The 57,671-nt window shown below is 41.3% G+C and carries 57 protein-coding genes, 1 tRNA gene and 2 pseudogenes (2 of these 60 cut by a window edge); 7 read left to right on the forward strand and 53 right to left on the reverse strand.

The features are described 5' to 3' along the window. The 6 genes from BUB35_RS01585 to BUB35_RS01615 form a co-directional block, all read left to right on the forward strand. A protein-coding gene (locus BUB35_RS01585) for a ParB/RepB/Spo0J family partition protein (RefSeq protein WP_072848370.1) crosses the window boundary here: on the forward strand, positions 1-39 show its 3' end. 855 nt of this gene lie to the left of the window's left edge; 39 of the gene's 894 nt are visible here — the last part of the coding sequence; its start codon lies off the left edge, out of view; it ends in the stop codon at positions 37-39. A 9-nt stretch (positions 40-48) separates the two neighbouring features. Further along, entirely contained in the window at positions 49-906 is an 858-nt protein-coding gene (locus BUB35_RS01590; RefSeq protein ID WP_072848372.1) for a DUF4446 family protein, read from the forward strand. Between the two features lie 556 nt (positions 907-1,462). Further along, positions 1,463-2,275 carry a Cof-type HAD-IIB family hydrolase gene (locus BUB35_RS01600; RefSeq protein ID WP_072848378.1) on the forward strand — a complete coding sequence of 271 codons (813 nt, stop codon included), beginning with the start codon at positions 1,463-1,465 and terminating at the stop codon, positions 2,273-2,275. 156 nt (positions 2,276-2,431) lie between these two features. Beyond that, positions 2,432-2,770 (forward strand): DUF3784 domain-containing protein, encoded by a 339-nt coding sequence (locus tag BUB35_RS01605; protein WP_072848381.1) that lies wholly within the window; start codon positions 2,432-2,434, stop codon positions 2,768-2,770. Positions 2,771-3,334: 564 nt separating this feature from the next. Beyond that, entirely contained in the window at positions 3,335-4,624 is a 1,290-nt protein-coding gene (gene serS, locus BUB35_RS01610; protein WP_072848383.1) for a serine--tRNA ligase, read from the forward strand. Between the two features lie 129 nt (positions 4,625-4,753). Further along, a tRNA-Ser gene (locus tag BUB35_RS01615) sits at positions 4,754-4,841 on the forward strand. 93 nt (positions 4,842-4,934) lie between these two features. On the opposite strand, the gene BUB35_RS01620 is transcribed toward BUB35_RS01615, so the two are convergent. From BUB35_RS01620 to xerA, 6 genes are all read right to left on the reverse strand, one after another. After that, positions 4,935-6,569 carry a recombinase family protein gene (locus BUB35_RS01620; RefSeq protein WP_072848385.1) on the reverse strand — a complete coding sequence of 545 codons (1,635 nt, stop codon included), beginning with the start codon at positions 6,567-6,569 and terminating at the stop codon, positions 4,935-4,937. Positions 6,570-6,628: 59 nt separating this feature from the next. Then, positions 6,629-6,793: a hypothetical protein gene (locus tag BUB35_RS18975; protein ID WP_159432847.1), complete on the reverse strand. Its 165-nt coding sequence runs from the start codon at positions 6,791-6,793 to the stop codon at positions 6,629-6,631. A gap of 502 nt (positions 6,794-7,295) precedes the next feature. Next, entirely contained in the window at positions 7,296-7,712 is a 417-nt protein-coding gene (locus BUB35_RS01625) for a helix-turn-helix transcriptional regulator (protein WP_072848387.1), read from the reverse strand. A 498-nt stretch (positions 7,713-8,210) separates the two neighbouring features. After that, the gene (locus tag BUB35_RS01630; protein WP_072848404.1) at positions 8,211-11,249 is read right to left on the reverse strand and encodes a type I restriction endonuclease subunit R; all 3,039 of its coding nucleotides are present in this window, start codon (positions 11,247-11,249) and stop codon (positions 8,211-8,213) included. Between the two features lie 99 nt (positions 11,250-11,348). Then, positions 11,349-12,545 carry a restriction endonuclease subunit S gene (locus BUB35_RS18425; protein WP_084730508.1) on the reverse strand — a complete coding sequence of 399 codons (1,197 nt, stop codon included), beginning with the start codon at positions 12,543-12,545 and terminating at the stop codon, positions 11,349-11,351. Between the two features lie 13 nt (positions 12,546-12,558). Further along, positions 12,559-13,545 carry a site-specific tyrosine recombinase/integron integrase gene (xerA, locus tag BUB35_RS01640; protein ID WP_072848407.1) on the reverse strand — a complete coding sequence of 329 codons (987 nt, stop codon included), beginning with the start codon at positions 13,543-13,545 and terminating at the stop codon, positions 12,559-12,561. A 189-nt stretch (positions 13,546-13,734) separates the two neighbouring features. On the opposite strand from xerA, the pseudogene BUB35_RS01645 reads away from it, so the two are divergent. Further along, positions 13,735-14,271 (forward strand): annotated as a pseudogene (locus BUB35_RS01645) (restriction endonuclease subunit S); the annotation flags it as partial. On the opposite strand, the gene BUB35_RS01650 reads toward BUB35_RS01645, so the two are convergent. The 47 genes and pseudogenes from BUB35_RS01650 to BUB35_RS01880 form a co-directional block, all read right to left on the reverse strand. Beyond that, on the reverse strand, positions 14,268-14,792 hold the full coding sequence (locus tag BUB35_RS01650) for a restriction endonuclease subunit S (protein ID WP_072848409.1): 525 nt from the start codon (positions 14,790-14,792) through the stop codon (positions 14,268-14,270). The pseudogene BUB35_RS01645 and the gene BUB35_RS01650 overlap by 4 nt on opposite strands. Further along, positions 14,782-16,290 carry a type I restriction-modification system subunit M gene (locus BUB35_RS01655; protein WP_072848411.1) on the reverse strand — a complete coding sequence of 503 codons (1,509 nt, stop codon included), beginning with the start codon at positions 16,288-16,290 and terminating at the stop codon, positions 14,782-14,784. The genes BUB35_RS01650 and BUB35_RS01655 overlap by 11 nt, the downstream gene beginning before the upstream one ends. A gap of 327 nt (positions 16,291-16,617) precedes the next feature. After that, on the reverse strand, positions 16,618-16,911 hold the full coding sequence (locus BUB35_RS01660; RefSeq protein WP_072848414.1) for a hypothetical protein: 294 nt from the start codon (positions 16,909-16,911) through the stop codon (positions 16,618-16,620). Then, positions 16,911-17,288, reverse strand: a complete 378-nt coding sequence (locus BUB35_RS01665) for a hypothetical protein (protein WP_143158918.1) — start codon at positions 17,286-17,288, stop codon at positions 16,911-16,913. Before BUB35_RS01665 ends, BUB35_RS01660 begins: the two co-directional genes overlap by 1 nt. Beyond that, the gene (locus BUB35_RS01670; protein ID WP_072848418.1) at positions 17,285-17,926 is read right to left on the reverse strand and encodes a DUF4417 domain-containing protein; all 642 of its coding nucleotides are present in this window, start codon (positions 17,924-17,926) and stop codon (positions 17,285-17,287) included. Before BUB35_RS01670 ends, BUB35_RS01665 begins: the two co-directional genes overlap by 4 nt. 206 nt (positions 17,927-18,132) lie before the next feature. After that, entirely contained in the window at positions 18,133-18,684 is a 552-nt protein-coding gene (locus tag BUB35_RS01675) for an ImmA/IrrE family metallo-endopeptidase (RefSeq protein ID WP_072848420.1), read from the reverse strand. Positions 18,685-18,686: 2 nt separating this feature from the next. After that, entirely contained in the window at positions 18,687-18,998 is a 312-nt protein-coding gene (locus BUB35_RS01680; RefSeq protein WP_072848422.1) for a helix-turn-helix domain-containing protein, read from the reverse strand. Positions 18,999-19,405: 407 nt separating this feature from the next. Continuing rightward, positions 19,406-19,666, reverse strand: a complete 261-nt coding sequence (locus BUB35_RS01685; RefSeq protein WP_072848424.1) for a helix-turn-helix domain-containing protein — start codon at positions 19,664-19,666, stop codon at positions 19,406-19,408. A gap of 5 nt (positions 19,667-19,671) precedes the next feature. Beyond that, positions 19,672-21,606: a type IV secretory system conjugative DNA transfer family protein gene (locus BUB35_RS01690; protein ID WP_416385631.1), complete on the reverse strand. Its 1,935-nt coding sequence runs from the start codon at positions 21,604-21,606 to the stop codon at positions 19,672-19,674. A 38-nt stretch (positions 21,607-21,644) separates the two neighbouring features. Continuing rightward, positions 21,645-23,165, reverse strand: coding sequence for a DUF3991 and toprim domain-containing protein (locus BUB35_RS01695; RefSeq protein ID WP_072848428.1), 1,521 nt, complete (start codon positions 23,163-23,165; stop codon positions 21,645-21,647). Then, positions 23,128-23,616, reverse strand: coding sequence for a gamma-glutamylcyclotransferase family protein (locus BUB35_RS01700; protein WP_072848430.1), 489 nt, complete (start codon positions 23,614-23,616; stop codon positions 23,128-23,130). Before BUB35_RS01700 ends, BUB35_RS01695 begins: the two co-directional genes overlap by 38 nt. Before the next feature lie 26 nt (positions 23,617-23,642). Beyond that, on the reverse strand, positions 23,643-24,107 hold the full coding sequence (locus BUB35_RS01705) for a gamma-glutamylcyclotransferase family protein (RefSeq protein ID WP_072848432.1): 465 nt from the start codon (positions 24,105-24,107) through the stop codon (positions 23,643-23,645). After that, a complete protein-coding gene (locus BUB35_RS01710) occupies positions 24,104-25,081 on the reverse strand; it encodes an amidoligase family protein (protein WP_072848535.1) in 978 nt (325 codons plus the stop codon). Before BUB35_RS01710 ends, BUB35_RS01705 begins: the two co-directional genes overlap by 4 nt. A gap of 83 nt (positions 25,082-25,164) precedes the next feature. Beyond that, a complete protein-coding gene (locus tag BUB35_RS01715; RefSeq protein WP_072848434.1) occupies positions 25,165-25,989 on the reverse strand; it encodes an amidoligase family protein in 825 nt (274 codons plus the stop codon). A gap of 12 nt (positions 25,990-26,001) precedes the next feature. Continuing rightward, a complete protein-coding gene (mobP3, locus tag BUB35_RS01720; RefSeq protein ID WP_276326370.1) occupies positions 26,002-27,372 on the reverse strand; it encodes a MobP3 family relaxase in 1,371 nt (456 codons plus the stop codon). 24 nt (positions 27,373-27,396) lie between these two features. Beyond that, entirely contained in the window at positions 27,397-27,807 is a 411-nt protein-coding gene (locus tag BUB35_RS01725) for a hypothetical protein (RefSeq protein WP_072848438.1), read from the reverse strand. Positions 27,808-28,267: 460 nt separating this feature from the next. After that, complete coding sequence (locus BUB35_RS01730) at positions 28,268-29,428, reverse strand: HipA domain-containing protein (protein WP_072848440.1); 1,161 nt, start codon at positions 29,426-29,428, stop codon at positions 28,268-28,270. 110 nt (positions 29,429-29,538) lie between these two features. After that, entirely contained in the window at positions 29,539-29,802 is a 264-nt protein-coding gene (locus BUB35_RS01735; RefSeq protein WP_072848537.1) for a DUF6103 family protein, read from the reverse strand. Between the two features lie 19 nt (positions 29,803-29,821). Then, complete coding sequence (locus BUB35_RS01740; RefSeq protein ID WP_072848442.1) at positions 29,822-30,556, reverse strand: hypothetical protein; 735 nt, start codon at positions 30,554-30,556, stop codon at positions 29,822-29,824. Positions 30,557-30,568: 12 nt separating this feature from the next. Next, a complete protein-coding gene (locus BUB35_RS01745) occupies positions 30,569-31,084 on the reverse strand; it encodes a hypothetical protein (protein WP_072848444.1) in 516 nt (171 codons plus the stop codon). A 48-nt stretch (positions 31,085-31,132) separates the two neighbouring features. Continuing rightward, on the reverse strand, positions 31,133-32,083 hold the full coding sequence (locus BUB35_RS20320; RefSeq protein ID WP_072848446.1) for a C40 family peptidase: 951 nt from the start codon (positions 32,081-32,083) through the stop codon (positions 31,133-31,135). 18 nt (positions 32,084-32,101) lie between these two features. Beyond that, positions 32,102-32,428 (reverse strand): LPD28 domain-containing protein, encoded by a 327-nt coding sequence (locus BUB35_RS01755; protein ID WP_072848448.1) that lies wholly within the window; start codon positions 32,426-32,428, stop codon positions 32,102-32,104. Positions 32,429-32,454: 26 nt separating this feature from the next. After that, positions 32,455-34,266: a VirB4 family type IV secretion system protein gene (locus BUB35_RS01760; protein ID WP_072848451.1), complete on the reverse strand. Its 1,812-nt coding sequence runs from the start codon at positions 34,264-34,266 to the stop codon at positions 32,455-32,457. Further along, on the reverse strand, positions 34,263-34,856 hold the full coding sequence (locus BUB35_RS01765) for a hypothetical protein (RefSeq protein WP_084730509.1): 594 nt from the start codon (positions 34,854-34,856) through the stop codon (positions 34,263-34,265). The genes BUB35_RS01760 and BUB35_RS01765 overlap by 4 nt, the downstream gene beginning before the upstream one ends. A gap of 1 nt (position 34,857) precedes the next feature. Next, positions 34,858-35,118, reverse strand: a complete 261-nt coding sequence (locus BUB35_RS01770; RefSeq protein WP_072848467.1) for a hypothetical protein — start codon at positions 35,116-35,118, stop codon at positions 34,858-34,860. 14 nt (positions 35,119-35,132) lie between these two features. After that, positions 35,133-35,558, reverse strand: a complete 426-nt coding sequence (locus BUB35_RS01775) for a hypothetical protein (protein WP_072848469.1) — start codon at positions 35,556-35,558, stop codon at positions 35,133-35,135. A gap of 14 nt (positions 35,559-35,572) precedes the next feature. Continuing rightward, positions 35,573-36,832, reverse strand: a complete 1,260-nt coding sequence (locus BUB35_RS01780) for a hypothetical protein (RefSeq protein WP_072848471.1) — start codon at positions 36,830-36,832, stop codon at positions 35,573-35,575. An 18-nt stretch (positions 36,833-36,850) separates the two neighbouring features. Next, complete coding sequence (locus BUB35_RS01785; RefSeq protein ID WP_200777559.1) at positions 36,851-37,711, reverse strand: conjugal transfer protein TrbL family protein; 861 nt, start codon at positions 37,709-37,711, stop codon at positions 36,851-36,853. 222 nt (positions 37,712-37,933) lie between these two features. Then, positions 37,934-38,647: a hypothetical protein gene (locus tag BUB35_RS01790; RefSeq protein WP_072848475.1), complete on the reverse strand. Its 714-nt coding sequence runs from the start codon at positions 38,645-38,647 to the stop codon at positions 37,934-37,936. After that, complete coding sequence (locus BUB35_RS01795) at positions 38,640-40,736, reverse strand: M1 family aminopeptidase (protein WP_242949173.1); 2,097 nt, start codon at positions 40,734-40,736, stop codon at positions 38,640-38,642. The genes BUB35_RS01790 and BUB35_RS01795 overlap by 8 nt, the downstream gene beginning before the upstream one ends. An 89-nt stretch (positions 40,737-40,825) precedes the next feature. Then, positions 40,826-41,686 carry an ATP-binding cassette domain-containing protein gene (locus BUB35_RS01800; RefSeq protein ID WP_072848479.1) on the reverse strand — a complete coding sequence of 287 codons (861 nt, stop codon included), beginning with the start codon at positions 41,684-41,686 and terminating at the stop codon, positions 40,826-40,828. Positions 41,687-41,822: 136 nt separating this feature from the next. After that, the gene (locus BUB35_RS01805; protein WP_072848482.1) at positions 41,823-43,307 is read right to left on the reverse strand and encodes a sensor histidine kinase; all 1,485 of its coding nucleotides are present in this window, start codon (positions 43,305-43,307) and stop codon (positions 41,823-41,825) included. Further along, positions 43,285-43,956, reverse strand: coding sequence for a response regulator transcription factor (locus tag BUB35_RS01810; protein WP_084730510.1), 672 nt, complete (start codon positions 43,954-43,956; stop codon positions 43,285-43,287). The genes BUB35_RS01805 and BUB35_RS01810 overlap by 23 nt, the downstream gene beginning before the upstream one ends. Positions 43,957-44,042: 86 nt before the next feature. Beyond that, positions 44,043-44,396, reverse strand: a pseudogene (locus tag BUB35_RS01815) (conjugal transfer protein TrbL family protein). 176 nt (positions 44,397-44,572) lie between these two features. Beyond that, positions 44,573-44,941: a HepT-like ribonuclease domain-containing protein gene (locus tag BUB35_RS01820; protein ID WP_072848486.1), complete on the reverse strand. Its 369-nt coding sequence runs from the start codon at positions 44,939-44,941 to the stop codon at positions 44,573-44,575. After that, positions 44,931-45,230, reverse strand: a complete 300-nt coding sequence (locus tag BUB35_RS01825) for a nucleotidyltransferase family protein (protein WP_072848488.1) — start codon at positions 45,228-45,230, stop codon at positions 44,931-44,933. Before BUB35_RS01825 ends, BUB35_RS01820 begins: the two co-directional genes overlap by 11 nt. Positions 45,231-45,504: 274 nt before the next feature. After that, a complete protein-coding gene (locus tag BUB35_RS01830; RefSeq protein ID WP_072848490.1) occupies positions 45,505-45,843 on the reverse strand; it encodes a DUF3852 domain-containing protein in 339 nt (112 codons plus the stop codon). Positions 45,844-45,904: 61 nt separating this feature from the next. After that, positions 45,905-51,421, reverse strand: coding sequence for a SpaA isopeptide-forming pilin-related protein (locus tag BUB35_RS01835; RefSeq protein ID WP_072848492.1), 5,517 nt, complete (start codon positions 51,419-51,421; stop codon positions 45,905-45,907). 86 nt (positions 51,422-51,507) lie between these two features. Next, positions 51,508-52,257: a CHAP domain-containing protein gene (locus BUB35_RS01840; RefSeq protein WP_143158919.1), complete on the reverse strand. Its 750-nt coding sequence runs from the start codon at positions 52,255-52,257 to the stop codon at positions 51,508-51,510. 74 nt (positions 52,258-52,331) lie between these two features. Then, positions 52,332-53,096 (reverse strand): MerR family transcriptional regulator, encoded by a 765-nt coding sequence (locus tag BUB35_RS01845; protein ID WP_072848498.1) that lies wholly within the window; start codon positions 53,094-53,096, stop codon positions 52,332-52,334. Positions 53,097-53,175: 79 nt separating this feature from the next. Beyond that, positions 53,176-54,054, reverse strand: coding sequence for a class D sortase (locus BUB35_RS01850; protein ID WP_072848503.1), 879 nt, complete (start codon positions 54,052-54,054; stop codon positions 53,176-53,178). Continuing rightward, positions 54,044-55,183: a hypothetical protein gene (locus BUB35_RS01855; protein ID WP_072848506.1), complete on the reverse strand. Its 1,140-nt coding sequence runs from the start codon at positions 55,181-55,183 to the stop codon at positions 54,044-54,046. The genes BUB35_RS01850 and BUB35_RS01855 overlap by 11 nt, the downstream gene beginning before the upstream one ends. 14 nt (positions 55,184-55,197) lie before the next feature. Beyond that, the gene (locus BUB35_RS01860) at positions 55,198-55,476 is read right to left on the reverse strand and encodes a hypothetical protein (protein ID WP_072848508.1); all 279 of its coding nucleotides are present in this window, start codon (positions 55,474-55,476) and stop codon (positions 55,198-55,200) included. Positions 55,477-55,493: 17 nt separating this feature from the next. Next, the gene (locus BUB35_RS01865; protein ID WP_072848511.1) at positions 55,494-55,802 is read right to left on the reverse strand and encodes a hypothetical protein; all 309 of its coding nucleotides are present in this window, start codon (positions 55,800-55,802) and stop codon (positions 55,494-55,496) included. Between the two features lie 280 nt (positions 55,803-56,082). Next, a complete protein-coding gene (locus tag BUB35_RS01870; protein ID WP_072848513.1) occupies positions 56,083-57,045 on the reverse strand; it encodes a DNA adenine methylase in 963 nt (320 codons plus the stop codon). Positions 57,046-57,268: 223 nt separating this feature from the next. Beyond that, the gene (locus BUB35_RS01875) at positions 57,269-57,607 is read right to left on the reverse strand and encodes a hypothetical protein (protein ID WP_072848515.1); all 339 of its coding nucleotides are present in this window, start codon (positions 57,605-57,607) and stop codon (positions 57,269-57,271) included. A gap of 59 nt (positions 57,608-57,666) precedes the next feature. Continuing rightward, positions 57,667-57,671, reverse strand: the final stretch of a protein-coding gene (locus tag BUB35_RS01880; RefSeq protein ID WP_072848517.1) for an antirestriction protein ArdA. It continues 667 nt past the right edge of the window; 5 of the gene's 672 nt are visible here — the last part of the coding sequence; its start codon lies off the right edge, out of view; it ends in the stop codon at positions 57,667-57,669.

A 57,671-nucleotide genomic window follows, 5' to 3' on the forward strand; every position in this document is an offset into this window, starting at 1 on the left:
CTGTTGGTACTGATGAAGAAACTGGAAACAGAAAGGTAATGAGGCAAGATGACAGCACTGACAGCATTGGCGCAGAAATACGCGCTGCTTTTGTTTGGACTGCTGGGGCTTGCGGTGGTGATTCTGTTCATTCTGTGTATCATCCTGTTTGTGAAAATCAATCGGGAGAAAAAACGGTATGACATTTTTATGGGAACCAGCCGCCGACCACCCCATAACTTGGAAATGAAAATTCAGGAATATTTCGATACTGTAAAAGGCATCGAAGAAAAATACGATAAACTGCTGGATATGGTAACGGACATGGATAAAACCGATAAATCCAAAATCCAGAAAGTAGGGCTTATCCGTTATAACCCCTTCGAAGAAATGGGCGGCAATCTTTGCTTCGCTCTGGCATTGCTGGATGGGGAAGATAACGGCGTTGTCCTCAACGGTATCCATAGCCGCACGGGTTCCTTTACCTATGCGAAACCCATCGAAATGGGTGTCAGCATTTATATGCTGTCCGATGAAGAAAAACAGGCAGTGAAAATGGCACAGGAACAGTCCTATAAACCGGAACATGAAAAAGTGGTGAAAGTCAAATTCAAACCCTTCTTCAAACGCCGCTATGCACCTATGGATGACCAGCTCACACTGGAACAGGTGGAAACACCCAAGGAAAAAATCCAGTCCATTGGTGATGTAACTTCGGCAGAACAGGAACAGATTCAACAGGAAGAAACATTGGCAGGACAGATCGCTGCCGCTGAAGATTTTTCTTCTGAGGATGCCGAAAAAATGCTGGCTGAAATCCAGCAGGAAACTTTGGACTTCTTTGAAGATGATGAACCAGAAGAAATAATGGATGAAATGGACGACTTGGAAGAATCCGAAGAAAAAGAAAAACATCAGGCAGAATGAGATTTGCCGTGGGAAACCACGGCATGAGGGTGCCGAAAAAGTCGACACCCTTCGTCAAAATCAGGATTTTGACGAGGTTACTAGATGTATAAACAGTATGGTCAAGCACTTTGCTTTGCAAAGTCAGCTTCGCTGCCCCCGTTTCTTCGGGGTGCAGAGTATCCATCGGCATAAAAATGCCTTGAAACGTGCTGTTTTCCTCGTCGGAAGTGAATTCCGACTGCGGGTTCCATTTGGGAAACCCCACACCGCAAGAGATGCGGGCAGCCATTTATGGCTGACATTTGCGGAGCAAATGTGTTGACCCTTCGTTTCCCAAGCCCTTCCGCGGTTCTACAAATGTGTAAAATCCGATTTTTTGATAGTCTGTTGCCGTGGGAAACCACGGCATTTTTTATCAGACCTGTGCATAACTCTGTGGAAATGTGTATAAAATCAGCAAAAATCTGTGGATAAACCTGTGTATACAAAAAGTTATCCACAGGTTGTGTGACAAATGAAACGATAACAAAAGATTATGTCAACATACGAATGGAAAGAAAGAGAGGTGTTTCCCATGGCTTATCGCATGGTTTTCTCCGATATGGACGGCACACTTTTGAAAAGTGCGTCAGAACTTTCGGAAAAAAATATAGAAATGGTTGGAAAAGCAGTGGATCAGGGTGTGGAATTTGTCATCTGCACTGGCCGTGGCGTTTATGGTGTGGAACGGTTTCTGGAAAAATTGCATCTCTTGGGTCGTCCAGGTTATGTCATCTGCCAGAACGGCGCTGCTGTGTATAACTTGGAGAATATGGAAATGGTGCTGAAACATTCTTTTTCTTCTGACGACCTGCGCCCTGTGGTGGAAGCAGCAAGGGCAGAAGGGGTGGAAGTCTATCTCTATGACGACCGTACCTTTTTGGCAGAAAAAGTGACCCCTCAGGTAGAAGCATATTGCCGTGTCATGCATGCAGATATGCGAATTCTGCCAGATGGACTGGAATATGAAGGATATTTCACCAAATGCCTTCTCAGTGGTTCTTATGAACAGCTGGATGCGGTGCGGAAACGGGTGGAACCCATCATTGCGGGAAAACTGAATCATTTCTTCTCCGGTCCCCAGTATCTGGAATTTGTCAAAACTGGTGTCAGCAAGGGCGAAGCTCTGCGGGAAACGGCAGAGAAAGCCGGTGTACCTCTGGGGGAGGTCATTGCCATTGGGGACAGTGAAAATGACTTGTCCATGATTCAGGCAGCAGGTCTTGGTGTTGCCGTGGCGAATGCCCAGGAACACGTGAAGGCAGCAGCAGATTATGTGACAGAAACCACTTGCGAACAGGATGCTGTGGCAGATGTGCTCCAGCGGTTTGTGTTGGGCGAACAATAAGAAAAAGGACAGAATGAGGAGCATCTTCATCAGAAAATAAAGCAGGCTGAAATCCTTATGATATAAAAGGATATCAGTCTGCTTCTTCAGAATTTTATTTGATGGGGATTTTCCTTGCTGTCCTTTTTTCATTGGTTACATTTGGAGGTGTTTGGTATGATAGCAGTGGTTTGTATATTGATATTGGCAGCACTGTTTTTCATCATCAGCGGTTTTTTGTATGGTGGAAAGGGCAGTTGGCTCATTGCGGGATTTGGTACATCTTCCAGAGAAGAACGGGCAAAATATGATGAAAAGAAAGTGTGCCGGGCAATGGGTGTTTTCTGTACCATCTGCGGCGTGATGCTTTGTCTGCTGGCGTATCTGGGCAGTCAGGTGGAACAGGGGCAAATGGCGGAAGCGCAGCTCCTGCCCTTTGGCATCGTCTTTCTTGTGGTGCTTTTGGCAGCATTGGCAGGTGTTGCCCGTTATATCCGTAAGGCAGGGCGGAAATAACCTTGTTTTTGGGCATAAAAAAACCCGGCGATCGGGGAATCGTCGGGCGTCGGACGTGATAAACGTCCGGGGGCATAGTTTATGTACAGGAAAAGGGGCCTCCTTGTACGGTACTATCATACCGCAATTGGGCAAAAGAATCTATAAGAAACGCATTAGAATTTCATTAAAAAAAACAAATGTATTTTTTTTGTAGTTCCCGAAAAAAATACTTGCCTTTTTGTCTTTGTGTGCTATAATATTCTTCAACAAGGCGTGAAACGGCTGTATTTCAGCTGTTCGGAAGAAAGCTAAGCTGTGGAAATTCCCCCAGAGAGCCGGCGTTTGGTGCGAGCCGGCGGAAGGAAAACAGCCCTCCACTTTCGGAGCTGTCGGTGAAAGCCGAAAGGGTAAGCCCTTTATCGCTGTTCAAGTGGTTCGGAAATATTTTTTTCGGGCAATGCGGGTGGCAACGCGGGAGTAACTCTCGTCCCTCTTTTTGGGATCGGGGGTTTTTTTATTTGCCAAAAAAACCCCGTATCCTCGACATTCGTATATATTTACAAACCGAAAGGAGACAAAAAAATGTTAGACATCAAATTTGTAAGAGAAAACCCTGAAATCGTTAAGGAAAATATCCGTAAGAAATTCCAGGACAGCAAACTGCCTTTGGTAGACGAAGTCATTGAACTGGATCAGGAAAACAGAACCATCAAACAGGAAGTAGAAGCTCTGCGCGCACAGAGAAATAAACTGTCCAAACAGATCGGCGGTCTGATGGCAAAAGGCGAAAAAGAAGAAGCTGAAAAAGTAAAAGCACAGATCGCTGCTGACGCAGAACGCGTGGACGAACTGACAGCAAAAGAAAAAGATGTGGAAGAACGCATCAAAAAAATCATGATGACCATTCCTAACATCATCGATCCTTCCGTTCCCATCGGTAAAGACGACAGCGAAAACGTGGAAGTAGAAAGATTCGGCGAACCCGTTGTTCCTGATTTCGAAATCCCTTACCACACAGATATTATGGAAAGCTTCGGCGGCATCGACCTGGACAGCGCTAGAAAAGTAGCTGGTAACGGTTTCTACTACCTGATGGGCGATATCGCAAGACTGCACTCCGCAGTTCTGGCTTACGCTAGAGATTTCATGATCGGCAGAGGCTTCAAATACTGCATCCCTCCTTTCATGATCCGCAGCAACGTTGTAACAGGCGTTATGAGCTTTGCAGAAATGGATGCGATGATGTATAAAATCGAAGGTGAAGACCTGTACCTGATCGGTACCAGCGAACACTCCATGATCGGTAAATTCATCGACACTATGAACAAAGAAGAAGACCTGCCTCAGACACTGACCAGCTATTCTCCTTGCTTCCGTAAAGAAAAAGGTGCACACGGTATCGAAGAAAGAGGCGTTTACCGTATCCACCAGTTCGAAAAACAGGAAATGATCGTTGTATGTAAACCCGAAGAAAGCCCTATGTGGTTCGATAAACTGTGGCAGAACACCGTTGATCTGTTCCGTTCCATGGATATCCCCGTAAGAACACTGGAATGCTGCTCAGGCGACCTGGCAGACCTGAAAGTAAAATCCGTTGACGTAGAAGCTTGGTCTCCTAGACAGAAAAAATACTTCGAAGTTGGTAGCTGCTCCAACCTGAGCGATGCACAGGCAAGAAGACTGGGTATCCGCGTGGTTGCAAAAGACGGCAGAAAATACTTCGCGCATACACTGAACAACACTGTTGCAGCGCCTCCTAGAATGCTGATCGCGTTCCTGGAAAACAACCTGCAGGCAGATGGCAGCGTAAGAATCCCTGAAGTACTGCGTCCTTACATGGGCGGTCAGGAAAAACTGGAAAAAGTAAAATAATCTGACGATGCTTTTTGGAGCCGGTTCTTTCAGAGCCGGCTCTGTTTATAAAAAAATTGCGATTCTGTGAAAAAAAGGTTTGACAGATGGACAGAATGATGGTATACTGTTTCTTGCAGTAGGCTACTTGGAGAAGTACTCAAGAGGCTGAAGAGGTGCCCCTGCTAAGGGTATAGGTCGTTAACGCGGCGCGAGGGTTCAAATCCCTCCTTCTCCGTTCATTCATAAATACCCTTTTTGGTGTTTATGTGCTGGAAAGACAGACTGGAAATTACTTTTGGAGTGGGTGAATTTCCTGTTTGTCTTTTTTTTATGCCATAAGCGCATAAGGTTTTTCCTCCGCGTTTTGCTGACCAAAAGTGTAGGTAATAGATATGTCGAAGGATTTTTCCCCATTTTCTTCATAGCATTCAGAAACGTCAATGTGATCAATTAGACTTACTAATAAATCTCTTGACAGCACATCTGTTTCACAGCATAATTTTATCTTTTTCAACCAGTTGGACACATCGTTTTTCGCTGAACGGCAGCTTTCATATTCCATTTCCAAATGGCTCAGTTTTTTTTGTTGTTCTTCATATTCTTTTTCATATTTTTCGGATATGCACCGGAAAATAACGTCTGTAATGGTACCTGAAATTTTTTCTTCAAAAGCGGCTTGTATAAGCCCCTCTATCTCACGAATTCTGTTTTTTGTTTTGCGGATATTCTCCTCATACTTGTTTATATTTTTGCTTTGAAAATCAGTTTGCATATTTAAAATCAGCTCTGTTAATTTTTCCTCATCTTCTTCAGATAAAGCCGCGTATTTCTTTATGTCATCCATTACAGCTCTATAAATAATGTTATAGTCTATGCTGTGGTGTGTACAAGCCATTTTTCCTTTACTCATATAGGTACTGCAGCGATAATACTCTTTCGTATAGCTTTTATAGTATTTTGTATTAAATATCATGTTGCCGCCGCAGTCAGCGCATTTTAACAAGCCTGAGAAGATATTCATTTTACCATTACAGCGCCTTTTTAACCCTTCATGTTTATTATCAATATTTATTTTCTGTGCCGCTTCCCATTGCTCTTTAGGAATAATCGGCTGATGCATGTTTTCGACTACAACCCATTGTTCTTTAGGAAGGCTTACAACATTTTTATTTTTAAATGATTTTACAGTTCTCTTGCAATTAGCAATGGCTCCATAATAGGCTGGATTCTTTATTATGCCCATGATAGTTCCACTGCTCCATTTATTTTTATCCTTTATATAAGGATTTGGTTTGTTTATTGACTGATAATAGTAATTATTGGGAGTCGGTATGTTCTTCCGATTCAGCTTATCAGCGATGGAACGACCAGTTTCGCCTTTTAGATATTGACTGAAAATAAATTCAACAATTTGGGATGCACTTTCGTCAATCACTAATTTATGTTTATCCTCCGGTGATTTCTTATATCCATACGGAGCGCGGCTGTTTGCGAACTTTCCCTCCTGTGCGAGCAGTTTTTTAGTAGATCTTACCTTGCGGCTGATGTCTTTAGCATACATCTCGTTTAAAATATTCTTAAACGGTGCGATGTCGTTATCATCATGAAAGGTATCAATCCCGTCATTTAAAGCAATATATCTTACATTGTTGTTTGGGAAATAGAAGTCTGTGTATTGCCCCGTTTCAATATAGTTTCTGCCAAGACGAGATAAGTCTTTAGTTATAACTATATTGATTAACCCTAACTCTATATCCTTTATCATATCTTTAAATCGAGGCCGGTCAAAGGTTGTTCCGCTTATACCGTCATCGATATATGTATCGTATATTTTCCACCCCTTTTCATTTACATAATTTGTAAGTATGGCCTTTTGATTTGCAATGCTCATGCTCACATCATTTTTATTGTTATCATCTCTTGACAGCCTGCAGTAAATGGCTGCGTTAGGTACTGTATTCAAGGTTATCCCCCTTTCCAGCACATATAAAAATACCTATAATAATAGTAGCATAGGTATTTTTACATATCTATAGGTATATTATCTTTTAAATCGTCTGAGACCAGTTTAAAATAAATATCCAACAGACGGTTTTTATCCATAAATTTATGTGTTATTTTTACTCTTATGTTTTGGATCTTTAATACATCCACGATTTCTTCATTTAAGATTCCTTTACCGGTCATAAATCACCTCTAAAATATGATATGGCTTATATAAAAAGGCAGTAAGGCAAAGCCTTACCGCCTCATCCTCTGATTTTATTACCAATTTTTTGATAATCGGTCAGTAGCCAAAACAATGTATCGGCATAATACATTCACAGGAATTTCACCTCCCCCTTCACGCGGGCTGCCGTCCTTGCGATGTCTGGGACTCGGCAGGAGTATCATTATAGGTCTGTTCAGATCATGGCGTATGTTTCTGCCTAAAACACTTAGAGTTAGTATTTATCGCTCGGATTTAATTGGTTGCTTTGGAACTCGCCTATATGTAAACTCCATTTACTTTCCAATGCCAAAAACCTTTCATGGCGTACTATTCTCTTATCGCTTCCCGTTTCCGGCTGAACAGCTAACGTATTTTGCTGCTGAATATAAATTTTTCAAGGTTCTCAGGGATGTTATATAACCCCCTCACTTATAAGCCGAAAAAATAGACTGTTTAACAGGCATTTTTTTTAAATTTTTAAAGATTTTTTTCGATAATCTTCTTTAACTTTTTAAAAAGCCTTAGTTTTGTTTCATTCACAGTTTGTTGGGTAATTTTACATATCTCAGCTATCTCTTTTTCCGTTTTTCCATCGGCGATGAGTTGACAAATATGATATTTGTCTCCTATCTTCTCAGCGTATGACCAAATATCAGGCAAAAGATTTTTAATTGCGTCTTCTTCCACATTTACTTTGTTGTCTTTAATAAAATCAACTCCGTTGGATGTTTCGGTATCCCATCCGTCGTAGTATAAAAGGCCATGAGACTTATCTCTTTCAATAAGGTATTTTTCTTTTCTTTCCATTTCATAGTAGGCTGTATATACTTCACCGGTTACTTCCACTAAAATTTTTTGAACTCTTATAAAATATCTTTTGCTTTCTGTTTTCATTAGTTATCCCTCCGATTAAAATTTGTTTTCAGCGGCAAATTTAATCAGAGGTCGGCGGTGCTCTGCATCTTGCTATAAAATAAAAAAAGCAAATCTCTTTTTGAGACTTGCTTTTGGGCATAGGTACTTTGTTAATATTTTTAGAGAGCTGGTTTAGCTTTTGCCTTTGATAAGTAAAATATCTGCTTTCCTTGACAAGGAATACAGCTCTTTTTCCAATATCTTTTATATATCCGCAATATCCATCTTCATTTTTATGTGTATATCCATAAAATACCGCACCTTTATATCAATCACGACCTTTTTCACCTTTTTACAGTTTCATCATATCGAATAACACTAAAAAATATTGTAGAAACAACTCGATTAGATTAATATTTTGTGCGACAAAAAATTATAATATGTTCCATGCGAATATAAAAAACCGGAAGCATAAAAGCCTCCGGTTGTAAATCCGTAATATTTTATTTTTAATTAGATTTTTATGCAGATGTTAATCTAAATTTCTGTGTTGTCCGCCCAAAGTTCACACTGAATCATAACCGTTTGCACGGCGTCATCCATTCCATCCGGCGGATAACGATGCTTTTTTAAGAGTCTTTTTATCATCATGCGCATTTTGGCTCGGGCGGAGTCTCGTTTCTGCCAGTCAATAGTCCTGTTCTTGCGCAGTGTATCAGCCAGCTCTTTTGTAATGGCAATCAGTTCTTCGTTTTCGTAAAAGTCCTTTATTGCCTGCGGCTTGGTAAGGGCGTCATAAAAAGCAAGCTCATCTGCAGTAAGACCAAGTTCATTGCCTTCTTTGTTGACGGTTGCTATCTGCTTTGCCAGATTAAGAAGTTCCTCAATTACTTCCTCGTTTGTCAGCATACCGTTTAAATATCTGTTCATTGTGCTTTGTATTATTTCGCTGAATTTTTCGGACTTCACAACATTGGTGCGGCGGTAAATCTGCACCTGCTCCGCAATGAGTTTTTTCAAAAGTTCCACGGCAAGGTTTTTTTCCTTCATCTTGGAGATTTCCTCAAGAAACTTAGGATCAAACAAAGAAAACTCCTCTGACACATCGGAAAACAGATTGATAACGCCTTCGCTTTTTACGCTCTGCCTGAGAAGGGCGTTTATTCTTTCGTTCATTTCCGGAAGCGATATCTTCCTTCCTTCTCCCTGATTCATTAGCCTCATTACAAGAACACGCACCGCCTCGAAAAATGCAGCTTCAATGCGCAGCGTTTCTTCCGCAAGAGAAGAACAAAGGGAAAGAGCCTGATGAAGCAGAAGTGCTTCTTTCAGAAAATCCTCTCTTTCTCTTTCTTTATCAACTGCCACAATAAAGTTTACGGCTCCGCTGATTGCTTTTGAACGTTCAAGGTCTGAACCGGTCATAAATTTTGAATAATCATATCCATGGAAAATGTCCCTGCAAATCGAGAGCTTTTCCAAAAACTTCGGGTATGCCACCTTCGTGACATCAGTGTCGCCGTAATTTTTTCTATCACGGGAGGTATAGTCGTTCATCGCTTCCTTTAAAGCTGAGGCGATACCTACATAGTCAACAACAAGCCCGCCTTCTTTATCGCCGAACACCCGGTTTACACGAGCAATGGCCTGCATAAGGTTATATCCTTTCATAGGCTTGTAAACATACATTGTGGCAAGGGAGGGAACATCAAAACCGGTCAGCCACATATCAACCACAATGGCAATTTTCAGTGGGCTGTCATTGTTCTTAAACTCCTTCGCCAGCTCATCACGGTGGCGCTTGTTTCCTATGATACTTCGCCATTCTTCCGGGTCTTTGTTGCTTTCTGTCATTACAACGGCTACTTTTTCAGTCCAGGAAGGGCGCAGCTTTAAAATTCGGTTATAAATCTTCATGGCTATCTCCCGTGAATAGGCAACAATCATGGCTTTCCCTGTCAGAAGATTTTTTCTGTAGTTTTCATAATGGTCAAGGATATCATCCACAAGAGAGGCTATGGTTTCATCATTTCCCAAGATTGCCTCCATCTGCCCAAGCTCCCGTTTGCTTTTGGCAATGACCTCAGGATCGGCGTTATTAGCCATAATGTCGTATTCTGCGTCAATGAGCTTTAATGTGGCCTCATCTAATTTCAGGCGTATAACACGGCTTTCATAATAAACAGGTCGGGTTGCACCATCTTCCACAGCCTGTGTCATATCATATACATCAATGTAATCGCCGAAAACCTCGCGGGTGCTTCTGTCCTTCAGGGAGATAGGCGTTCCGGTAAAGCCTATGTAAGTGGCGTTTGGGAGGCTGTTGCGGATAATTCGTGCTGTGCCAGTCTTAATTTTGCCCGTTTTGGCGTCAACTTTCTCCTGAAGTCCATATTGCCCGCGGTGTGCTTCATCCGCCATAACCACAATATTCCTTCGTTCAGACAGCGGTTCATGCGATTCCTCAAACTTCTGCATGGTTGTAAAAATAATGCCGTTTGCCTGCCTGCCGTTAAGCAGTGATTTTAAATGCTCCCGACTCTCAGCGTGCATTGGCTCCTGACGCAGAAAATCCTTGCACTTGGCAAACTGCCCAAAGAGCTGGTCGTCTAAGTCGTTTCTGTCTGTCAGTACAACAATGGTCGGGCTGTCTAACATTTCTTGAAGAAGGTGGGCGTAAAACACCATAGACAATGATTTGCCGCTGCCCTGGGTATGCCAGAAAACACCGCCTTTACCGTCGGTTTTTGTAGCGTGTTTTGTAGATACAACCGCCTTTTTAACGGCAAAGTACTGATGATACGCCGCCAGAATTTTAAACTGCTTCACGCCTTCATTTGAGAAGCATATAAAGTTTTTAATAATATCCAACAGTCGCTCTTTGTCGAACATTCCCTCAAAAAATGTGTCAAACTGCGCATACTGCGTGTTTTCATAACTGCCGTCTTTCGTTTTCCATTCCATGAAACGATCCTCTCCGGAGGTAATCGTTCCTGCCTTTGAGATCAAGTGGTCGCTCATAACACAGATACAGTTATATATAAACATGGACGGTATCTCATGCATATAATTGCGGAGCTGTCTGTAGGCTTCGGAAGCATCTGTTTCCTCACGGGAAGGGGATTTCAGCTCCATCAATACAACTGGCAGACCATTGAGAAACAAAATCACATCCGGGCGCTTATTGCTGTTTTCAATGAAAGTCCACTGATTGGCGACAACAAAGGAGTTTTTGTCAGGATTTTTATAATCAACAAGATAGATAAGACCGGAGTGTTCCTCGCCCTTTACAAAATAGCGTACTTCAACGCCGTGCTGGATATAGTCCATAAAAACGGAGTTTTTTTGAACCAGTTCGGCATTTTCAAAATTTTTCAATTTAAATAACGCATCTGCAATGGCGTCATCCGGCATGGAAGGGTTTAAACGATACAGTGCGTCTGTAAGCTCGTCTTCATATAACGGGCTTGTAAAGTCTCTCTCAATGTCCGGTCCGTAGACATGGCGGTAGCCCATGTTTTGGAACAGTTCTATGATGGAATTTTCATAGTCCGCTTCTGTATAAAATCCTGACATAATGTTCGTTCCTTTCTATATTATTTTATATCTTAATACGCCTGTGGGAGGCATGCGGATACTGGTTAGCCGTTCCTGTTTAAACGATAATTTAGCGGCTTAAAGGTCAAGGTCAGAGACATCCAATTCACCGGACATCAGTCGAGGAAGTAAGCTATCCCGTGTTTTTGCCAACGATTGGTTCTCAACTACATTCGAGGCAATCAAGTCATACATAGGTGTAACGATCTCACAGAAATCCTCGATAACGGAATCGGACGGCAAGCATAAGGCAAAGTCTAATGTGCTTTTGGGTGTTGCACGCTGGCGACTATTAGTCGAACCAGTCGTATGGGAGCAAAGATGATTGAAGAACGGTATACTATCAATGAGCGAGTAAATGTAATCCCGCTGTCCTTTCTTCTTTGACTCATAAACAATAAACTCAGTAGAGCAAACAGGGTGTCCCGACAGGCACATTGGCCTCCATATCCTCTTGGTATCAGGATTGAGTTTAGAAATCATTACCGAATCAGAAGTAAGTAGATATTTATTGCTCTTGATGCCGGAAGCGATTTCAAACACAGGAAACCGCTGCTCATCATAGGAAGGAATACTGTAATGCTCTACCACAACATCAGGATTTTTGACGGGTGACCAACTGTCGGTTTTCATGTTTGCTATTTGCCCTAAAGTGGATGGTTGCCAATCAGAAGGCTTAGAACCACCAAACGGCTCATAATCAACGAACCACGACTGGAAAATAGAGCGAGCTTGCTCTGTTAAATTATCGTTTATCTTCTGATTGCATTCAATCTTTGAATCAAGAGCAGAAAGAATAGCTGCTATCCGTTTCTGTTGATCTAACGACGGACACTGTATTTCATAGGACGAAAAGGAAGACTTGTTGACAATAGGTACAGCAGTCGATGTTTTACTGATAAAGTTCAATTCTTTACCCAAAATCAGCATTGCATAATAAACAAAAGAAACATCAAAACGGTCTTTATCCACAATGATTGAATTTATCTGCTGATTTGTCACGGTCTTTTCCGTGGTGATGACAACTTTTCCAAGATCAGAGCCAATACAGCTAACACAAACTGCATCCGGGGGGAGCAATGTGTTTTTCACTTCTGATAAACCTTTCTCAGTCAGGGTTTTAGCTGTCTTGCTCACATACTTGACTGACATATCATCTGACGGAGTTAGAAACGGAATATCTCCACCGTAGTTTTCAGGAATGGCAGTTTTGGGTGTTTTTCCGGTTACGATCCGTCCTAACTCAGCAACTTTTACTGATTGCCATGTATTCATTATGGTCACCATCCTATCCGATGTATTTTCTATGTGCCAGCTTCACATTCTGTTGCTTCACCATCGCATAGTGCATGGTGGTGTCGATCTTCTGATGCCCTAAGAGCTGCTGGACTTGCTCTATGGGCATTCCTTTGTCAATTGCCATTGTTGCCAATGTACGTCTGAACTTATGTGGATGCACCTTGGGGATGTTCAGCCGCTTGCCCATCTCCCGGAGCCGATGTTCGATGCCGCCGATCTGTATCCGATCGTGTGGAGCCCTTAATGTTACGAATAGCGCCGGATTGTCATCCGTGCGGCTGGCGAGGTACTCCTGTAGATGTAGCTTTGTTCTGGCATCAAAATAAACAATACGCTCTTTATCGCCTTTACCGAACACCTTACATTCCCTCTCCGCAAAATCAATGTCATCTCGGTTTAGAAGAACCATTTCTCCCACACGCATTCCCGTTGAAGCAAGCATATCAATCATTGCCAAATCCCGCAATTCCTCACAGTTATCACGCATCTTCTCCAAGTCCTCGTCGGAGTAGGTTTCTTTGATGTTACTTGCCGTTTTAACCTTGTGGATACGACGCACCGGACTTTTGATAATGTAATCCTCATCCTCAAGCCATGAAAAGAAACTGGAAAGGATACGGCGGATATTATCAATGGTAACCCTGCTTGTCTGATTACTGCTTTGATATTCTGTAAGATAACTTCGCAGATCCTCTGTAAGAATATGCCTTGCATTTTTGTTGAGCGAGTCTACCATTGCCGCTATTGTAGTTTCGTAATATTTTAATGTCTTTTCTGAGCAGCCTTCAATTCGTTTTGCGGCAATGAACATATTCACAAGTTCAAGGCTGTCGTCCTTTTCCGTCTTTCCTTCTATACCAGCAGCTTCATAACAAAAAAAGACTTGCTCCAACACATGTTTCAGTTGTTTCAGCTGAGCATTATCAAGGCATGGCAGCATTCGCTGCATAATTTCAGTAATTATTTCTTGTTTCATATCGATTCTCCTCCTATAAAAAATTCCAGAGAACGATATCAACGGCAGTTCCGTTTGGTTGCTCTCGCCGTTGGTGAGAGATAAAGATATTTAAACGATAATTTAGAGCAGCAAGCTCAGGCTCTCTTTAAGTCGTGGTTTGTTGATTTTGAACCATTTGGCGGAAACAAACCATGTAATTGGGAACTATCTACACTTGGAAAAGTTTCCAAAATGGGGGCTGGCGGCGATAAACCTCAAATGGTCTCTCCAGTCAAAACACCGGATTGTCCTTATCCCATTTACTCCAATGGGTTAAGTAACGAAGGCTTGTATGGATATACAAATTCCGCAAAAATATTTGATGAAAGTGTAACCGTTTCTGCCCGTGGAACAATCGGTTTTGTATCTCTCAGACATATTCCCTATGTCCCGATTGTCCGATTGGTAACGCTCGTTCCCCATAGAGAAATCCTTTCTGCAAAGTATTTGTTTCTTTGGTTGAAGCAGCTACATATCGCTGGAACAGGAACGACTCAACAGCAATTAACTGTTCCTGCGTTTCAGAAAACGGAAATATTGGTTCCGTCTATTGACATCATAGCTTCATTTGACGAAATAGTTGACCCGATATATCAAAAAATATGGTCAAATCAAACCGAAAATGAGCGATTAGCTTTAATCCGTGATACTTTGCTTCCTCGCCTTATATCCGGCGAGCTTGATGTCTCCGACCTCGACCTCTAACCCGCTAAATTATCGTTTATCGCATTGTTTAGTGCGATTTTATTATCGAATGTCCTTAAAATGCCTCCGATTTTCTTTTGTGTATCTAAATCAGGAATGTCAATCTCAAGATTCTGAACCACATCTGTCTGTACGCGTTGCCTACCTGATGACCCAACCATTGATTTTATAGCCGGATCACGAACCAGCGGACTACATACCAAGTAATAAAGATAGTCCTCATCAGCTAAGTTTTCTTTTGCTCGGAATACGATATATTCCGTCGATCCAAAGCCAACCTCGCCGTCATCAAGGATGTTAACTTTTGCAGTTTTTCCGTTTTCAAGACACGGCGTGATTCTGGCCATAATTGTGTCGCCGTTTCTAAATTTTGTGCCACCAGAAAAAGTTGCGTATTCGTATTCCGGTATATCGCGGCAAAATGGCTGCAATTTGTCCATAGCAATCTTTTTAGCCACAGAGCCTTTTTTGATTGACTCACGAGGATTAAATTCTGCGATATCTGAAAGCCTATATTTCATATCCAATCGCTCCTAACTTTCTTCTGATCTCGTCCTCCAGTTCATGGGACTTGGCAAACATATCAGACAGTTCCGATGTCAGCCTTGCCATTTTCTCTTCAAACGGCTCGCCGTCATCTTCCTGCTCTTCAATGCCGACATAGCGCCCCGGTGTCAGAATATAATCCTGTTTTGCAATATCCTGCAGGGTGGCAACAGAGCAGAAGCCCTTCACGTCCTCAAGCGTTCCGTTCTGGAAAGCCTCGAAAGTATTCGCCAGCTTTTGAATATCTTCCTCGGAGAAATCCCTGTGTTTTCTATCGACCATGTGTCCCATCTTGCGGGCGTCGATAAAGAGCGTCTTGCCTTTCTGCTTCTTGCCTTTTGTAATAAACCACAGTGTAACAGGGATAGTAACGCTGTAGAAAAGCTGTGTCGGCATGGCGATGATGCCTTCAATCAAATCGGCCTCTATGATCTTTTTACGGATTTCACCCTCACCGCTTGACTGCGTGGAAAGCGCACCGTTTGCAAGCACAAGGCCAATCTTACCAGTCGGTGCGAGATGGTGGATCATATGCTGAATCCATGCATAGTTGGCGTTGCCTGCCGGAGGCACTCCGTATTTCCAGCGCACATCATCCAGAAGCTTTTCCTGATTCCACGGATGATAATTGAAAGGCGGATTGGCAAGTATAAAATCAGCTTTCAGGGTGGGGTGGAGGTCATTTGTAAATGTATCCCCATGGTATGGTCCAAGATCGGCGTCTATGCCGCGAATAGCCATGTTCATTTTTGCCATTTTCCATGTATCGGCGTTTGCCTCTTGACCGTAAACAGATACCGCACCTCGTTTACCGGAATGCGCTTGTATAAATTTCGCACTCTGCACGAACATACCGCCGCTGCCGCAGCAGCAGTCATAGACACGGCAGTTATCAAAGGGCTTAAGAATAGAGACAAGGGTCTTAACAACACTTGCGGGTGTATAGAATTCACCGCCGCCAACGCCTTCCTTTTCCGCAAACTGAGCAATACAGTACTCATATGTGCGGCCGAGAAGGTCTTCGCTCTGCTCCGTATCGCTCATATCAATGTTGTTTGTAAAAATGTCTACGACATCGCCTAATATACGCTTGTCAAGATCCGGACTGGCGTAATTTTTCGGAAGGACATTTTTTAGAGTTTTGTTTTCAGCCTCAATAGCCCTCATGGCGTTATCAATAACTGTTCCGATTTCCGGAGTATGAGCTGCCGACGCAATGACGCTCCATCTTGCCTCCTCCGGCACAAAGAATATATTTTCCATTGTATATGCGTCACGGTCATCTTCGAATCCGTCGCCTTCCTCCACAAGCTCCTGATAGCGCTTGTCAAAGGCAGCTGAAATATAACGAAGGAAAATGAGACCGATTATTACTTTTCTATACTCAGCCGCCGGAATGTGTCCCCACAGAACGCAGGCTGCGTCCCAAAGCTGTTTTTCAAAACCTATGTTGGCATTTGTTTTTTCTGCCATGTTAATTAACCTCCTGCAATAAACCGAATATAAGCCCATATGTTGTTACGCTTTTCCACAATACTTATTAGGATAAAAATATCTGCCGAAATTCAGTTGTTTTTACGCTTATATTTTATTATCTCACAAAATCGGATAAAATCCAATTATTAAGAATACATAAATATAATAAAAATGCGGCAGTAAAACAAAAGAGCCTGCGGTTTATGTATTTTCAAAAACAACTGTATTTTTTGAACTTAAAAAAGCTATGCCGCAATGTGCCTGCGACAGCGCATTGTTACATAGCCTTATCCAAAAAGGTATGTGCAGTCTTTTTCTGTGTGATTAATAAATCACCGTCACAGTGATATCTTTCTCAATTTCTAAAAAAGATTTGCCATCAAAACATTTTTCTGAAAGAACAGCGTCGATAACAGCCTGCGGGATGTCACCTTCAACACCAATTTCATGTTTGGCAATGCATTTTGCTGTATCAGGTGTACAATCCCAAATTACAAGGTAAGACTTGTTGTCATTAACCTCTGGCTGCAATACATAAGTTGTTCCGTTATACTCAAATTCAGCTTCATGACAATGAGAGATTAGTTCATATAATTCGTCCATTTTTATTCCGTTCATTACTTGACCCCCTTAAATAGTGTTTTGTATTTTTCATAGAGTGTATTACCAGGATGGAGGATATCTGGATGTTTGTCACGTTTCCCATCCGTGAAGTAATGTACATGGAGAGATTTTTTGCCATCATGAACACCATAATCTATATCAAATTGAGGCATACGATTTTCTCCAAAAACACGAAGCTGGTCGAAATCACCATTCTTTCTGTATAACAAATAGGATGTTCCAGGTGTATTTGACCTTTCTGGCAAATTCATACTTGCCTTTGGGTCTTTGGGTGCTAAAACCTTAATACCATCCACATAATCAATAGTATGCCATCTTGCAGGTGTGCTAAAGCCGCCGCTTTCAAGAAAAGAACCTCTGCTTCCCATCACATAGCACGCTCCTTCCATCGCTGAGAAAAGGAGGGATAATAATGCACATTATCATAAATATCCAGTTCATCAACGTGTCTGCCGCATACGATAAGATTTGTCGGTGATTTTTGTTTTTGCAATTCTTTAACACCACGCAGCAACATACGCTTACCATAAGGACTTGACATACATCCATTGGTACTAATTGCGATAGAACTGTTTTTGGGAAGCCCATCAAAGCACCATTCAAAATCACTCTCAAAGCACCAAGATGCAACAGGGATAATATTAAATCCCTTCATTTGGAGGTAATATGCCATAACTCGATTACGAGTACAGTTCCAAATATTCTGTCCTGGCAGCATTTCTGGTAACATGGAATAATCAGTGGTAATAATTCCTGCAAAACGTTTGAGGTTTTTAAAACTCATTTCTGGATGATTCCAAAAATTCTCAAACAAAGTGTCATCGATAAAGAAATCAACCCAGTATTCTTCCGGCTTAATAATGCCCTTACGCTCATTGAAACATATTACTTTTGAAGGAATTGCCTGTGTAGGAGCAAGTTGTGGTAATCTGTATTTGCCTACCAATGTTGCTCCGTGCCAGTAGTACAATTTAAAGTTGTCGTATTTTCTAACATTTGTTTTTAACATAATACCTGCTTTCTCCGCCTAAAATGCGGTCATTTTTTATTGCACAGCAAATTAAGCTGCGATAGTTGACAAAAAGTCAGAATTATGCTAAAATACTCAAACCAACATGAATATGTTTAGCATATTCCGTATGAGAACACATTTGTTTGCTGCGCCAACAGTTTACAGATGTGTTTTTATTTTACCCTCAATAGAACCACCTCCCATTATGATATACCCTGGAATAGATCCAAGAGAGTTAGTTCATACTTGGTATACTCCGATGAGCCATATTGTAGCCATTTCTTATAATAAGAGTACGCATAGCAAGCAGCCTCAAAACTCACTTCAAAGATATCAGCAATATCCATCGGATTATCCAATTCCAATTTGTGTACGAGTACTGGAGGAACAAGTGCGTATTTTGCAAAGAATTTTACTTCTTTTTCTGCCAGTTCACTATCTTCGCTGTGGTCTAAAACGATATGACCTATTTCATGCATGATTGTATTATTGATACGACCATAATCCTTCTTATCGTTATAATAGATGTACCACTCTCCGATATTCTTCTCTACCGAAAATCCGTCCTCACTCTTTTTCAAAAGTAGCCAACGTTTACTCTCTGGTATCGCTGAATAAGGGATGACTTTAATACCCATTTTAGTTGCGAGTTCAAACCCATTAACCGGCACACAGGAGACATCATATTTTACGAATAAATCAACAATAATTTGCTTGATTTCCTCATATCTTGCGTGTGACAAAGAAATTCCCAATATTACTCCTCCCCGAACAATGCATTAATCAGCTCTCTTTTTTCCTGATCAGTCATTGAAGATGCATTTCGTGCAATCATACGGCGAATTCTCGAATGATTAAATTCTTCGGTTTCAATCCCAAGCAAAAAATCGGAAGTTGTATGAAGCGCAGTTGCAATGTTTGCAAGTGCATCTGGCTTTGGCTCCCTATCACCGGAAATATATCTTGATATCACAGCTTCTGTTACTCCAATGCGTCCTGCCAATTCTTTTTGTGTCATCCCACGTTTTTGCAAAGTTTCGGTTATGCGTGAACCTAATTCCTTTCCCATAGTGGCACTCCTTTCTGTGCTATTGGTTTTTATAGCTACTATTAGTGTATCTGAGTCTTGCCGATTTGTCAAGTATAATTGCCATATAAAAGCAATTAATTTTTATTTCTTACAGCTTCATTGGAATAATCTAACTATTCCGGAAACAAAAAAATCGGCATAGACGGATTTATTCAAACTATGCCGTTTTTTCAAGTAATAAAGTCCCTTGGAAAACTACACTTTTAGGATTCTTTTTTTGTTCTTTCCTTGAATAGCTTCTTTTGAGATTTACTTTTTTGAACATACTGTTTTTCTTTTCTGTAACCAATAGTTAAATTGGATAGTTAACATTCTCGGTTCAAACTGAACTATGGCATGGTTCAAGAGCGGGGCAGACTACTCCCATCAAAACCTTAAATCATTTTTTACAGAATATAGTACATATTGCTGGTCTTGCCTCCGTTATCTCGGAACCGGTTTTCTTTTTCTATGTAGTTATTTTTAATAAGCTCATTGAGAGACCTCTTTACAGATGACAGGGATAAATTCAGATCTTTGCTTATTGTTTTTGTAGAGGGATAGCATCCTTTTGTTTTGCTGTTCGACCGGTCGCAGAGATAGAAATACACCAGTATAGCCTTATGAGACAACTCTGTATCTTTGTATACTTTCATCTTATCAATCATAACAATCACCTGCTTTTCATATTCTTTCCTATGTCTTTTAATCCACTTTTACTGCCATTGAAAAACGGCTCTGAAGAAGTTGGCAGCTTTGGAAACTCTGCGGTTTTTCCATATTTTTTAATTATTGCGCTCCTGATTTCTTTTTTATCCGCATAGCACACTTTCCGTACCACAGGCTGCCTTAAAGCATACTTTTCGTTCAGCTGAATTCCCCATTCAAAAAACAGCTTCAATATTGTTTTCATAGGCTTTACACCTGTTCTTGTCACTATAAAAGTATCTTTTGGCATTACCTTCAGCTCATCGGCTGTCATAAGCGGTCTGCCGGTCATTTGAAGTGATTTTGATTTATCTTTTCCCTGCGATACGCTGCCGGTCATTACCGTCCGTTCTCCAAGGATTTTTGACAGTACATCAGCCGCCTCGGAATTAGGAGCGAAGCCGCCGTAAATGCAGATTTGACAGTTGTCAATGATGATGTCTTTTCCTTCCTTGCCATAGTTCTTCTCAAGTTGGGCCAGAGACTGGATAATAGGCACAAAACTAATACGTCTGGAACGGCTGGCGGAAAACATCATTTCAGCCGATTTGATAGCTGGAAGGGTTCCAAACTCGTCAAGAAAGAACATTACCCTATTTGGCAGTTTGCCGCCCATCTCATCGGCTATGGAAAGCATTTCCCTGTATAACTGCTGAACAATCAAAGAAATTAGAAAATACTTGCTGTCATCTTCCTCCGGCATGATTAGGAATACAGCCGACTTTTGTTTACAAAAACTTTCCGTATTAATTTTTGTCTCAAAACACAGAAGCTGCTCAATCTCCGAATCAAGAAAAGCATTCAAACGGGAGAGAGCCGTTGACAGAACAGACGCCATTGCCTGTTCAGATGTATTAAGCGCAGCACCTGACATCCAGCGAGCCTTGTGTTCCTCCGGAAGCAGTTCCATTAACAGTTTAAACTGACTTTTACCCTTAACTTCTGACGGCCCCAATAAATCCTGAATCAGCTTAAACACACTGATTATATGGCGTTCCTCGCCGTGATGGGTTTCTGGCTCACCATCATTTTCTTTTTGGGGTTTGAAAAGTATTACTATTTCCGCTGTTTCGGCTTCTTTTCTGGCGCTGTCTTTTTGGGGCAGAAAAGTTACTTTGTTTTCGATACAAAAATTTCTCATGTTCTCAATATACTTAAGCCTTTTTTCTATGGCTTCTTTTTTATTTTGGCGCTGTAATGGCAACAAAGCATAGGGCGAGCAAAACTCCGAAATCACCAAAATAACAGATGTTATTAATCCTTCGGCAGAGTCATAAAAAAATGCATTTTGACCGGCGTTGGCGGAATCAAACCCGCCGGAGTTCATAATAGTCTTTGATATGATTTTCGCGTACTTTTCCGCCTTGGCTTTAGAAACGAGGGAATCTGTTTGAAGATAGTCGTCCATATATCGGTTCACCATGTGCAGCATGTTGAAACCGTCGCTTTGGGTGGGATTTCTCAAGTCAAGCACAGAAATATCATATCCGTAATACTTCTTGGCAATGGGAGCGTAGCTTCTCAGTAGGTCTCCTTTTGTATCCGATGTCACAAAGCTCATACCGGAAGCGCAACAATATTCAATGTTGGGGTATAGAAACTTGGCAGTCTTTCCGACGCCGGCCGCGCCTATCATAAGAGCGTGAACATCGCCCTCATCCACAACAGCCGTCACTTTTTTCTTTTTCCATATTTTTGTTATATTGCAGCCGATTATTATACCTTGCGGAAGACTTTCAGGGTTATTTATCCGCCATGCCGTTGGAGTGTAGTTCACCCGCTTAAAAAACTTATCCATCTCTTTTGGCGTTGCGAAGCTGGCCGAGCCATGCTGACCATCTCCTACGGTTTTGCTTTTAATATTCAGGGATTTTTGGTCGAGAAAGAACATGACTATCATGAACGCGCCGAATATTAAGACCAAAGGAATAATCTTTATTAAAGCGTTAGGCATTGTTCTTCATCTCCCTTTATATGGGTAATCTCATTTTTCATTACATCTTTTTTTGGGCTCTTTTCAAAGTTGTGTTTTCTTTCCATATCCGAAGCGTAATCTGTTTTTATATAAATTTCTGTTCTTATAGCCGTGTCTGCAACGCTCTTTGCCAACAAAAAAAGAGACTGGCCGCTTTTTTCCATATCTTTGGATAAACAGTCAATCTCTCTTTTCAAATCTTCAATACGCCTTGACAGGTGGCCTTTGTCTTTATAAACTTTATACTCTTTTTCTATAACGCAGAGTGTTTCTCTGTAAGATTTATTGCCTTCCATACACATAAGGTATACACTTAAATCGGCAATTCTCAAAACTCCGGCCTCAATTTGTTTTATATTATTGCCGCCGTTTTTAACAGAATCCTCAATTTTATATAGTGTCTTTTTAATTTGTGCCAAATAAAAATCCCTGCCGTATTTCTCAAAACATTTGTTCCTCCATTGGATATATGAGTTTTCGGCTTTTTCGTTTACTTTGATTAATAAACCTATTACTTTACTATAGGCGTCCTTTTTAGGATGTGTTTTTGCCGGAATAGGGGATACACCGTTTTCCGTTTTCAGCTGTTCGTTCCAATCTTTATATACCGGATATAGCCTATTTATTTGTTCCGGCATATATCCTCTTTCCAGAAGAGTATCCCTTATCTTTTCAGCCGCCTCTATTCCCGCTGGATCATAATCCAGACAAATATTTATTTCTTTAATCATTTTGTTTTCCTCCAAAAATCTGATTAAAGGCTTTGATGATAGTCCGTCAATGGATAAATAACTATTGTTCTGCCAGCTATCGCTGTTCAAAGTAACAAATGACATTAAATCCACAGCGGCCTCAAACACAAAAAGTCTTTCACTGGAGCCTCTCCAGCAGAATCCGTAGTTGGAGTTGGAACCTGAAACAGTCATTTTAAAACCGGAGTTATTGCTAACCGTTGCTTTTTCACTGGCTGATTTTGGGTTTCCATTATTGTCAGTTCCAACAAAGACGATATTACCATGCTTTTTCTCTTGGTAAAGTATATTTTTTTCTATAAAAGCCTGAACGATTTTCTGATTAATAAACCTTGCCTTTGTAAGATACGCGAAAAGGCGCCGCATGTCCGGCTCCCTTTCAGGAAGCCTGAATGATTTATGTTCGTCCCTATCTGTTGTGTTATCAACAGCATTATTGTCTTTGTGCTCTATCGCGGGTGTTTCTCCATTCAAAAGCTCCTTTACCGCTTCTCGAAAATTCAAGCCGTAAAACTCCTGCATAAACTTTATGGTATATCCTCCCACCATGTTTTTGTGATCATACCAGCGGTTGCCTCTTATGGATATGCTGTCATGTTCGCCGGATGAGTCTCTGTAAATCAGAGTATACTCACTGCCAACACGTTTTAATTTCTCGCCTCGCATACCAAGATATACTTCAAGATTTACGCTGTTAGCTTTCTCTATCTGTTCCTTCGTGTAAAGAGCCACTTTTGCTTCTTCCTTTCCTCAGATAGTCGGCGGCAAAATCAAGAGCGTTTTCAACACAGGTCATGTCGAAGTTATGCTCACAGTAAGCCTCCATAATATTGTCCAAATACATATCATCCGGCATAGCTATAGGAGTCTCACCCATTACATATGTAAAGGCTGAAACTGTCAATTCACTGCTTGTAAGGTTAAAATATTTCTTCGTATAGATTTCTTCCGGATATATAATTTCCATATCATCTAAATCCTCATGACTAATGTCCCAAACCACAACAGGAACAACATCGTTCTCATTTCCTTTTTCCAATGTAACAGCCGCCCTGCTGTAAAACTTTCTGAACACAAGCCGCCAGCCCTTTATGCCGCACTTTATTACAAGTTCCGCTGAAGGGCAAATGGTTTTTATTTTGTTTTCCATCATATATTCATCGTAGGTCAAAAATAAAGCCATGTTTATCACACCTTTCCGCTTTATAACTATAAATCCATTTCCATATTTTCCTCTTGATAGAGATTTTCTGACAGTGCCACAGCTTCCATTAAAATATTTGTGTCAAATCCGGCTTCCTCATAGCCCTCCAAAATGGTGTTTAAATTGTAATCGCTTGGCATTCCAATGTCATAACCCTCGTTCATAACATAGGCCATAGCGGTTAATGATTTTCCGTCAGCTTCTATTTTTATGCTTTCTTTTCGATAGAGATAGGGGAAGCCCTCATATCTGTCTAAAGCCTTCTCGTCAGACCTTTCTATTTTCCAGACCAACACAGGCACAACATTTCCCTTGCTTGGAACAATCGTAGCTACGGCTGATTCTTTTTTTCCTCTAAACTCAAGCCTGTAATCCTTGATTTCTCCCACAGTAAGTTTTCTTGCCGTTGGGCACCTCCAGCGCATCTGTTCCGTATTCAGGTTACTGCCATAGGCTATATAATATTTCATAGGCTCATACCTCCAAAGTCCTGTTCTTCTGTTTCATTTTGCTCTGTTATTTCTTCCGCCTGGAATAACCGATCCGCTTCCAGCTTTCTTTCCAGAAACCTCTGTTTTTGTTTTTCTATCTGCGAAGGGTCTTTCCACGCTATATTTCCATCCAGGTGTTCTAAAAGATGCTTTCTGGCCGTTTTAAATTCATCTCCTATCATGCCGAGCCTTAAAAGCCATGTTCTGAATGTATATTTTTCATTTGCGGATACAGTTCTTTCATAACTGGCTTTCTTTTGCGTAAGGGCCTGACTGCATATAGCAAGGCTTAACTGTATATAGGTTTTTACTTTACCTGCGTGAAGGGTGCTGTTAAACATCCTGAACTCAACCGTACCTTTCTGGAATACTGAGTGGAGATTTAAGGCGTGATACCGGCTTGAATGATAATGTTCAGAACTGCCGTCAATTCCCTGATACCAGATATTTTTAAGGGCTTCTTTCGTTTTTGGTTTTCTTTTGTTCAACTGTGCTAAGAACCTTTCTTCAACTTTTTTGCAGTAATGCTCTCGGGCTATGTCTACCTGAAGCACTTTATAAAGGATATCTTCCTTGCTTCTTATGATGTTGGTTAGATTTCTTAAGCTTACAGCGTCAAATTTTGAAGCGTCCACATGGATATGTATACCTGTGGATTCGTTTGTTACAGCTCCGGCTTTACGAAGACGCCGTATCAGTTCCTGTATCAGCTCAATATCGCCGTACTCACATATAGGGCTTACCAGTTCCACTGAAAAATCTGTTGAAGCTGCAGTCAATTTGCCTTTTTTATTTTCGTATGTTTTAATGCTGCTGTCCCTTACAAGATTCCAATATCGCCGTTTACTGTCTTTTACACGATACTTGTTGTAAACACCACCGACATACTCAGCGGCTGTTCCAAAATAATCAGCTAAAACTGAAGCGGCTTTTTCTCTCGTGATACCAGTCATTTCTATCTCGATTCCAAAATTCTGTTCCCGAATCAGAAGCGTCACCAGCTTTCCAAAATAAAAAAGAGCTTTATTAGCTCTCCTTACATACTTATATCATTTTCATCTGTCATCATTTGTTCTTCATTATTTACTTGATAATTTTGAGTTTCCATACAGTTCACCTTATTCAGCCATGCTGAGTTCCCGGGAAGGGATTCAGTTAACAACTTTCTGGCAAATTTATATTCTTCTCCAACCATACCGGCTCTTACAAGCCATGTACGCATAAGGAATTTCTCATTGGCGGAGAGATTTACTTTTTGACTAACGAGTTTTTGCCTTCGCGCATAATTATTTATTACCTGTGCCATTTGTATATAGCTTAATAACTCCTGAGAATTTAGAGTGCTTTTAAAAATGGAGAACTCTGCCGTTCCTTCTTCATCTAACCGAGAACAGTCAGCTAACTTATTAAAATCTTTTCCAATAGCCTTTTGAAATAAAATTCCTTTGCTTTTATATAAGTTTGCTAAATTTGTTTTATATCGTTCTTTATGTTCCATTCCTGCAACGTCTAATATTACGGACATCTTTGTTGTATCATTTACCAGTGTGCCTCCGGTTTTCAGGTCTTTTGTCAGTTCTTCCATTGAAGCGAAATCATTAGCGTAAAAAAACGGAGTAATTAACTTTATTTGATAAAGGTAATTTGCTCCCACAATTTTACTGTTTAATATTTTCTCTGCTTTAATATTGTCTGACGGCAGCAGATTCCATATTCGTCCGCGCCGGTCTTTAATCGTATAGCCACCGCTGTCAAAATTGTATTTATAATCGCTTTTGAAGGTTTCCGCCAGTATTTCGGCTGCTCGCTTTCTGGTTATCCCCGTCATATCCATAGCTATGCTGTATCTTTTCCACCTCATATCTTCACCTGCTTACATTTTCTGCCCGAGGGCTTCTTTCTTTTCCATGGTTTTTTGCAAAAGTTTTTTATCAGACAAGGTGATAACTTTGCTTTTTCTGTCATAGTCCTCTTGTATCATACGGCTGATATTCTTCAGCAAAAGCAAAAAATGCTTTCTGATTTGGATTTGAAAATTTTTCGCTTGTTCTTTCTGCACATATTTTGAATTCACTGTTTCGTTATTTTTTTCTTCCATATCCGCTGATATAACCTTATCCATCTCCGACAGCTCTAAGGCGGATTTTAAAACCATATTTTTGATATTGCGAAACTCAGATTCATCGGCAAGATTTCTTTTTGCTCTCGCGCTGTTTTGATATGTAGACAGAATATCATCTTTTAAATCAATCCAACTTTGGTATAAAGCGTCTACTTTTTTATCTTTGCTTATTTCACGGACAATTTCATCCACCAGAATTTTATTCTCTTTATCCAGCCTGCCATAGACTTTTTTATGCTTCGCTGTTTTCAGTCTTTTGGATAATTCCCAAAGCAGAATTTCAGCTTTCGGATTATCTGAGTTTTCCATTGCCATTGCCTGTTTCAGTTTCGCGTCAAAATATGCTTTCAGTTCATTTCTGACCTCATCTTTCTGCTCATAAATGTGATACAGCTCATCGCGGAAAATTTCAGCCGCGAATGAGCTCCTCAGATTCATGAAACTGCCTTTGCTCAAATATCCTTCTTTCGGATTTTTTGAGTAGCACATAAGATGGATATGAGGATGATGTCCCTCATTATGGAAAGCGCCGTACCAAACAAAGCTTTTCAGCGGTATTCTCATAGCATCGGCAATCTCAGCGGATTTTTCTCTTACCAGCTCTCTCCATGCATTGGCGTTGTTGAATCCCAGCCGTTCCGCGTCCTCCCGCTTCAATGAAACAACAAACGTCCAGATATTTCCTTTGTGTTCCGAAGCTTCTTTGGAGACTTTCGCCAAATCTATTATCTGGTCAGAACCATTCCATAGAGCATGGTCTTGTTCATTCCTTTCCGCTCTCGGTCTTTTGGCAAGGTAACCAACATAGTTCTTTATGTTTTCGGAAACAGAGATTTGTTCCTCGGCTATTTTGCTTATCAGCTCGCTGGCGTTTTCTGTTGTTGGACTTTTTTTATAATCCTCATATTCCAAATGGCAGGAACTTTTTAGTTCTGGATTGTTTTTCAGTTCATTTTCAATCCATTTCTTTTGTTCTTCTGTGGCTTTCATTTCTGATTGAGTAGGGGAGAAAGTTTCAGCGTTTTCCCTTGTGGCAATGTAGTTGACATAGTTTTTTAACTGACGCGCGCTTTTCATTTTTAAATATCTTGGAACAAAAACAAGCCTTGGCAATTTTATCACCTCGGTTCAATTTACATTTTTGTTTTACTCATCATCGCCTCTTTGATAGCGAACGGCGTCCTCCATTTTTATAATGCCGTTTATCTTTTTTACCTCGTTTACACAGCGGATATGAAGGCGCCGCATGGTTTCCTCATCCATGTCGTTAATGGAAGCAAGCATTTGCTCCAGCTTTGCCATTTCAACAGCTATCTTAAAAAGGAGTCGGGCGATACGGTTTTCTGAGGTTTTTACAATGCCTGACATAGATTCCAGGATAACGCTGGCTAAGAAATCTGTATGCGTTTGAGCGGAAACATATCCGGAATAAAACTCAATAGATCTTTCAATAAAATCATTTCTTACACCGCAGTCTGTGATACTCATACCTTCATTGCATTTTCTCAAGGTTTCATCGGATATGCGAATTGTTATTTTATTCTTCTTATCCTCCATTTTCCTATCACTCCTTTTTCTCTGCGAAATCACCTTAATGTCAGTTATGATGTCAGTTAAAATTAGCTGATAGCCCTGGTTTTTGTACGGTTTCTGACATAGCTCTTTTTAAAAAGACTTTCTATTTGATGTCAGCCTTCTATTTTTGATGTCAGCTCTTAGAGACAAAAAATCCCCGCACTGCGGGTGATTTGAGGAAACGCCAGCCCATTTGATGGCTGGCTTTCACCTGCAATCTTTTTGGTAAATACTCTCCCTTTTTACTATACCTTCTTTTGTCTCTTAGCTAATGTTTTCATTTCTCACAAAAGGTCCAAATTTCTTCTAATTTCTCTTACCTTTTTAACCGCCTTATAAGTTTATAAAAGCGGCATACAAAGGCATACAGGGCGCAAAAAAGGCGGACACTGCTGTCCGCCAATATATCCAATTCAATTTTTACCTTTGTGTATTAAGGCTTTTATATGTCTCCGTTTTGTTTCATTACAATTTTGTCTAACAACTCTATACGCCGGCGAACCGCGCCACATAAAACTTTCCTTCGTTCATCGCTGATATATGCTGATTCCGAGAGAATGTCATTTATCTCTTCACCAATTCCTTTAAGCTTATCCGCATTAACCCAGGAAAAATCCGTTACAAGCTGTATTTGTTCCCCGTGGGTTTTTCTAAAAGGCTTTGATGGAAGGGAAGGGGAAAGAGGTTTTATCAAGCTTTCCTGTGTGTTGTACCACAGAGATGTTCCGCAGTCAAAAACCGGAGCGCAGCCTACCCATTCCAATGTAACAGCGTTCCTTATGAGACCGAAGTTATTGAAATGTCTGTCCTCATTTCCAATAATAAAATCCAGAACAAGCATTTTCTCAATCTGTTTTCGTATATCCTGCACACACAAGCTCTCACACAGTTTTATATAAAACTCGTACTCTGAAAGGTTATTCGGCTTTTTTTCTATTCTCATGATATGGTAAGCCGACACCAATTCAGTCTCAGAATTAATAAAGTCATCGCATACAGAAAACGGTTTGTCATTTTCCCATATAATTTTATACTCCACATGATAAATGCCGAGCCTGTCCGCTATTTTTGACGCGATCGCCTCGCACAGCGGTTCCTGCTGATAGGGATTGCTCCCGCCCTTTATCAAAACACGCTTTCCGTCAGCGATTTTCCATTTTTTAATAAGCTGGCCATCCGATGTATTGTCAGGCGACACAAGGCTCATGCTTTCGGAAACTCCGCCGTATCCAAACAGCAGATTTCCCACATCCTCGGAAAAATTATGCTCAAAAAAGTTAATATCAGACCATGAAAGACTGGAGTCCTTTGGCGACACCCAATACTGATCCGAGAGACTAAGACCGTAACACTTCACAAGCAGTTCCTGCGGCACAGACATATTCAAGGCGTCAAGGGCTTCCCTCAGTCCAGAACGGCTGGCCGGTATAGAGCGTTTCGCCCACCATCGGGCAAGGGAATTTTTATCAGCAGTATTTTTTACCGCCGTGCCAACGGGCAGGTGCTCAGGAGCGTATACCTCATGTATGTTTATTATATTGGAAAGCTCGTCAAGCTCTATTTCAGCCACAGCCTTCTCTCGGTGCATCAAAATATATCTCATAGGACTCACTTCCTCCACAGTTCTGAATTATAAGAATATGTAATCAACAGCATATGGTTTTTCCATTTTTTCTATAACTATTGTATCTATTCTTCCCGCACAAGTCAATTTTAAGACGGGTTATGGAGCATGTTATCAACACTTGTTTCAGCACTTTTGCTTTTGGCTGTCTTATTTCTGTCCTTCTTTTCTTCTTGAACGGCGTCCTTTTCCTCGATAAACTCTCTTACATCTGATGGCACCAGCTTTCTATACAGCCTGTCGGCGGTATCCAGCAGTTCCGCTTCAACAGAGACTTCCTTTTTTCTGGCGTATCTTAACAGCGCGTTATATTTATCCGTATCAAATTTAATCTGTATTACCGACTGCTTCATATCTTTCCCTCCCTGAAAATCAGACCATTTCCGGTCCTGACTGTTCATCCATATCATTATATTCCTCCATTGAAATTTCCTGAAAATCATCTAAATTCGGAACAAAGCCTGAGTAAAAATCATTTGTCTCAGAGTCCTTGCATATCAAAAGTCCTTGTTCCGATGCTTCTTGCTTAATAAAAAGACAATGGATATTCCTTTGAGAATCCACAAACTGAACGTCGCTGTTATCATTAATAAAGCTTGTCTCCTGCTGTATGTTTCTGATAAAAAATCCGTAATCCTTTTTATCAAGTTCTATTACCTTTTCTATCACCACACCGTTTTTTGCCTTGCTTTCCGAACTGTAGCAGCTAACAGCGTCGTCAATATCATTAAAATATTTGTTTAAAGCTATTTCGCCGTATAACTTTCTCTCTACAACATTCACGGAATCATATGCGTGTTCCGGTCTTGCCAGATATAGTTTTATTTTCTCAAGCTCAAAGTCAAAGGACACCTCCCGTATTCTTTCATCTGTCATAAGCAGTTCCTTCACCAGTTTTACCTCATCCTCGTTGAAGCTGATATCAAAGCCAAGCTCCAAGCAGGATATATCGCATCTGGATTTTTGATTGTCAAACTCATTTATAACATCCTCCTTCAGCCAAAGGATCTGTTTTATAAAACGCTCTAATATATCCAGCTCTCTTTGACTGATACTGGGGAAATCCTCCGTAAGATCAATTACTTTTATATTGGAATTTCTTGTCATAGTCATCTCCTCTTACATATCAAGCTCCGGCTCATCTTCATCCGGGCCGGTTATATTGACATAGTCCCCGATGATATTAAGGGCCTCATAATAGCTTTGGGCTTCCTGAGTAATACGGCTTTGCATTTCTTTTGCCTTGTCCGCCATGCCGTTTGCCCTTAATGTTCTTGAGGCTATTCCCATAAGGTTAAATATATTCCCGTCCTGACCAATCAGCTGACAGTCCGGCTTTTGTTCCGTCTGTTCTTCCATACCAAGGTTATTTTCTATGTAGTCGCTCAGCCATGTGCCTCCGAATTGTCCATAGGTTGATATTCTCCACATAGCCAACTTTCCCATATCAATATCCACATTTTTAAAGCCGAATAAAAGGTTTGTTAAACCCTCGTTTTGGAATGCATAGACTTCACTGAAAGAGCTGCCGTTTTTCAAAATATCCGCTTCTGTTAACAGCTCATTTATGCCGTCAACCCATTCTTTCGGATCTCCGCCGCAGCCCTGCAGTATCAGACCTTCTTTATTCTTCATTTGACACAATTCGTTTATGGTTATTTCCTTCACTTTTTTCACCTCGCTTTATAATCTTCCGTATCCGTAAAAATGCTTTATCCAGTATGAATTTCCCAAGTTGGCGTATCCGATTGGGTCTCCACAGTGGAGCATTTGATTATCGCCTACATAAATTCCGATGTGCGTTACCGGATTAGAGCTTTGGTATGTTCCGGTAAAAAACACCAGATCACCAGGCTTCAGTTCTTCTTTTGACACAGGAGTACACTGGTTATATATATCCTGCGCCGTCATTCTTGGCAGATTGTGAACACCGGAATGGGTGTATACCCAGCAGACAAATCCGGAACAATCAAAGCTGGTTTCCGGTGTGCTGCCGCCCCAAACGTAAGGAAACCCTATATATTTAGTGGCTTCCGTCATCAGCTGCGCGAATGTTTCATCGTCAAACGCCTCGCCGGGTATGCCTGTTATTTGTCCCGTTACTGAGTAACCGTATTTAATAAACAAATACAAAGAGCGTATTTCTTCCTTTTCCGTTTCTGTAAAGTCATGGGGGAGATATTCTTCCAGCTCCTCATAAATCTCGTCATCTTCTTTCTCGTCCGCAAAACAATTCACAAAATCTTGATAAAATTCCTCATTGAACTCTGACATATCTTTTGTAAAATAAAGGATATAAAAAAAGGACTTGACTTTTATATGGTCAAATCCTTCTTCGTTATAATCCGCTATGGCGTTATCAATTTCCTCAAAAGCGTCTATCATATCCTCCATATATTCTGTCAGCTCGGCGTCCGCCTCAATGGGTATCGGGCCGCCGTCAAATACTATTTTTGCTGTTTCTCTGCTGTATCCGGCTTCCGCGTTAAATATGGAAAGCACAGCTAAAAACGGAATCAGAATAATAACAACAATACCGACAATTACAGATGCTATGAATGTCTGCACCCGTTTGTCGCTGGCAATATCTATAGCTTTTTTAACCAGTAAGGCGACTGTTGTTGGGCTTGCCAATATACCGCCTCCTTCTCTTTACATATTCATATCAATATCATTTTGATGTTCCATATACTCTTTGATACTTAGCGTTTCTCCCAGATAATTAAAATCGTCTATCGGATAAAAACCTCCGTCATTCAGAGTAAATTCCTCTTTAGAGAGAACAGTTCCCCAATGATTAACCGTTACATACGGCTCAAGGGTTACCGGTTCACTGCTGAAACCTTCTGATTCCCTGATGTCATAACAAAACAGACCTTCTGGTACTGTGGTTCTGTCAAGCCTGCTGTTTGTGAACAGTGTTTCTTTCCCATCAATCTCAACCAATTCAAATGTTTCTTCGTTTGCGTCTAACAGCATTTTTATTCCTCCTTCAGTTTGTTTTTTTACCTTCCTCCGGCGCTGCCGAACAATTCCTCTTTGTATTTTTGCGCTTTCACCACAAGATGATAAACCTCGGAACCGTGACGGAACACGCAGACTCCTTTTTGGGGATAGCTGATAAGGTCAAACAGGCACTCGTCCAGTCTCAGCATTTCCGTATACTCCTTTTTTGATATGCTTCCGGGATAGAACAGAAACTGATGCGCCGGTATAGCGAACAGCGGCTTTGTCATTTCTTTTACATCGGCTCTGTTGAAGTCCTCAATATTCTGGCTGGCTATTATTACGGCGCTGTCCTTTTTTCTTACCCGCTTCATGGCGTTTCGAATATACTCAATGGCTGTCAGGTTTGTTAGGAACAGGTACATTTCATCCAGAAACGCGGCTGTATTTCCCTTTGTCAGCAGCGCGTCCGACATATAGGACAAAACATTAAAGAGCATTGCGTTTTTAATAGATGTGTCAGCTTCCATAATGCCTTTTACTCCAAAGCATATAAATTTATCGCTGGTGATATTGGTATGCCCGTTAAAAAACTTGCTGTCAGCGCCGATACATATGGATTTCAGCTTTAAACACAAATCTCTTACGGTTTCTTTTGTGTAGATATTTCCTTTTTTATCCTCATATCGGTTCAGTTCATTTTCTGCGAAAACATATAAATCCGAAAGTATAGGATAGTTATTATGGGAGAGGGAAGAGAGGACAGTCTTATCCGTGATTCCTTTGCTTTCATACAGCCGTTCCAGAAATATTTCCAGCACGTCTATTTCAGAGCTTGTAAAGTCCTTGTAGGAACGGAAAAAATCCCGCAGAAATGAAAGGTGCCTTGACAGAACAGAGCCGCCGTCATCATCCCATTTCTTCGGTTCCAAAACATTGATTATGTACTCTCCGCTGGTTAAATCAATATAACATCCGTCGAGATTAAGCGTAAGGTCTATGTACTCGGATTCAGGGTCAAGACAGATAACATCCATGCCGCTTTCCCTGATATTGCACAGCAGCAGTTTCATTAAATAGCTTTTTCCCTGACCGCTGTTGCCGAGTATCAGGACATTGGCGTTTGTTTTGTCATCGGTTCTTCTCTGAAAATCAATAAAAAGATTACTGCCGTACTTGTCATGACCTATATAAAACCCCTCCGGATCGGCTTTTCCGGAGTAATTAAAGGGATAAAGATTGGCGGCGCTGGCTGCCGGAAGCACACGCTCAAACTGCTCTCCCAGAACATTATCCCCGCAAGGCTGTGTGCTCTTAAAACCTTCCTTCTGCCTTAAAAACAGCTTATCAACAGATATTTTAGAGCGTGTCAGCTCCGCTTCCACATCCGCCTGCATTTCTTTCAGTTTTTCAAGAGTGGGGGCCGCCGTCTCAATAAAAACAGCGCAGTGTACCAAAGGCTCTCTGTCTCTGTGCATCTGCGCTATCAGGTTCATTACATCGTTTAGGTTTGACTCAGCCACGATTTCCTTTTGAATATCTCCTGAGCCTCGGTTCATTCGGTTACGGCTGGCGGCGTTTGAAATGATTTTTCTTTCCTCCGCCGGTGTAACGTGTCTTGTGTATATCCGCAGCGTTACGCCTGAACGGTCGCCTAAATGTCTTAGGATGGCCTGTTCGTCAGTATCGGTAGGATACTCCCTTATGGCCCATACGCTTCGGTATGTGCTGCCGCATATATAGTAGTCCGGATAAAACTTAAGGACAGACGGGCTGCACATATCCAGAAACTCTTTAATCCTGATCTGTTCCTTTTCCGCGTCTGTCCTTGGCAAGTCAATTTTATTCTTTTTTGTTCTGCTGATTCTCAAATATAATCGTCACTCCTTACAAAACGCTCGCCGTCATAGTTGTCAAAATAAATCTGCGTAATGTTTTGAACATAATAAACAGCGTACAGTCTTTTAATATCATCTTTTGCCGCCAGTCTTGATGTAAAGCCCTCGTCCTTTAACAGCTTTTCCATTCTGCTTATGCCTGTCTGAACGTCGTTGGATTCAAAGTTATAGTTTTTAAACCTCAGTATAAACAAAAACTCCCTTGCGGAAGCCGTTTGTATCTGCACTCTGTCAAGGTGGGCGATATCCTTTTCCAACAGCTCCCGTACTTTCTGGCTGTGTTCCTTTTCCAGCCGTTCCTTATAGAAGTTCTTGTTGCTGTCGAAGTTCTCTCTTGAGTTAATACAGGAAAACTCAATGCAGTCATAACCCTTTATTACGCCGGAAAGGGCTATGATTTTTGTTCTGACAGCCGTTTCGGATAAAACGGCTATGTTGTCCGGCTGTACCAGAAAGTAAACCAGAAAATCGTTTTTGTTTGTCTCAACTCCGTTGGGTTCAATATTGACAGCGCCTATTTCTTCTCTGGTTGATTTTTTTGTTCCTATTTTTATTCTATTCATTTCAAAGCCTCCAATAGAAAACCTGCTGTTCCGTTACAAAAAACCGAAAAGCAAAGCGGATATAGTCCGAAATATTCAGCTCATTGTCAATGCGGATAGTCAAAAAGGCGTATACGCCAACCGCCACGCCTGGAATAATAAAATCAAACACAGCGGTGCAGGCGGCGGACAGCACAGCCCCTATAATTACAATCAGCATATCCCTCAATGTCCAAAGGAACATAGTGCTTTTGCCCTTCAGGTTATCCGGGTAAATATACATAACATCACCTCGGTTCACATATCCATATCAAAGCTTTCATTTTGCGCAGGTTCATTTGAGAACACGGAAATATATCCGCTTATAGTTTCCGCCAATTTTACATAATCGTTAGTGTTCGGACGGCAAGGATACCATTGAGCTTTTCCTTGATAAATCCATATGTACGGCGGCGTTTTGCCTATGCCGGAAGTGTTTATTTCCTTCAAACCAAAAACATCCGCCAAATTTAATTTAACATGGTCAATTTCACCATCCGCTTTATTTATAAGCGTTACTTTCAGCACCTCAAACTGTTCTGACACACCATTTGTTACAAACTCCGCTTTCAAACGAATATCGCTGCTTAATTTTCCATAGCAGCTTCTTCCTATATATCTTAGATTTTGTATTCCTTCAGTTTTACTGAATATTCTCCTGAGTTCGTTTTCAAAAAAGTTCATTTTACCGCCTCCTTTCAAAAAAACATATCCATATCCTGACTGCCGACGTCATTTTCAGGGTCCTCATATAAATCTCCCTCGTCCTCAGCCAAACCGCTTTTTATTTCATTTTCCAACATGTTGCTGCGTCCTATCATATTCATTATGTTTTCGCTGCTTCCCCTATACACAACAAGCCCGTTTTCAGTAAATAGATGGCATTTCTCAGAAAGACAATGTCTCGCGTATGCGTCAAGACGGATAAACGCCTTTATATCATCCGGAAAATGATATTCGGGACTGTCCAATATGTTTAGCGCGTATTCCCTGTAATCAGTTACTCCTTCATAAAGTTTAAACTCATCAGCCCCATTTAAAATAAGCGTCAGTTCCTCAGTATTTTGAGGGTTACATATATCCAAAACCGTTTCTATGGTTTTATGCCTGCTTAGCATTCCCATATCAGGCATAGTCTCAATGGCTTTGGAATAAAGGTTCATAGTGTACAGCTTTTCCTTTATGGACATGGAAAGTTCTTCAGTAATTCTCTGAATTTTGTTATATATATGTTCTTCACCACAGTTGTCTATTGATATTTGCGGTCTTGTGATTTTATCCAAACCCATATGGTAAAGGGCTTTATCAATAGTTATGTTATCGCAGGGAATTTCAATAAACTCCATTTTCAGCTGTCCATTCTCATTGGTTCCTTCCAAAAGCAGCGCCGAGCTTTTTCCATAGTAATACGGAGGAAAATGAAGACCGTCATATAGCTTTTGGGCTTCTTCTTTAAATTTGAATATTATGCCGTATTCCCCAACATACCCTTTTTTACGGGAATTAAAAAACTCGTTTATTTTCTCTGTCCCCGCTGTGTCAAGCTCTGATACCGGCATTGAGCCATATTTTTTAAAAAGAAAAACTCTGTTTAATTTTTTTGTGTCCTTATCGTTTAAGTCAATCAAAAAGTAATTGTCAATTTGAAAACTGAGGTTTATTAAATCCTCAACCGTGTCAGGTTTTTCCATTTCCGCCGCTGTGTAAAATGTTTCCGCCTCGTAAAAGTCAAAGCCGTCTATCCTTTTTGCCAGATAATTCAGCTCGTCTATATTTACTTCCATGCCTTCTATAAACGGGAATTTACGGCATTGCAGGACAACGCAGTTTTTATCAGCGCTTATTTCCGGTATATAAAGTTTTTCCGCAAACTCAGATATCTTGCTATCTCTTTCCGGCAGACTTATTGTTATTTCGGTTGTGTCTCTTATGGTTTTATTGGCCAATGTAACTTTCATAACCGCGCCTCCTTTCCGCTATTTGTTTACAACTCTGCTTACGTTTCGCGCCATGTTAATAATCGATTGAGTGGAGTAAAGAGTGCTCATGATATTAAATCTTGTGCTTGTGTCAAGGCCAAAGTTCTGCGCTATTCTTGGCACCTCAGTTGACGACAGCATAAGACCAATACCCAGAAGCATATTTGTGTTGTATGTAACAAGTCCGGCTATCAGCACAATGGTTTGAAGGAAAGCCGTTAAGCACAAGGCGATCACCTGCTTGCACCATGAAACAAAGCCGTCCATATAGCCCCTTGGAACACTGAACATGTATAAGCTGCCCACTGCCATCATAACAAGCAGTATGCCGCCTCGCTTCAGGTTAGCGAAAAACACTTTTATAACCGCATAGCCTATAAGTATGATAAACACGATAGTCACTAAAATATTTGAGCCAGGTGTCGCAAGACTCCCAAAAATCATATTTGTCATATTTCCAATTTTATCTGGCGAGTCTGTCATTCCGGCTATGGCTTCTATCAGATTATCTGACAGGTTGATGCAAAACACATATAAATCTACCGGAACAATGGTAAAAAGGCTGGCGGCGAAAAAACCTTTTATGGCGTTTAAACCTACGTCCTGAAAGCCGCCTTTCCCTCTTTGTGCCTCGATTGCCATATCAAACACAGCCACTACCAGTCCCACACCGTACAGCGCCCAGGCGAAGTAATTAAAAAAGAGCAGAATCCCTTTGATCCACTCCAGTTCAAAGAGTTCCGCTCCCATCATATTTATCATACTGAAAAAGTCGCCGAAGAAAGATATCAGCTTGCCGTATATCCAGTCGCAGAATTGGTCAAGCACTCCGTCAACGGCTAAATCCAAGCCAAACAACCTCATCACCTCTGTTTGAATTTATATAGAAAAATTTTAAAACTACACTTTTTATTTTTCAGCTCCTTTTGTTTTATCTTTTCCTCAATACGTATATTTGCGTATTTCATAAAAAGGACACGGGATACATCCAGAAAGCCTCCGTGTCCTTTTAAGTTGTCATTCGTTTGCATAAGTGCAAAGAGAAAGACGGCTTTTTTCTTTTGCTGCGGGCGGGTAGTCTCAATGCTTTTTACTTTTCGTGGGTGATACTACCAGAAATAATATACCTGTAAGCAATAAGACGCATTGAGTAATAACGGTTCCTATGGATAAAGAGAATGCAGGATCCAATATGTTAAGGGTAAGGGGACGCTCCACAAATACATTTCCATTCAGCAGCCCCAGAAACTCCGGAAGCGGCAGCGTCATCAGCAAAATCGGAACTAACATCCACACAAAGAGCAGCCAAGCACTCAGACGACCTAGACGCCAGCCGCTGCCTAAAGCGAAAATCAAAGGTGGAACCAGTGTAAGGAATGTCGGCAAAAGCAAAGAACTCCAGTCATACCAATGAAACATCTGTCCATAAAACACTATCGCCAGCAGAATGACCACTAAAGCAAGCAGTGCGGTTCCCGTTAGGGCAGCACAGCATCGTACCAGCCCATAAATAGATGGCTTCACTGGCGTTGCGGAGGTTATAACCTTTCTTCGCCGCTCGGCTTTGGAAGTAAAAAATGTCAGGAAAAATAATGCGCCAATCCACAGCAAAGGAATCATTCGGCTTAGATAATCTCCATAGCTCCAAGGGGAAAATGGCGCGGTATGAGATACTCCCAAAATCGTTACACGATTCAGTACCTGCCAGCCATAGAACAGAATCACCAATATCAGCCCAATAAAAAATTTGTTGCAAAGCAGCCGTTTACACTCATATCCGAATATTTTACGCAAGGTTCAGATCCTCCTCAGTCAGCCCGCAGGCATTCAAAAATTCCTGATAGGTCAGATAGGGATATATGGGGTCTAATTCCCGATTAAACAGTCCGTTTAAAATCTGATCCATAGCCTCCTCACCACCTACCAGAGCCTCGGCCTTTAATATTTTCAGCGGCATTTCACAATATTGCCGCACATAGGTCAGATTATCCGTAATCTCCAGTTGCTTGTCCACCGGCAAAGCATCCAAATAGTCCGGATTTCGCACATAGAAGTCCAGGTAATAGTCATCTACTGCCTTCTGCCATTGAGCTACATAGTACTCCTGGGCGTAATCTTCACCGTAGAGTTCTTTGACAATACGGTAGGTCGTATAAACTGTCAGCCCTTCGGCAGACCAAAGGCTGCTGGAATCGGATACATCAAACATATTACCAAGTCCCCACCATTGATGCACCAACTCATGGATCATAACCTCTCCGGTCCCCGCACCTTTATCAGCATTAGAAAGATTTTCAGAGGTGAAGTCGGCCTCATCCAGTAAGCTGGCCCCGCCTGCGGCATAGCCGCCGCCGGAAACCCGGCTCTGAATAAGTTTGAGCTTATTATCAGCTCCAAATGATAGATAACCATAGTGTTCAACGCAGTAGTCCACCACTGACTTGATGGCTTCCACTGCCCCTGCTGCCTCCATAACAGCCTGATGCTTACGGCCATAGTAGAACTCAATAGTAAACCCGTCAACTACAACATCTTCTCGGATATAATTCCCCGCATAGACAATGCCGCCGGTGCTGTTTCCCTCGTAACGCCAAGTTTTGGTTCCGTTCTCATGTTCAGCGACAACCTGAGCATTACTGCTTCCAAAAGGAATCACAGTCATGAAAGATGGCAAAGTAATCTCAATTGTAGTCGGGTACATATTTTCGTCAGGCAGAACATTCATCAAGCGGGGAGAAAGCGTTGCATTTTCCAGGCACAGATATTCCTCACTGATTTCTGTACTGCCCTGCATGGTGGACATATTTGCGCTCTCCTGAGGAAAACCGCCATATTCCATTGTCAGCTCCACATGTTTGTCAGCAGGGATTGTAACCTCCAGCATGGCCTCGTTATATTCCTGATAGTCGCTCACTGAGAACGGTACATCTAAACCATTCGCTTGAACATTGGAGATGGTATAACCGGGATTGATACCAAACGCTACCCCCTGTTCCTGACCAGAACTGTTTTGAAATTGATAGGCTGCATAGCCGGACAGTATTCCGGAATTGACATCTGGGAATACCTCAGCGGTGCGTCCGGTACAAACTACCTCCTCCGCATAGGGTACTTCATAGAACAACATTGCCGTCTCATCCGGATTGCTGTTATCTACCATAGGCTGGGCGGCATAGGCAATTCCGGAAAAAGCCAGTAAAATCAGCGCAACGGCCGGGCGGTAAGCCCGTCGTACGCTCCATATCAAAGAACCTAAGAGTCCTTTCCCATACTGTCGTACACAAAGCCAAGAAATTGTCCACACACCGGAGAGTGCCACGAGCCACGTCAGGCGCATATATCCCACTGAACGAAAAATTCGGAAGTTGGAAAAGTCGTCAGACAGCGCCCACACACAAGGGTTGAGCCAGCATAACTGCCAGTTATCAGCCCATACGGTTAAACTAAGAGCGGCAAAGGCGGCAAATAGTACCAAGGACAGATCTACCCGACGGGTAAACTGATACGCAGCGGCGGCAGCCAGAATCCCAAGCGGCATGGCAAGTCCCATCAGAATCAAATATGCCAACACATAATCTACGATGCCGAATACTGCGCCAATCAGCCATTTGCTGATTGGCAGCCAAACCATCATAGTAAGTCCCAGGGTTATCAGAGCGCCAACCATCATGACTAACAGACGCACCAGCGCCATACAAAGCGGAGAAACTGTTGAATCTATTAAAACATCTACACGGCTTCGAACAGCTCGGTCTAATTCAAAGACAGTCAGCGTCCCAAACAGAACGCTGCCTGCAATACCTCCGGCAATGGCCGGATTTGCAAGATACATGGAAAGCATCGTGCTGGCAGCAGCCGGTTTATAGAAGATCAAACCAATCACAGGTGAGAGCACCGACAACCCTATCATCAGCCAAGTAAAACGACTTTGCAGGAGCCTGCACAATTCCAAAGGAAATAAACGGATTGTTTTCATTGTGCAGCCTCCCTGGAAATCAGATAAAGATAAGCATCCTCCAGAGAAGGTTCCACTGCCTTGACATAGGTGGGGAGCTTATCCGCTACTGCGCGGCATCGGATGCCCTGGCTTGTATTTATCCGTGCTGTGATATGCAGTCCCTGCTCCATGATGGAATCTTTTTCCCAAAAAGCACCCACATGACCAACAGCGGTTTGAATCAATTCTTCCGGCGTTCCGGTAAACAATACCCTGCCGTGGTTAATCACAACAATTTGATCGCATATCGATTGAACATCTTCAATGATATGGGTAGAGAGCAGCACCAGTCTATCCTGGGCAGTGCGCGAGAATAGGTTGCGGAAATGGATGCGTTCCTCCGGGTCTAATCCCACCGTAGGCTCATCGAAAATGAGGAACGTGGGATTCCCCAGCAGCGCCTGGGCAATTCCCACTCGTTGTCGTTGGCCGCCGGACAGTGTGCGGATTTTCGATTTGGTTTTCTCCTCCAAGTTGACAGCTCGAATGACTTCTTGAATTGTCCCTTTGGGATTATGCAGCCCTTTTAGAGCAGCCATGTAGTCCAAAAACTGCACCACAGTTAACTCGTCAAAAAGACCGAAGTCCTGCGGAAGATAGCCCAATTTTGATTTTAGCAGACGTTCTGTTTTAGCAAGGGGCTGCCCGTCTACCAAGATCGAGCCGCTTGTAGGCATAAGAGCAGCCACCAGCAGTTTCATCAATGTAGACTTGCCCGCTCCGTTGGGCCCAAGCAGACCAATCAGACTTGGAGCCTTTAATGAGAGATTCAAATGCTGCAAGACCTGCTTCCCGTTAGGATAGGTCATGCTCAGATCTCTAAGTTCAATTTGCATAGGTTAATCTCCTCTCTTTTGAATTTTAGCCATAGAATACCGAGCTTATATGGAGAGGATATGGAGCCAATATGTGTTTTATATGAAGAAAGCGTGCGCCTGATTTTATCAAGTGCACGCTTTCCCTTACAGGATGTTATTGTGGATTTTTGAAGCAAACAGTTGCCAAAACACCTTCAGCGGTATTATCTATCCAGCATTTCGCTCTATGACGGTCCAGAATAATCCGCACCAAGTAAAGCCCAAGGCCGCTGCCGCCTGTACGGCGGTTACGGGATTGTTCTTCGCGGTAAAATGCCTCAAATAAATGTGGTAAAGCTGCCGTTCCAATATGGACGCCCGTATTTTCGATTGTCAATGTAGGGCTATTTTCTTTCAAACCTGTCCATATGCGAATTTCCTCACCATCAGGGGAATAAAGCGCTGCGTTGGAAAGCAGGTTTCCAATGACCTTTGCCAGCATAGATGGATCTCCATATACAATCAAGTCGGGGCATAGATCGGCAGTTACATTTAAGTGTCGTTGCTGAATTAGATCAGCATCTAATTTCAACTGTTGCCCTACCATTTCAGAAACATCTATTTTCTCTTGAATACAAGAAATATCCTGCGCCTCCATACGGGAAATGGTCAGAATTTCTTGAATCAGTTTTTCCATACGAGCAGTTACCTGGAGGGAACGGGCAAGGTATTTTTCTCTGTCCCGATAGACGTCCACGCCATCCAACATACCGGAAAGTTGGCCTCTCAAAATGGTTACAGGTGTTTTCAGCTCATGAGATGCCGCAGAGAAAAACGCCATCCGCTGACGATCTAATTCCCGTTCCTGTTCCATTTCCCCTCGTAGTGCCTCATTCGAGGCTTTAAGTTCGCGCAAGGCATTTGAAAGTTTTTGCGCCATCTGATTTAGACTCCGCCCCAAATGACCGATTTCATCTTGACGGGTTTCCTCACAAGTCCAACTGAAATCCAAGTCAGCCATTTTCCCTGCTATTCCACTTAGCCGGACAATGGGACGGGTAATGTATCTTGAATAAACCAGAGCCCCCAACAAAGAGAAAATCAGCAAAGTCAGCAATAGCCACGGAGCCATTTGAATCAGAGCTTTTACAGCCAAATTCTCTGCCTGCAGCCGAGGTGTAACATAAAGCGTATAAACACCTAAACGATCAGAAAAATGCACATCAGCTACGATAGTGGCTTGATCAGACATGGTAACTGACACAGACTCATCCGTATCTAACACGTCAGTTGCGTAAGTAACAGCAGAACTGTCCTCCGCTGCTGAAACAGTACCAGTATCCTCATATACGGATTGAATTGCAAACTGAGAGCCGGTATTGATAATTTGCTCATCTGGTCCTACCAACATAGCATCCGCCCCAGAATCACGGAGAAAGGCATCCAGAATCGGGCCGCAATCCTCCAGAGTGGTATCTTCCAACTTTTCTACCAATGTATTTACCTGTCCGGTCAGATCATCATTGAGAACAGCGGTATATGTACTTGGGGTGGCCCAAGCAATCAGACCGAAAGTGATGGTTCCAGCCCCCAGTAAAACGAGAGCAGTGATTAAAAAAATATGAGTAGTCAAACTTTCATGGATTTTCTTTCGCAGCACGATACCCCACTCCCCTTACAGTTTCGATGTATTCTGTACCCAATTTGCGCCGCAAATTTTTAATGTGACTATCCACCACACGCTCGTCTCCAAAAAAATCGTAACCCCACAATTTTGCAAGAAGGACTTCACGGGTGAACACACGTCCGGGGCTGGAAATCAAAGTTTGGAGCAATTCAAACTCCCGCGTGGTTAAATCCAGCGAACGTCCCGCCAAAACAGCCTCCATTCCATCCAAGTCTAATGTCAGATCTCGGTAGCGCAGACATCGATTTTCTTCTTTTTCTGCTGAAGTACGGCGCAGAATCGCCCGAATTTTTTGCAGTAAAATAGGCATTGAGAAGGGCTTAGTTACATAGTCGTCAATTTCCATTCGAAATCCACGAAGTTGTTCTTGTTCCCCATCTAGGGCGGTAAGCATTAAAATCGGCACATTAGACTCTCGGCGAATAAATTCACATACACCAAATCCATCAATTTTAGGTAACATTAAGTCCAAAAGAATTAAGTCAAATTTATCCTTTTGAAATTTTGCCAGAGCTTCCACGCCATCTCCTGCGATAGTTGTTTCATATCCCGCGTCATGAAGATATGCTTCTAAAAGTTCTTGAATATCCGGCTCGTCTTCCACAATCAACAATTTTTTCAAATTAAACACCTCTTTCGGAAAGTGTAACATAGGTTTATGAATTTATTATGGAGATTTTCTTATTTTATGCGAAGTTATACAGCCGGTTACATAAAATAATACTCGTTCAAATAATAACACATGAAATCTAAAATTACATCCGGTAATATGTTGATGCAAAACACATACGAATCCACCGGAACAATGGTGAAAAGGCTGGCGGCAAAAAAGCCTTTTATGGCGTTTAAACCTACGTCCTGAAAGCCGTCTTTCCCTCTTTGAGCCTCGATTGCCATATCAAACACAGCCCCACTACCAGTTCCACACCGTATAGTGCTCAGGTGAAGTAATTAAAAAAGAGAAGAATCCCCCTTGATCCACTCCAGTTCAAAGAGTTCCGCTCCCATCATATTTATCATACTGAAAAAGTCGCCGAAGAAAGATATCAGCTTGCTGTATATCTAGTCGCAAAACTTATCAAGCACTCCGTCAACGGCTAAGTCTATGCCAAACATAAATTTTCATCACCTTTTTCTGTTTCATTTACATGGATCAGATTGCTAAATAATTCCATAACGATTCTTCTTTTTTCCATGAAAAAAGCCCTTATTTCTAAAATAAAGGCTTTTCTCTTTTATTATTTATCTTCATTATTTTTATTTAATATATTGATGATTTCCAAACAATACTCTTTCAGTTTCGGCACATCATTTTCAATGGTTTCCCATAATATTTCCGCATCAATGCTGCCGTAATTATGCGCCACAATGTTTCTCATAGCTTTAATTTGGTTCCAAGGCATCCCTGTATAAGTTTGCTTAAAATCATCTGTCAGCTTTGTTGTCAATTCGCCTATCTGAAGCACGCAAAGAGCAACTGCGTTTTGATAGACATAGTCTTTGGAAAACACTTCAAAATCTTTTTGGAAACGCAGAACGGTTTCTTCAATCTGTCGACAGTACTTCACCATGTGTTTCAGCACTTCCGCATTTCTGTCAGCCCGCATAAAGCAGCACCTCGTCTTCCTTAATCTCATCAAGGAATTCCTGTTCCAGACTGCCGGTTGTCACAACATCCACATCTTTTTGCAGGGCTTCCGATATTTCGGAATAAAATCCTCCAAGAGCAAATAAACCTTTCAGACTGCCTTTTTCAATACGAAGATCTATGTCGCTGTTTTCATTGCCGTCTCCACGCGCCATGGAACCAAAGAGATATACTTTTTTGATCCCATATTTTTTTGCAATGGGAATAATAATGGCTTTCAATTCCTCTACGGTATAAACTTTTGACATATTCCTCACTTCCTTATGTTTAAAATATCTTTTATCAATGTGTTTTTATGATATTCTTCCGCCAATTCGCGAATAACACTTTCAGGTCATTTCCGATAGAAAAGCGGATTTTGTCTTTATCTTCTTTTAAGAGGCGTTTATTTCATTGCTATAGACGCATTTGCTTGATGGTTCATTAGATGTCTTTCGTTTTAACTTTACACTTCTTATTTTCTTCTATTATTATGGATATTATACCATTTTTATAGACTTATCTCAATGAAATTTTCTTGTCTTAAATCCCGATAATATCCCAGATATAGAGCGGCGCTGTTAGGGCAAACACCAGTCCGAAGAACAGTATAGCCGCCGGAGTAAACTCAAACTCTCCATGCTTTTTGTACTCGAAATAGCTCATAGCCAGCTTTACAAAAAGCAGAACAGCCAATACACAATCCACAACTGGGAACACCACGTTGTTGACTACATCTTTGATCTGTGTAGCGGCTGTTTGCCATGTCTGCTCAATAGCGCCGGATACTTCTCCGGCAGCAAATACTGTGGGAGAAAAAAGCGCTAAAAAAATCAATACACACGAAAAAATAATAAGCGTCTTTTCTATCTTTTTTTCCATAGATTATTCCTCCTGTTAAAGTAAGATAGGGAATGGCTTTTCAGCCATTCCCTTAACTGAATTAATAACCTGTTTTTGGCAGCGGAGTCGCCGTTTCATTTGTCCATACGGTTGTGTTCCAGCTTGTTAGCGCTGATTCCCACTCGTTTCCATATCTGCCTCCCACATCGGCTCTGTTGGTGATACGGTAGTCCTTTGGAAGACTTGGCAGTACCTGACAGAATACACGCATGCTTTTTGTCTGTGTAAACCCGGGGCTCGCCTGCGGGAATTCCAGACGGACGTCTGTTACATACTCTCCGTTCTGTAATCCAAGGGCGTTGGAATGGAGACTAAACTCATAATCGTTGCTTGTCAACAGATTATCCGCCAATACTATATAGTCTCTATAGTTGGTTTTGTATGTAATCTGATAGTACATTCTTTCATTGTAGGTTCCGGTTGTTATCTTGCTTACCCTTGTGGCGTCTGTCGGAATCCTATCGTGAATATAGAAGTTTTCCAGCTTGCCGGAGGAGCCGTTTGTCACACCATAAACTTCATAGTTGATGTTTTGTCCCGGACTTGCTGAGTTAGGGCCTTTTTTCTGCACAGTAATGTTTAAATCAATACTGCTGTTCAGCACCTCAAATCGGACAATATCACCGTTATGCCTGATTTCAGCCAACAGTTCTCTGTCATTCAGCGCGTAATATCTTGGTGAAGACACCTCTTTCACAATATAAACTCCAACAGGCAGACCCTTTGATGCGGCTATGCCTCTGCTGTCGGAGGTCATTCTGTCCACCATGTTTCCGGTTGTGTTATAAATCTCAAACACAGCCCCCTCCAAAGGCGAGCCTGCTGGAAGGCCGGTAAGCTCATTAAATTCAGAGGAGCGTTTTGTAACTACAATCTGTCCTGTCTGCGGTGTATTTTTCCAAATGATTTCCGTTGTTCTTCCTTTCTGTACATAAAACGTCTTTACCTCATCATCTGAAATATACCCTTCAGCAGCTTCTATTTCACGTAGCTTATATTTTCCTTCAGGCAGTTCCTTCCTAATCCATACATAACCCTCATTGTCGCTTTCAAACTGACCAATCGGTTCTCCATCGCCGTCGTATAAAAGAAATTCAACTCCCTCGATTCCTTCACCAGTAATAGAGTCTATTTTGCGTATCAGAACAGAGGAAAGAGGGTCGTTTTTTACTTTTAATGTGGTTCTCTTTCCATCTTTGATTTCCACTTCTTTTGATTCATTATCGATTTGATAACCGGCAGCGGCTTCCGTTTCTTTTACCAGATAGGTTCCTTCTTCAAGACCTTCTATGATGATAAGACCATCATCATCAGTCTCGTAATATCCAATCTGCTCTCCGTTGAATTTTGTCACAAGAAATTCAACCCCCTCAATAGGATCACTGGTTCTGCTGTTGGTTTTCTCTATAACAAGACCGGAATAGGGCTGATTTTCTATTTCAACAATAGTTTGTTTTCCTGTTTTTACTTCAACGGTTCTCGGTTCCTCGTCCCAATGATAACCTTCCAAACCTTCTGTTTCGGTAACGGTATAATATCCGTCCTCTAAATTTGATACATAAACCATGCCTTCTTTATCTGTTTTAAATGAACCAATTTTTTCACCATTCATTTTAGATACTGAAAAAGTTACTCCTTCCAATGGCTCACCCGTTTCGGAATCAGTTTTTATGATTTTGATTCCTGATAACGGTTTATTGGTAAATGTGACAACAGTTGGCACACTTTTCTTTACTTCAATGGTTTTAGGCGTTTCGTCGAGTATATAACCGTCTTTTGTTTTTAATTCACGCACAATATACCAATCTGGTTCGAGAGTAGGAACGTTGATTGTTCCTGTGCTATCTGTGGTGTACTCTCCGATATACTCTCCGTTTTGTTTTTCTACAAGAAATTTAACTCCAGACAAAGGTTCGTTTGTATACTCGTCAATCTTTTTGATTACAAGAGAGGCAAGCCTTGTGTTTGTAAATTCTTCTGTGTAGGTCTTTCCATAGTCTATAGACACAGTTCTTTGCTGCGTTTCGAGAGCGTATCCTTCCAGCGTTTCAACTTCTTCTATTGTAACGGTTTGTTTGCCAATATTTGAAATCACAATTTTGCCATTTTGGTCGGTTGTGAAAATACCGTTTGAAGTGCCTATAACAGTACCGTCCGCATTTGTAACCTTAAATTTTACTCCTTGAAGCGGTTCACCGGTGTCAGCGTCTTTTTTGAAAATAACAAGAGATGATTTAGGCTGATTTTTGAAAGATACTTTGTAAACTTCTCCATCTGTCCCTATATCAATGGTTTGTGGCGTTGTATCCAGTTCATAGTTTTCTAAAGTTTCTATTTCCGTCACAACATAGCTGTCCGGTTTCAGATTTGGTATCAGTATTTCGCCATTGCTGTCTGTTTCATAGATACCGTTAGTGTTGCCCTCAACAGTTCCATTGCCCGTAGTTACTTTAAACTTTACACCGCCTAAAGGCTGATTTGTTAATCCGTCCACTTTTGTTATCAGCAAAGAGCCATATGGGTAATTGGCAAATGCCACTTCTACTATAGATGTGCCATCGGCTTTTAACCATGCCTGTTGTTTCGAGTTTTCACTGATTAAGTAGTGTGTTGGGCTTTGCACTTCTTCAATGATATATGCGCCTGCCTCAAGTCCGGTAATGACAATAATACCCGAACTGTCAGTAGTATAACGCCCTATAATCGTGCCTGAGTTCCCTGAAATATCTTCAGATACTTTTCGTACTTCAAATACAGCGCCTTCCAGCATTTCTGAGGTAATCGCGTCTGTTTTTTTAATTACAATGGAATTAAGAGGGTAGTTTGGAATTTCTTCGCCAATATAGTCATTTCCACTTGTTACCGTTATAGAGTTTGAAAGAGTTTCGCTTGCTGTTGTGTTGTTTTGACTGCTGTTGATAGTTATATTGTTTGTGCTGTTTGAAACTGTATTATTATTTTGGGATATTTCGTTGTAAGCATTTTCACCTTCTGCAAGATATTTTCTGGTTACGGGGTTAGAAGGAAGCTGAAAACCCTGAGCCGGTCTTATTTCCGTTATGATATACCAGCCGGCATCAACATTTTTTAATATAATCTGTCCGTTTTTATCTGTTTTGTATGTGCCGAGTGGAACAATGCCGCCGTTTTCTCCCTCATATTCGATTTTAAATGTTGTATTAGGGATAGGTTTTTCGGTAAGAGCGTTTGTCTTGGTGATAATCAGAGTTGGTTTTCTTGTATTCTCATACACAAGCTGTTTGATGTCGCCGGCTGACAGTTCAATTTCCTTATGCTGTGTATCAAGAATATATCCGTCCGGTGCCGAGATTTCCTCAACTGTATAGATACCCTCCGGAAGATTTTCGATAGTAATTTTTCCATTTCTATCAGTCATATACTCACTGACAGTATCGTCCTCTGTTTTGGTGATTTTAAATTTGGCGTTTGCCAGCGGTTCTTCTGTTTTAGCATCCACTTTTAAAATCTCAAGGACAGGATTTTTTGTATCAGAAAAAATCAGCGTTTTAGTCTTTCCCCATTCCAAGGCAATATCTTTGTGGCTGTCTGGATCGATACGGTACCCATTTGGAGCTTCTATTTCCTCTACAGTATAAACAGCTTCATCTAAATCCCGAATAACTACTGTTCCTGTTTCATCAGTAACATATTCACTAACTGTTTTATCCTCAGTTTTTGTAACTCTGAATTTTGCTCCAGCCAATGGTTCTTTTGTTTCCTCGTCTATTTTCATAATCTGAAGAGAAGGGCGCAGGCGGTTATCAAATTTCACTTCCACACATTTCCCGCCATCCAGATAAACGTCTTTGCTGTCCTGTGCTATTAAATATCCCTTTGGCGCAGCTATTTCAGTTATGGTGTACCAGCCTTCTTCCAAACCTTCAACTTTTATTTTTCCTTCTTTATCTGTCATGCCTTCATATATGATACTGCCGCCTTTTTTAGCAATAGAAAACTCCGCGTCAGACAGAGGGTATCCTGTGTCCTCATCATATTTTTTAATTACTAAGCCAGGTTTCGCATGGTTTTCTAATGTAATGGACGCTGTTTTACCGGCTTCCAGTTTTACCGATACCGGCGTATTATTCAGTATATAATCTTCCGGTGCCACAATTTCAGTTACCGTATAGGTTCCACTCTTTAAATTAGTCAGTGTGGCTGTACCGGAAGCGTTTGTATATACATCGTAAGCGTCGCTGCCTCCATCCAGCGCCACACGAATTACCGCATTGCTTAATCCTTCCCCAGTATCGGCGTCAACTTTCTTAATTTCCAATTCAGCCATTTCCTCGTTGGAGAAAGTTACAACGGTAGGTTTATCGGGATCGTTAATCTCGACATCTTTATGATTGTTTTCATCAAGGACATATCCAAGCGGCGGTATTTCCTCAGTAATTGATACTGTACCGGAAATATCATCTATTTGTATTTCTCCATTTTTGTCTGTTACATAGTGTCCGATTGTTTTTCCATCCACTTCCACTTTAAACACCGCTCCGGCAAGACCTTTTGTAGTGCCTGACGCTACTTTTAAAATCTGCAAGCTTCCGTCTGGAACCGGAATATCCGGATTGTCCGGTTCTTCTGGTTCTGTTCCGATAACTTCCGCATAAATTACATCCGCCCAAGAGTCTCCGTTATAAGAGGGAAGTGGAGCTACATAGTAATCCTGTTTTTGAGCATCATGAGAAAGTCCAAACATAACGGCTTTGTTTTCTAGCTTTCCTTTCACAATAACTCTGAAGCTGCCGTTTCTGTTTTCTCCGGTTTTTGGTATTTTAATTTTTATATTGGTTTCGCTTCCGTCAAATGTGTCCTTTTCATTGTCATTGGCGTCAGTAATCTTTGTTTCTTCCGGCACATCACCGTCTAAAACAACCCGAAAACTATTAATTTCAACATTTGATTTGATAGTATACTCTTGTGTTAAATACTCTCCATCATCAACAGCAGAGGGAGTTGCAGGATTAACCGCCAGCCATGTGGCATATACATATTGATTTTCCTGTCCCTTTGCCACAAGTGACTTCATTGCCTGAAGCACAGATTCGTTGTGTTCGCCGTTAGCCTGCCAATCATTAAGATTGCTGTAGTTATCATGCACTGTAGCCCAAACAGCCATTTTTGTTGCGTAGTATGCCTCATAATCTGTTGATACCCCAAGCTCCTGCGGTGACTTATAGGGATAACCGTTTGTGATAACTCCCCAAACATGAGGGTCAGTATCAAGCTGATCTACATCGACATCGTATGTTTTCGCGGCTAAATCCTCAACGCCAGGTCGGTTTGGGTTCGCGCAGTAGGCTGGAAGCTCCTGCCCGTCATCTGTTCGGTAAACAATAACGGCAGGCGCGAAATTTTCAGCGTCTATAATGCCTTTCCATGTAAGGAGCTGTGGACCCTTGTCCTGCTTTATATAAAGATTCACCTTATTTAAAGCCGTTTCAAGAGAGTCTCCCGCGAAAACCGTTACGCCGGATGTTAACAGGAGCATAGCCGCCAACAAAAACGAGAACAATCTCTTTATTGTTTTCATTCATTTTTCCTCCTTTTCAGCAATAAAAAAGAGACTCTGTTTTATAACAAAGTCTCAGAAGATATGGTTTTTCTATAATTTTATGCTTATTTGTTTGGCAGAATATAGCCTTTTAGCTCAAGACCGTATGGATTTTTAAATTCATCAAAAGTTTTCCTTCTAACTGTTCCGTCATAATCAGGATCAAACTTGCTTTTATTTATGTCATACGTTCCATTCGCTTCTGTGTAATAAATGGTTATAGGCGTTCCATTTTCATCGCGTTCCACATATTCCACAAACACAGCATGCCCCGGCCAGTCTCTGAATTCCTCTGTTGGTATATAGACGGCAATTGATTGCTCAGGTACATCATTTATGCTGTATTCCGCTTTTATTCCATCGCTTAGGCGAACGTTTTGAAGCCATTCTTTAATTCCGCCCATGCCCTGTGTCAATGGCAGCCATATATCATGCACTTCTTTAAACCTTCCGTAAGCATACCATGCGCATTCTCCTATGGAAAATGTGGCGTAGGCTTCTTCATAACTGGAGGCTCTGGTCAAATCAAGGTTTTCTCCGTCTTTTAGTATTTTCCCAAGCGTTGTACCGACCTCCGGCGCTTCCGTAAGCGGCGGTATTGTTTTTCTTTCCGGATTTTCCGCTTCCGCATTGCTTATTAATTCTTCAGATGGAACAATAAAGTGTACTGTCGGCCAGCCATATTCATCGTAAGTAACCTCAGTAATTTCGGCTCCTTTCCATGGCAATGAATAGTTATCAGCGGCCAGTACAGATGACGCATAGGATACAGAAAGAGCAATCAACAGAACAAAGCCAAACAACTTATTTTTCATATATACCGCCTCCATATTTTATAATAATATATCTACCTCCTTTGTATCCTAATTCCACCTACACTTCAAGTTTTTTATAATTTTTCAGCCCAGAAATCTACCGCAGCAAGAAGAAAGTCAGCGCAGCCGTTCTGCTCTCTGTCGTAATATTTTTTAAACCTCTCATCCTGCACGTATAAACTGACTACGCCTTTATGTTTTTGTTCCGTATAATCTTTCCAAGAATATCCGAGCCATTCTTTGTGCAGGGAGGCAACACTGCGTCCTGTCTCACTTTCGGGACTTGCTTTTGATATTACGGCTGCTTTCAAAGCTTCCATCACTTTCTTCCCAAGAGTTTGAAATTTTTCATAATCCTCTTTAGATAGGGACAACACTTTATTTACAGCCATATCTACCTCACTGTCGCCGTATTTTTCTCTGGCTTCCTCGCCATATAACTTCTCATACTGATCTACTATATCTTTTTTAAAAGCTTCAAACTTTTCAGAGTCGCGCATAATAAATTCTCCTTTCACAGACGCTATTGTGTCCTTCACTGTGTCTATCAATTTTGAAAGCCGTTCCCTTCGATTTTCAAGTTCTGTCAAATGCTCATTAAGGGCTTTAAGCATATCAAAGTTTTCGTCATACAGTATGAAGCGGATTTTTTCGAGAGACAGTCCTCTTTCCCTATAAAACAATATCTGCTGAAGCAGGTTAACTTCTTTATCGCCGTAAAACCTGTATCCGGCTTCGTTTGTTCTTGAAGGGTGAAGAAGATTTATCTCGTCATAATACCGTAAAGTGCGCGCGCTCACTCCAGATAATTTTGATAACTGACTAATATTATATTCCATTTATATCCGCCTCCTTACTGTAACTTTATTTTACAGGTTTACGCAGCGTCAAAGTCAAGGGGTATTATTGAAAAAGTTTTTAATCCACTTCCACAGCCTGAACGCAAAGACGTTTGTCAGGAACGTCCTCCACACATGTAATAAGCGTAATTCTATTGTCATCTGTGTATTGCAGTCTTGACCAGTCTGTCTCGCTTATTCTTCCTATAAATGTAACCTCATATTCTCTTGTGCCTAACTTTGTTTTATATGTAATCTCATCGCCCAGCTCAAGGTTCTTCAGCTTTCTGAAATAATCATTGGAGCCTCTGTTGTGTCCCACAAGACCGATATTCCCATCCCACGCGCTGGTGAAGGCGATATGTCCAACGCCTTTTTTCATAGCCTCATATGTATCTCCATCATAGGCCGTTACCTTCAGGTCGATTTCCGGTATACGCAGTGTTCCGATACTTCCGTCTGAGGAGTCCCGCACCTCCGACACATCGGTTATGGGGTATTGAAAGTAATCCTCGTTGTATGTATAATCCGGCACTGAGCTGTAATTATTGTTGTTTTCAATGTATCCTTCGGAGGAGATATTTCCGGTACAGCTTCCGCTTGTTCCTCCGCCTGTTGTTATTCCGGTAACAAGACCTGACGGGCTTTGAATATACTCATTGGCGTTTGGCGCGTTTGCCGGAGCGTAGGTATTATGGTTTAATACAGGTTCCCTTGGAGTAACCACATTTGAGCCGTACTCAGAATCATACACAGGCTGAGGAGATATATCATAAATGTCATAGAGATAATCTGGTATCTGACCGCTGATATTGATGTTTGACTCTCCAACTATTACAAACTCTTCCTCATTTTCGGTAATAAAGTCATAGGACAGATCGGAGTCAAGGGCATATGCAGGCGTGCAGAACATCATGGAACAAAGCATAGGAAAAATCAAAAACAATCTATTCCGCATCCAAAACACCTCCCATATCCAAGTCAAAAGTATATTCCTTCACGCGCTCGTTTACTCTGTGTTTTATGGTTACATCTTTAAATGTAACCGCTATATTTCTGCCAAACAGTGCCTTTGTTGTCTGCTTATCCAAAATAAACCGGAACACATTGCTTTGTATTAAGTCGTCAAACTCGTTCAGATCAATAACCGGTTCTTTCGGGGTTACAGCCTGATGACCAATACAGATATATTCCTTGTCAATCAGGTTGTAAATTTCAGCGCCTTTTCGGGATTTTAGGAACAGCCACAGCAAAATCAAAAGCCCCGCCAAAAGAAGGATTCCAATTACCGCCGTAATAATTTTAAGCGGAAGAGGCATACCTGTTTTTAGCGGTATTCCAGTATAGGTTAATGTATATGTTATGGAACCGGTTTGAGTTTTTGCCACTGTTCCCGTATATCTGGCCTTAGAAACGTATCCGGTTGGCACCTGGCTGCTGAAGGTTTTGGCGTATGTTGCCACAGCCTTATATTCTGTCGGTACAAGGCTGTCACCGGCAAGGCTGGTTCCCATTACAGTCCAGCTGACGTCTGTCAGGGGAAGGGTATACCCGTCTTTTACAACTGTTTGAGAAACAAAGGAGGGGTCTGCGTACATCAGTCCAGGGTATTCCTTTGTAGTCGAAACGGTATAATTTTTTGTTGTGTATCCAGCCGCCTCAGTTACAATACTTCCGGTATCAAGGGCAAGAGAACCTTTATAGCCGTCCTGATTATACTCCTTTGTGGCCGGAAACAGTTTGACTACGTCCTCCAGATTTTTTGACTGACTTTCAACACTAACTTCCTCTGTTGCTTCTTTTGTGTCGGTATTCTCATTCACCTTTTTATCTGTTGTTTCATGGGAAAACAGAAACCCGTCCAGTTCAAAATCATTTTCAATCAGCTGTTCCGGCTCTGTTCCGTCGGCTATATCGTATACCTTAATAAGATACTCTGTTCCATCGATATTTTTTCGCTCAACAGATATGGGAGCCGGTATGTTTTCCTGAGTTTCTAACTGAACAGCGGGATTTTCCTGAGCTGCCGCCTGAATTGGAAAGACAGCGGAAATAAACAGTACAATCCACAGCAGTATTGTTTTCATAACTTCGCACCTCCTTATGATTTTTTTAACCATTCGCCGCATCTTTGGCAGCATACCCATATCTCACCGAATATCACTTCCTCATCTTCATCGGAGAAAACATGGCCTTTTTCCTCGCATTCCTTTTTAATTAAAAGTGCTTTTGTTTTTTCCTCTAAGACCGTTTTTTCAATTTCCATGTCGTTTGGCATATAGCCTTTTTTGATAATAAATTCAGATTTCAGGCTCTCGCAGTCCTCAATAAAACTTTTGGATACTTTGTATTTTTCAAGCTCCTGTTCAATATTGAGCATGTTATCCGCCTCCTTTTTCAGAACAAAAAATAAAGGACTTCCTCCAGAGCCTCGTCCAGAGAATGTCCTTCCTCCAACATTTTTTTAGCGTTATTCTTTATTTTATTCTTTTCCAGCTCCATGGCTTCTTTTTCTCTCTTGAGACCGCTTTGAAGCAATTCAATGGGATTCTTAGCCGCTACCTCAGCCTTATTAATCAATATCACTCCGTTTCTGCCTGTAACGCATACCACATCTTCCTTGTCGATTCCGGCTATCTGGCATATAGACACCGGAATATATATCCTGCCTTTTGCTCCTACTGTTTTATAACACTTTACCTCCATGCTTATTCATCCTTTCTTGCCAAAAAATAAGACGCTTTCGCGTCTTACTAAGAAACTATTAAGCTGTTTACTGTTCATATTCTTTCCTAAAATTCAGATATTCCTTTATCTCAGATACATCAGCTTCTCGAACTGTCTTGCTTCCGCAGTCTGGACAACGTTCAGGCTTTTCTGTATTTTCAAATGTATATCTGCATTTTCCGCAAGTAAAGTACATTGTTATTATCCTCCAAACGTGTTTTATAGAAAATATTATAAAGCCACGCTTGGAATAAATCAATCAAAGAAGGGTAAGCTGTCTTGGCTGTCTCCTTTTTCTTTCATTTGTATCATAGTTTGTTATCAGAAGCTCTTTGAACATATTTCCAGGATCATATCTTTGCGATATGCTGTTGAGTCTTTCAAAGCTTTCAATATAATATCCCCTGTATAAGTCTCTGATAAAATCACAGTCATTATAAGAAAGCATAAAATAACCCTTTACACTGCCTAACACATCCCGTAAATGGAAGTGGCTTTCTCTTGAGAATTTGGCGGTATAAAGCTTTTCCGTCCCGTAATATGGCGGGTCGCAGTATGTAAAAGCCTTTGGTCGGTCGTAAAGCGGAATCAGCTCGTCAAAGCTTTTGTTCTGTATAATTACGCCTTTTCCGGCGCGGCCGATAGCTTTTCTTTTATCACTCTCGGTTTTTATACCGTTTTCATTGAGCCGTCTGTTGGCCTGCCATATGGTCTGATATGTCTGCATAATGTTTACCGGCTGTCCGTTATAGCTTTTGCTTCCTCCGGCATAGCTGTACCGAATTAGTTTATAGAAGTTAGCCGCTCTGCGGACGTCTCCCAATATAGCTCTGTTGTCTATCATTTCTTTATACTGGTCGTATTCCAAGGGAGTCAGGTAGTGCTTCGCCAGTTCCAGTTCCTCTTTTTCATAGGGAACCGAGAAATCCTTTCTTTTGTTCCAGTCAAGGAAAAACTCAAATTCTTCCTTGCCGTTCAATGGCAGAAAGCCGAGTTCTTCCAAAAAGGCAAGAGGGCGGTATTTTACCACATAGAACATATTTGTTAAATCCGAGTTGTAATCATTATACACCTCAAAGGGTTCCGGTTCTTTGGCAAACAGTATCCACGCCGCACCTCCAAAGGCTTCTATGTATCTGTCGTAATCCACTGGGAATCGTTCCAATATAATATCTCTCATAAGTTTCTTTCCCCCAATCCAGGGGAAGAAGCTGTTCATCATTATTCTGCCACCTCTTTCTATGAGCCTTTATCATCCATATTTGACCTCCTTTCTTTTCACAGCTTTATTTCGTAATCATCCTGTTCATTACTTTGAGCATGACTTTGGCTTGGTATGTTCAAGAAGATTCTTATACATACATTCCTTTAATTATCTTTCCATTGTTGATCTGCATATGTTTTGGGGCTATCTTTGCGTAATAAAGATACCTATTCTGCTTGTATTAAATACCGTAAATAGCTTCTTTCAGGTTTTGAGGCGATTTTTCTTTTAACTTTTCGCAATAAAGCCTCAATTCATCTTCCGGCAAAGCTGAAAGTAATCCGGCAAAAACATTCAGCTCAAAGATATTCGCTTTACTGAGTTCTAAAGAATACAAAAATGTCTGAGCTTCTTCAACATCGCACTCTACATCGGAAATCTCACAGTCATCTAAAGATTCCATTTCTGCTTTCTGGAGTGCAATCCAGATTTCATTTTCTTCCGCGGGAAGCGTTAATCTGACACAAATATCTTTTCCTTCCTTTGTCAACTTCTCACTTGCTGCATACAAATGAATCATGTAAAAATCCTCCTTAAATAAGCAATAAAAAAACAGGCCGTCTGTCTGTTTGCCTGTTCTTAGT

Origin of the sequence: Anaerotignum lactatifermentans DSM 14214 (genome assembly GCF_900142265.1) — a bacterium.
In the GTDB taxonomy this organism is placed as follows: Bacteria; Bacillota; Clostridia; order Lachnospirales; family Anaerotignaceae; genus Anaerotignum; species Anaerotignum lactatifermentans.

Coding starts and splice junctions, on each gene's coding strand:
- BUB35_RS01590 (WP_072848372.1), top strand. CDS start 49: ATGACAGCACTGACAGCATTGGCGCAGAAATACGCGCTGCTTTTGTTT.
- BUB35_RS01710 (WP_072848535.1), bottom strand. CDS start 25,081: ATGACTGGTATCACGAGAGAAAAAGCCGCTTCAGTTTTAGCTGATTAT.
- BUB35_RS01775 (WP_072848469.1), bottom strand. CDS start 35,558: ATGAACTTTTTTGAAAACGAACTCAGGAGAATATTCAGTAAAACTGAA.
- BUB35_RS01820 (WP_072848486.1), bottom strand. CDS start 44,941: ATGCGGGCTGACAGAAATGCGGAAGTGCTGAAACACATGGTGAAGTAC.
- xerA (WP_072848407.1), bottom strand. CDS start 13,545: ATGAAACAAGAAATAATTACTGAAATTATGCAGCGAATGCTGCCATGC.
- BUB35_RS01680 (WP_072848422.1), bottom strand. CDS start 18,998: ATGGGAAAGGAATTAGGTTCACGCATAACCGAAACTTTGCAAAAACGT.
- BUB35_RS01855 (WP_072848506.1), bottom strand. CDS start 55,183: ATGAAAACAATACTGCTGTGGATTGTACTGTTTATTTCCGCTGTCTTT.
- BUB35_RS18975 (WP_159432847.1), bottom strand. CDS start 6,793: ATGACCGGTAAAGGAATCTTAAATGAAGAAATCGTGGATGTATTAAAG.
- BUB35_RS01705 (WP_072848432.1), bottom strand. CDS start 24,107: ATGAAATATTATATAGCCTATGGCAGTAACCTGAATACGGAACAGATG.
- BUB35_RS01765 (WP_084730509.1), bottom strand. CDS start 34,856: ATGAATAGAATAAAAATAGGAACAAAAAAATCAACCAGAGAAGAAATA.
- BUB35_RS01650 (WP_072848409.1), bottom strand. CDS start 14,792: ATGAAATATAGGCTTTCAGATATCGCAGAATTTAATCCTCGTGAGTCA.
- BUB35_RS01660 (WP_072848414.1), bottom strand. CDS start 16,911: ATGAACGGAATAAAAATGGACGAATTATATGAACTAATCTCTCATTGT.
- BUB35_RS01825 (WP_072848488.1), bottom strand. CDS start 45,230: ATGTCAAAAGTTTATACCGTAGAGGAATTGAAAGCCATTATTATTCCC.
- BUB35_RS01860 (WP_072848508.1), bottom strand. CDS start 55,476: ATGCTCAATATTGAACAGGAGCTTGAAAAATACAAAGTATCCAAAAGT.
- BUB35_RS01840 (WP_143158919.1), bottom strand. CDS start 52,257: ATGAAAAATAAGTTGTTTGGCTTTGTTCTGTTGATTGCTCTTTCTGTA.
- BUB35_RS01800 (WP_072848479.1), bottom strand. CDS start 41,686: ATGCAAATTGAACTTAGAGATCTGAGCATGACCTATCCTAACGGGAAG.
- BUB35_RS01835 (WP_072848492.1), bottom strand. CDS start 51,421: ATGAAAACAATAAAGAGATTGTTCTCGTTTTTGTTGGCGGCTATGCTC.
- BUB35_RS01630 (WP_072848404.1), bottom strand. CDS start 11,249: ATGTCAGGATTTTATACAGAAGCGGACTATGAAAATTCCATCATAGAA.
- BUB35_RS01830 (WP_072848490.1), bottom strand. CDS start 45,843: ATGGAAAAAAAGATAGAAAAGACGCTTATTATTTTTTCGTGTGTATTG.
- BUB35_RS01770 (WP_072848467.1), bottom strand. CDS start 35,118: ATGTATATTTACCCGGATAACCTGAAGGGCAAAAGCACTATGTTCCTT.
- BUB35_RS01740 (WP_072848442.1), bottom strand. CDS start 30,556: ATGACAAGAAATTCCAATATAAAAGTAATTGATCTTACGGAGGATTTC.
- serS (WP_072848383.1), top strand. CDS start 3,335: ATGTTAGACATCAAATTTGTAAGAGAAAACCCTGAAATCGTTAAGGAA.
- BUB35_RS01745 (WP_072848444.1), bottom strand. CDS start 31,084: ATGAAGAATAAAGAAGGTCTGATACTGCAGGGCTGCGGCGGAGATCCG.
- BUB35_RS01670 (WP_072848418.1), bottom strand. CDS start 17,926: ATGTTAAAAACAAATGTTAGAAAATACGACAACTTTAAATTGTACTAC.
- BUB35_RS18425 (WP_084730508.1), bottom strand. CDS start 12,545: ATGAATACATGGCAATCAGTAAAAGTTGCTGAGTTAGGACGGATCGTA.
- BUB35_RS01735 (WP_072848537.1), bottom strand. CDS start 29,802: ATGAAGCAGTCGGTAATACAGATTAAATTTGATACGGATAAATATAAC.
- BUB35_RS01600 (WP_072848378.1), top strand. CDS start 1,463: ATGGCTTATCGCATGGTTTTCTCCGATATGGACGGCACACTTTTGAAA.
- BUB35_RS01725 (WP_072848438.1), bottom strand. CDS start 27,807: ATGGAGGATAAGAAGAATAAAATAACAATTCGCATATCCGATGAAACC.
- BUB35_RS01655 (WP_072848411.1), bottom strand. CDS start 16,290: ATGGCAGAAAAAACAAATGCCAACATAGGTTTTGAAAAACAGCTTTGG.
- BUB35_RS01870 (WP_072848513.1), bottom strand. CDS start 57,045: ATGATGAACAGCTTCTTCCCCTGGATTGGGGGAAAGAAACTTATGAGA.
- BUB35_RS01605 (WP_072848381.1), top strand. CDS start 2,432: ATGATAGCAGTGGTTTGTATATTGATATTGGCAGCACTGTTTTTCATC.
- BUB35_RS01850 (WP_072848503.1), bottom strand. CDS start 54,054: ATGCGGAATAGATTGTTTTTGATTTTTCCTATGCTTTGTTCCATGATG.
- BUB35_RS01780 (WP_072848471.1), bottom strand. CDS start 36,832: ATGAAAGTTACATTGGCCAATAAAACCATAAGAGACACAACCGAAATA.
- BUB35_RS01685 (WP_072848424.1), bottom strand. CDS start 19,666: ATGATTGATAAGATGAAAGTATACAAAGATACAGAGTTGTCTCATAAG.
- BUB35_RS01845 (WP_072848498.1), bottom strand. CDS start 53,096: ATGGAATATAATATTAGTCAGTTATCAAAATTATCTGGAGTGAGCGCG.
- BUB35_RS01625 (WP_072848387.1), bottom strand. CDS start 7,712: ATGAAAACAGAAAGCAAAAGATATTTTATAAGAGTTCAAAAAATTTTA.
- BUB35_RS01875 (WP_072848515.1), bottom strand. CDS start 57,607: ATGATTCATTTGTATGCAGCAAGTGAGAAGTTGACAAAGGAAGGAAAA.
- BUB35_RS01755 (WP_072848448.1), bottom strand. CDS start 32,428: ATGCTGTTAGACGCAAACGAAGAAACATTTGAATTGGTTGAGATTGAT.
- BUB35_RS01700 (WP_072848430.1), bottom strand. CDS start 23,616: ATGGCTTTATTTTTGACCTACGATGAATATATGATGGAAAACAAAATA.
- BUB35_RS01690 (WP_416385631.1), bottom strand. CDS start 21,606: ATGATAGTCATGTTCTTTCTCGACCAAAAATCCCTGAATATTAAAAGC.
- BUB35_RS01730 (WP_072848440.1), bottom strand. CDS start 29,428: ATGAGATATATTTTGATGCACCGAGAGAAGGCTGTGGCTGAAATAGAG.
- BUB35_RS01715 (WP_072848434.1), bottom strand. CDS start 25,989: ATGAGGTGGAAAAGATACAGCATAGCTATGGATATGACGGGGATAACC.
- BUB35_RS01865 (WP_072848511.1), bottom strand. CDS start 55,802: ATGGAGGTAAAGTGTTATAAAACAGTAGGAGCAAAAGGCAGGATATAT.